At 68.9% G+C, this 42,840-nt stretch carries 36 protein-coding genes and 1 riboswitch (1 of these 37 only partly in view); of the genes, 18 read left to right on the top strand and 18 right to left on the bottom strand.

Features of this window, described 5'->3' with window-relative positions; genetic code table 11:
- Positions 1 to 159 precede the first annotated feature (159 nt).
- Both AC3ENO_RS12240 and AC3ENO_RS12235 read left to right on the top strand, forming a co-directional pair.
- Complete coding sequence (locus AC3ENO_RS12240; RefSeq protein WP_434970897.1) at positions 160 to 1,983, top strand: ABC transporter ATP-binding protein; 1,824 nt, start codon at positions 160 to 162, stop codon at positions 1,981 to 1,983.
- A complete protein-coding gene (locus AC3ENO_RS12235; RefSeq protein WP_434970896.1) occupies positions 1,980 to 3,794 on the top strand; it encodes an ABC transporter ATP-binding protein in 1,815 nt (604 codons plus the stop codon). The genes AC3ENO_RS12240 and AC3ENO_RS12235 overlap by 4 nt, the downstream gene beginning before the upstream one ends.
- Positions 3,795 to 3,906: 112 nt before the next feature.
- Here AC3ENO_RS12235 and AC3ENO_RS12230 read toward each other — a convergent pair whose 3' ends face one another.
- Complete coding sequence (locus AC3ENO_RS12230) at positions 3,907 to 4,359, bottom strand: GNAT family N-acetyltransferase (RefSeq protein ID WP_434970895.1); 453 nt, start codon at positions 4,357 to 4,359, stop codon at positions 3,907 to 3,909.
- Positions 4,360 to 4,494: 135 nt separating this feature from the next.
- Here AC3ENO_RS12230 and AC3ENO_RS12225 point away from each other — a divergent pair, with 135 nt between their 5' ends.
- A complete protein-coding gene (locus AC3ENO_RS12225) occupies positions 4,495 to 6,714 on the top strand; it encodes an NADP-dependent isocitrate dehydrogenase (protein ID WP_434970894.1) in 2,220 nt (739 codons plus the stop codon).
- 146 nt (positions 6,715 to 6,860) lie between these two features.
- Here the strand turns inward: AC3ENO_RS12225 and AC3ENO_RS12220 are convergent, their stop codons facing one another.
- Positions 6,861 to 7,787 carry an N-acetylglucosamine kinase gene (locus AC3ENO_RS12220; protein WP_434970893.1) on the bottom strand — a complete coding sequence of 309 codons (927 nt, stop codon included), beginning with the start codon at positions 7,785 to 7,787 and terminating at the stop codon, positions 6,861 to 6,863.
- The gene (locus tag AC3ENO_RS12215) at positions 7,784 to 8,758 is read right to left on the bottom strand and encodes an acetylxylan esterase (protein WP_434970892.1); all 975 of its coding nucleotides are present in this window, start codon (positions 8,756 to 8,758) and stop codon (positions 7,784 to 7,786) included. Before AC3ENO_RS12215 ends, AC3ENO_RS12220 begins: the two co-directional genes overlap by 4 nt.
- A 189-nt stretch (positions 8,759 to 8,947) precedes the next feature.
- Here AC3ENO_RS12215 and AC3ENO_RS12210 point away from each other — a divergent pair, with 189 nt between their 5' ends.
- The 6 genes from AC3ENO_RS12210 (at position 8,948) to AC3ENO_RS12185 (ending at position 15,140) form a co-directional block, all read left to right on the top strand.
- Entirely contained in the window at positions 8,948 to 10,177 is a 1,230-nt protein-coding gene (locus tag AC3ENO_RS12210) for an ROK family transcriptional regulator (protein WP_434970891.1), read from the top strand.
- Positions 10,178 to 10,254: 77 nt separating this feature from the next.
- Positions 10,255 to 11,520: an extracellular solute-binding protein gene (locus AC3ENO_RS12205; protein WP_434970890.1), complete on the top strand. Its 1,266-nt coding sequence runs from the start codon at positions 10,255 to 10,257 to the stop codon at positions 11,518 to 11,520.
- A gap of 76 nt (positions 11,521 to 11,596) precedes the next feature.
- Entirely contained in the window at positions 11,597 to 12,562 is a 966-nt protein-coding gene (locus tag AC3ENO_RS12200) for a carbohydrate ABC transporter permease (protein WP_434970888.1), read from the top strand.
- Entirely contained in the window at positions 12,559 to 13,401 is an 843-nt protein-coding gene (locus AC3ENO_RS12195) for a carbohydrate ABC transporter permease (protein WP_434970887.1), read from the top strand. The genes AC3ENO_RS12200 and AC3ENO_RS12195 overlap by 4 nt, the downstream gene beginning before the upstream one ends.
- A 43-nt stretch (positions 13,402 to 13,444) precedes the next feature.
- Complete coding sequence (locus tag AC3ENO_RS12190; RefSeq protein WP_434970886.1) at positions 13,445 to 14,368, top strand: ROK family protein; 924 nt, start codon at positions 13,445 to 13,447, stop codon at positions 14,366 to 14,368.
- The gene (locus tag AC3ENO_RS12185; protein WP_434970885.1) at positions 14,361 to 15,140 is read left to right on the top strand and encodes a glucosamine-6-phosphate deaminase; all 780 of its coding nucleotides are present in this window, start codon (positions 14,361 to 14,363) and stop codon (positions 15,138 to 15,140) included. Before AC3ENO_RS12190 ends, AC3ENO_RS12185 begins: the two co-directional genes overlap by 8 nt.
- A 25-nt stretch (positions 15,141 to 15,165) precedes the next feature.
- Here the strand turns inward: AC3ENO_RS12185 and AC3ENO_RS12180 are convergent, their stop codons facing one another.
- The 5 genes from AC3ENO_RS12180 to AC3ENO_RS12160 form a co-directional block, all read right to left on the bottom strand.
- Entirely contained in the window at positions 15,166 to 15,582 is a 417-nt protein-coding gene (locus AC3ENO_RS12180) for an NUDIX hydrolase (protein ID WP_488185779.1), read from the bottom strand.
- Positions 15,579 to 16,946, bottom strand: coding sequence for an FAD-binding oxidoreductase (locus tag AC3ENO_RS12175; RefSeq protein WP_434970883.1), 1,368 nt, complete (start codon positions 16,944 to 16,946; stop codon positions 15,579 to 15,581). The genes AC3ENO_RS12180 and AC3ENO_RS12175 overlap by 4 nt, the downstream gene beginning before the upstream one ends.
- Positions 16,943 to 17,317, bottom strand: a complete 375-nt coding sequence (locus tag AC3ENO_RS12170) for a YrdB family protein (protein ID WP_434970882.1) — start codon at positions 17,315 to 17,317, stop codon at positions 16,943 to 16,945. Before AC3ENO_RS12170 ends, AC3ENO_RS12175 begins: the two co-directional genes overlap by 4 nt.
- A 97-nt stretch (positions 17,318 to 17,414) precedes the next feature.
- Positions 17,415 to 18,584 carry an N-acetylglucosamine-6-phosphate deacetylase gene (locus AC3ENO_RS12165; RefSeq protein ID WP_434970881.1) on the bottom strand — a complete coding sequence of 390 codons (1,170 nt, stop codon included), beginning with the start codon at positions 18,582 to 18,584 and terminating at the stop codon, positions 17,415 to 17,417.
- Positions 18,581 to 20,146 (bottom strand): family 20 glycosylhydrolase, encoded by a 1,566-nt coding sequence (locus AC3ENO_RS12160; protein ID WP_434970880.1) that lies wholly within the window; start codon positions 20,144 to 20,146, stop codon positions 18,581 to 18,583. Before AC3ENO_RS12160 ends, AC3ENO_RS12165 begins: the two co-directional genes overlap by 4 nt.
- 82 nt (positions 20,147 to 20,228) lie before the next feature.
- Positions 20,229 to 20,312, top strand: a riboswitch (ZMP/ZTP riboswitch).
- Positions 20,313 to 20,366: 54 nt separating this feature from the next.
- Between AC3ENO_RS12160 and glyA the strand changes: the two genes are divergently transcribed.
- From glyA to AC3ENO_RS12140, 4 genes are all read left to right on the top strand, one after another.
- Complete coding sequence (glyA, locus tag AC3ENO_RS12155; RefSeq protein ID WP_434970879.1) at positions 20,367 to 21,641, top strand: serine hydroxymethyltransferase; 1,275 nt, start codon at positions 20,367 to 20,369, stop codon at positions 21,639 to 21,641.
- A gap of 148 nt (positions 21,642 to 21,789) precedes the next feature.
- Positions 21,790 to 22,677, top strand: a complete 888-nt coding sequence (locus tag AC3ENO_RS12150) for a bifunctional methylenetetrahydrofolate dehydrogenase/methenyltetrahydrofolate cyclohydrolase (RefSeq protein ID WP_434970878.1) — start codon at positions 21,790 to 21,792, stop codon at positions 22,675 to 22,677.
- Between the two features lie 12 nt (positions 22,678 to 22,689).
- Entirely contained in the window at positions 22,690 to 23,310 is a 621-nt protein-coding gene (locus AC3ENO_RS12145) for a cyclodeaminase/cyclohydrolase family protein (RefSeq protein ID WP_434970877.1), read from the top strand.
- 53 nt (positions 23,311 to 23,363) lie between these two features.
- Entirely contained in the window at positions 23,364 to 24,356 is a 993-nt protein-coding gene (locus AC3ENO_RS12140; RefSeq protein WP_434970900.1) for a DUF4436 family protein, read from the top strand.
- 4 nt (positions 24,357 to 24,360) lie between these two features.
- On the opposite strand, the gene AC3ENO_RS12135 is transcribed toward AC3ENO_RS12140, so the two are convergent.
- Together AC3ENO_RS12135 and AC3ENO_RS12130 are read right to left on the bottom strand one after the other, a co-directional pair.
- Positions 24,361 to 24,897 carry a hypothetical protein gene (locus tag AC3ENO_RS12135; protein WP_434970876.1) on the bottom strand — a complete coding sequence of 179 codons (537 nt, stop codon included), beginning with the start codon at positions 24,895 to 24,897 and terminating at the stop codon, positions 24,361 to 24,363.
- 12 nt (positions 24,898 to 24,909) lie between these two features.
- Entirely contained in the window at positions 24,910 to 26,346 is a 1,437-nt protein-coding gene (locus AC3ENO_RS12130) for a helix-turn-helix domain-containing protein (RefSeq protein ID WP_434970875.1), read from the bottom strand.
- Between the two features lie 120 nt (positions 26,347 to 26,466).
- On the opposite strand from AC3ENO_RS12130, the gene AC3ENO_RS12125 reads away from it, so the two are divergent.
- Positions 26,467 to 28,329: a phosphoenolpyruvate carboxykinase (GTP) gene (locus tag AC3ENO_RS12125; RefSeq protein WP_434970874.1), complete on the top strand. Its 1,863-nt coding sequence runs from the start codon at positions 26,467 to 26,469 to the stop codon at positions 28,327 to 28,329.
- A 137-nt stretch (positions 28,330 to 28,466) separates the two neighbouring features.
- On the opposite strand, the gene AC3ENO_RS12120 is transcribed toward AC3ENO_RS12125, so the two are convergent.
- The 6 genes from AC3ENO_RS12120 to AC3ENO_RS12095 all read right to left on the bottom strand — a co-directional run bounded on the left by AC3ENO_RS12120 (position 28,467) and on the right by AC3ENO_RS12095 (position 35,361).
- Complete coding sequence (locus tag AC3ENO_RS12120) at positions 28,467 to 30,485, bottom strand: ABC transporter ATP-binding protein (protein WP_434970873.1); 2,019 nt, start codon at positions 30,483 to 30,485, stop codon at positions 28,467 to 28,469.
- A gap of 170 nt (positions 30,486 to 30,655) precedes the next feature.
- Positions 30,656 to 31,924, bottom strand: coding sequence for an ABC transporter substrate-binding protein (locus AC3ENO_RS12115; protein WP_434970872.1), 1,269 nt, complete (start codon positions 31,922 to 31,924; stop codon positions 30,656 to 30,658).
- On the bottom strand, positions 31,921 to 32,997 hold the full coding sequence (locus tag AC3ENO_RS12110; RefSeq protein WP_434970871.1) for a branched-chain amino acid ABC transporter permease: 1,077 nt from the start codon (positions 32,995 to 32,997) through the stop codon (positions 31,921 to 31,923). The genes AC3ENO_RS12115 and AC3ENO_RS12110 overlap by 4 nt, the downstream gene beginning before the upstream one ends.
- The gene (locus tag AC3ENO_RS12105) at positions 32,997 to 33,878 is read right to left on the bottom strand and encodes a branched-chain amino acid ABC transporter permease (protein ID WP_434970870.1); all 882 of its coding nucleotides are present in this window, start codon (positions 33,876 to 33,878) and stop codon (positions 32,997 to 32,999) included. The genes AC3ENO_RS12110 and AC3ENO_RS12105 overlap by 1 nt, the downstream gene beginning before the upstream one ends.
- Positions 33,879 to 33,881: 3 nt before the next feature.
- Complete coding sequence (locus AC3ENO_RS12100) at positions 33,882 to 34,592, bottom strand: ABC transporter ATP-binding protein (RefSeq protein ID WP_434970869.1); 711 nt, start codon at positions 34,590 to 34,592, stop codon at positions 33,882 to 33,884.
- Positions 34,579 to 35,361: an ABC transporter ATP-binding protein gene (locus AC3ENO_RS12095; RefSeq protein ID WP_434970868.1), complete on the bottom strand. Its 783-nt coding sequence runs from the start codon at positions 35,359 to 35,361 to the stop codon at positions 34,579 to 34,581. Before AC3ENO_RS12095 ends, AC3ENO_RS12100 begins: the two co-directional genes overlap by 14 nt.
- Before the next feature lie 262 nt (positions 35,362 to 35,623).
- On the opposite strand from AC3ENO_RS12095, the gene AC3ENO_RS12090 reads away from it, so the two are divergent.
- Together AC3ENO_RS12090 and AC3ENO_RS12085 are read left to right on the top strand one after the other, a co-directional pair.
- Entirely contained in the window at positions 35,624 to 36,994 is a 1,371-nt protein-coding gene (locus tag AC3ENO_RS12090) for an aminomethyl transferase family protein (RefSeq protein WP_434970867.1), read from the top strand.
- A gap of 43 nt (positions 36,995 to 37,037) precedes the next feature.
- Positions 37,038 to 37,961, top strand: coding sequence for an IclR family transcriptional regulator (locus tag AC3ENO_RS12085; RefSeq protein ID WP_434970866.1), 924 nt, complete (start codon positions 37,038 to 37,040; stop codon positions 37,959 to 37,961).
- Positions 37,962 to 37,973: 12 nt separating this feature from the next.
- Here the strand turns inward: AC3ENO_RS12085 and AC3ENO_RS12080 are convergent, their stop codons facing one another.
- Positions 37,974 to 39,329 carry an aminomethyl transferase family protein gene (locus tag AC3ENO_RS12080; RefSeq protein ID WP_434970865.1) on the bottom strand — a complete coding sequence of 452 codons (1,356 nt, stop codon included), beginning with the start codon at positions 39,327 to 39,329 and terminating at the stop codon, positions 37,974 to 37,976.
- A 149-nt stretch (positions 39,330 to 39,478) separates the two neighbouring features.
- On the opposite strand from AC3ENO_RS12080, the gene AC3ENO_RS12075 reads away from it, so the two are divergent.
- The gene (locus AC3ENO_RS12075) at positions 39,479 to 40,462 is read left to right on the top strand and encodes a LysR family transcriptional regulator (protein ID WP_434970864.1); all 984 of its coding nucleotides are present in this window, start codon (positions 39,479 to 39,481) and stop codon (positions 40,460 to 40,462) included.
- Positions 40,463 to 40,485: 23 nt separating this feature from the next.
- On the opposite strand, the gene ligM is transcribed toward AC3ENO_RS12075, so the two are convergent.
- The gene (ligM, locus tag AC3ENO_RS12070) at positions 40,486 to 41,889 is read right to left on the bottom strand and encodes a vanillate/3-O-methylgallate O-demethylase (protein WP_434970863.1); all 1,404 of its coding nucleotides are present in this window, start codon (positions 41,887 to 41,889) and stop codon (positions 40,486 to 40,488) included.
- 143 nt (positions 41,890 to 42,032) lie between these two features.
- On the opposite strand from ligM, the gene AC3ENO_RS12065 reads away from it, so the two are divergent.
- Positions 42,033 to 42,840, top strand: the 5' portion of a protein-coding gene (locus AC3ENO_RS12065; RefSeq protein ID WP_434970862.1) for a 4-oxalomesaconate tautomerase. Its footprint extends 254 nt past the window's final position; the window shows 808 of its 1,062 coding nt (coding positions 1-808); the start codon lies at positions 42,033 to 42,035; its stop codon lies beyond the right edge, outside the window.

Raw genomic sequence — 42,840 nt, 5'->3', positions numbered from 1 at the left:
CGTCGCGCAGTCACGCCGACGACTCGGCCCCGGCATACCGCGGCCCCGAGCGACGTTGTCCGCTGCGACGCCCACGCCTCGCATCTTCGCTCCCGCTGACCCGGAGCAGCCATCCTCGCCCGCACACCCGCGGGTTCGCTTCGCCCTCCCACAAGGATCATGACCGCCATCCCTGAACGCTCCCCGTCCGAGCAGTCCACCGTGCGCGCGCTCGCCCGCCTCCTGCCGTTCGCGCGCCCGGTGCTGCCGCGCCTCATCCTCGGCGGCGTCAGCGCGATGCTCGCCTCGGTGCTCGCCCTGATGTTCCCGCTCGTGCTGGAGGCCATCGTCGGCGGCCCCATCGCCTCGGGAGATCCCGGCCAGATCGTCTGGGGCGCTGTCGCCGTGCTCGTCCTCGGGCTCGCCGAAGCCGCGATGGTGTGGGCGCGCCGATGGTTCGTGCTCGCGCCCTCGACGCGGGTCGAGTACGCGCTGCGCACGACGTTCTACCGGCGCCTCCAGCGCCTGCCGGTCGCCTTCCACGATCGGTGGCAGTCCGGGCAGCTGCTGTCCCGCATGATGCAGGACATCGGCATCATCCGCCGCTGGCTCGCGTTCGGACTGGTCCTGCTCGTGGTCAACGTGCTCACGATCATCGTCGGCGCGGTGCTGCTGTTTCGCTGGCACTGGCTGCTCGGGGTCGTCTTCCTGGTGACCTCGGCGCCGCTGTGGTACGCCGGCTACCGCTTCGAGAAGCGGTACGGCACCCTCGCGCGGCAGAGCCAGGACCAGGCCGGCGACCTCGCGACCTCGGTCGAGGAGAGTGTGCACGGCATCCGGGTGCTGAAGGCCTTCGGTCGCGGCAGCCACGCCCTGCAGAAGTTCTCCCGTCAGGCAGAGACGCTGCGCCAGACCGAGATCCACAAGGCACGCGCGGTCGGCCTCATCTGGTTCTGGCTCGTCCTGCTGCCCGACATCGCGTTCGCCCTCGCCCTCGGCGTCGGCATCGCCCTCATTCAGATGGGGCAGTTGAACGAGGGCGAACTCATCGCGTTCTTCGCGATGGCCACGGTGCTGCGCTGGCCGATGGAGTCGATCGGGTTCCTCTTCTCGTTCCTGCTGGATGCCCGCACGGCGACCGACCGCATCTTCGAGGTGTTCGACGAGGTCGACACGATCACCGATCCGGCCACGCCGAAGACGCTTCGCGAGCCCCGTGGCGAACTCGCGTTCGAGGGAGTGCACTTCCGGTACCAGGATGCCCCCGAGGGGCAGCGCGACCTGCTCGATGGCGTCGATCTGGTGCTGCGGCCGGGGGAGACGATGGCGCTGGTCGGTCTCACCGGCTCGGGCAAGACGACCCTCACGACCCTCCCCACGCGCCTGTACGACGTGACCGGGGGCCGGGTGACTCTGGACGGCGTCGACGTGCGCGATCTGACCCTCGCCGAGCTGCGCACCCACATCGGCATGGCGTTCGAGGACGCGACGCTGTTCTCGCAGACGGTGCGCGAGAACGTGCTGCTCGGCCGCGAGGACCTCGAGCCGGGGAGCCCCGAGGCCGAGCGGGTCATGCGGGAAGCGCTCGAGGTGGCGCAGGCGCACTTCGTCGACGATCTGCCCGACGGGGTCGACACCGTCATCGGCGAAGAGGGACTCAGCCTTTCGGGCGGTCAGCGACAGCGGCTCGCCCTGGCCCGCGCTGTCGCTGCGCGGCCGGCGGTGCTCGTGCTCGATGATCCGCTGTCTGCTCTGGACGTCGACACCGAGGCCCTTGTCGAGGATGCCCTGCGGCGAGTGCTCGCCGAGACGACGGCGCTGGTCATCGCGCACCGCCCCTCCACGGTGATGCTCGCCGATCGGGTGGCTCTGCTCGAAGACGGCAGGGTCACGGCGGTCGGCACGCACTCCGAGCTCCTGCGCGAGAGCGAGCACTACCGATACGTGATCTCGAGCCTCGAGGTCGAGCAAGCCCGGATGCGGGAGAGGGAGGTGACCCTGTGAGCGCCACCGTCCTGGGAACGTCCGGTGAGGACCGGTCGGACTACACCAAAGCCGAGAGTCGCGTCATCCGTCGCCGCTCGTTGCGTCTGCTCGGCTCGCTGATCTCGCCGCTGCGGTGGCAGGTCGTGCTCGCCGGGGTCGTGCTCGTCGTCTCGACGGCGCTCCAGGTGGTCGGCCCGGCGCTGATCGCGTACGGCATCGACACGGCGCTGCCGGCGGTGCTCGACGAGGCGGACTGGATGCCGACCATCGGCGTCGTCGCGGTCTACCTCATCGCCGGGTTCGGCGGCGCGGGCCTGGTCGGCTGGTACGCGGTGATCGCCGCCCGGCTCACGCAGGCCGTCATGATCGATCTGCGCAAGCGGATCTTCCTGCACACCCAGAAGTTGAGCCTCGAGTTCCACGAGTCGTATACGTCGGGGCGCATCATCTCGCGCCAGACGAGCGACCTCGAGTCGATCCGGGAGCTGCTCGACGGGGGACTCAACCAGCTCGTGTCGGGTCTGCTCTACGGCGGGTTCACGCTCATCGCGCTGCTGCTGCTGGACTGGCAGTCCGGTGTCATCCTCGCCGTCATGGGCGTGCCGCTGTTCCTGCTCATGCGCTGGTTCTACCGCCGCTCGCAGGTCGTCTACCGCGAGTCCCGCGTCATCAGCGCGAAGGTCATCGTCAAGTTCGTCGAGACGATGACCGGCATCCGCGCCGTGAAGGCCTTCCGCAAGGAGCCCCGTAACGACGACGAGTTCGGCGAGCTCGCCGAGGACTACCGCGACGTCAACATGCGCTCGATCCGGCTGTTCGGCACGTTCGAGCCCGGGCTCATGGCTGTCGCCTCGGCGAGCATCGCGCTGGTCGTGCTCTGGGGCGGGTTGCGGGTCATCGACGGATCCATCGAGATCGGCATCCTGCTGGCGAGCGTCCTGTACGTGCGGAACTTCTTCGCACCGCTGCAGGAGGTGGCGATGTTCCTGAACTCGTACCAGGCAGCCACCGCCGCGCTCGAGAAGGTCTCGGGCGTTCTCGAGGAGGAGCCGACCGTTCCCGACCCCGTCGACCCCGTCGACCTGTGGACCGCCCGCGGGCACGTCGCGTTCGAGGACGTCACCTTCGGATACTCGGATGACCGCGTCATCCTGCCGCACTTCTCGCTCGAGATCCCGGCGGGGCAGACGATCGCCCTCGTGGGCACGACGGGTGCAGGCAAGTCGACGCTCGCGAAGCTCGTCTCGCGCTTCTACGACCCCACGCGCGGTGCCGTGACCCTCGACGGGGTGGACCTGCGGCGGCTGCATCCGAAGGACCTGCGCCGCGCGATCGTCATGGTCACGCAGGAGGCGTACCTGTTCAGCGGCACGGTCGCCGACAACATCGCGCTCGGCAAGCCGGATGCGACGCTCGACGAGATTCAGGCGGCGGCGGCGGCGGTCGGGGCGGATGCCTTCATCCGCGCTCTGCCCGACGGGTACGACACCGACGTCAACAAGCGCGGCGGGCGAGTCTCGGCGGGGCAGCGGCAGCTGATCTCGTTCGCGCGGGCGTTCCTCGCGGACCCGGCGGTGCTCATCCTCGACGAGGCCACCGCGTCTTTGGACATCCCGTCAGAGCGACTGATCCAGGATGCCCTCCAGACGCTGTTGGCCGACCGCACGGCGATCATCATCGCCCATCGCCTGTCGACCGTCGCGATCGCCGACCGGGTGCTCGTGATGGAACACGGCCGGATCATCGAGGACGACAGTCCTGAGGCGCTCATCGCCGGCACGGGTAAGTTCGCGCAGCTGCATGCGGCGTGGCGGGAGTCGCTCGTCTGACGACGTCGAAAAAGGCGACGGGGCCTCGGTGGGGGAGGGGAATCCGAGGCCCCGCCGCCAGCCGACAAGCCCCTCGGGTGGGGGCTAGAAACTGCGGGTGGGACTCGCCGGATCAGAGACGTATCTCGGCGACAACCTCACCGTACTCGGTTTCGCCGACCGGTGTGAAGCCCACGCGCTCGAAGAATGCCTGCGGGCCTTCTTCGCCTGCCGCATAGATGACGTTGACCTGGTCCACGCCGCGTTCCCGGGCCTCGGCGAGGAGGCCCTCGACCGCGAAGCGGCCGATGCCGCGGCCCTGGTCGTCGGCATCCACGTTGATGCGCCACAGGACGGAACGGAAGTACTCGGGCGTGCTGTCGCCGTCGAAATTCGCGCTGATGAAGCCGACGACGTCGTCTCCATCGAGCACGACACGCTGCCACATGGTCTGCGGATCCACGTCGCCGGCTGCCACTTCGTAGCTCTCCGGCGCCAAGAACTCCGCCTGTCCGGGCTTGAGCGACATATTGTTGACAGCTTCCACCGTGGCGGCGGACAGTTCAGCAAGTCGCAGTTCGGCCATGAGACACAGGCTAGCCGGGATGCCGCGGTTCGGCATCCCGCGCCCACCGCGAGCGTCGAAAACTATCTTGACATCGAGATAGTTGGGCCGGTGCGGTAGGCTCGTGCGCGGCCCCCGAGCGGAAAGATCAGGCGAGTGAGCGAATCCACGATCATCTACACGTACACCGACGAAGCCCCGGCCCTGGCCACAGCTTCCTTCCTTCCCATCGTGCAGGCGATCACGCATCAGGCCGGCGTGGATGTCGAGACGCGCGACATCTCCCTCGCGGGGCGCATCCTCGCTGCTTTCCCCCAGCAGCTCACGCCCGAGCAGGCCGTCGGTGACGCCCTTGCCGAACTCGGTGGGCTCGCCACGCTCCCCGAAGCCAACATCATCAAGCTGCCGAACATCTCGGCATCCATCCCGCAGCTGAAGGCCGCGATCGCCGAGCTGCAGGCGCAGGGCTATGACATCCCCGATTACCCGGACGAGCCGCAGACGATCGAGCAGAAGGACGTGCGCGCCCGCTACGACCGCATCAAGGGCTCGGCGGTGAACCCCGTCCTGCGGGAGGGCAACAGCGACCGCCGCGCGCCGCTGTCGGTGAAGAACTACGCCCGCAAGCACCCGCACCGCAACAAGCCGTTCCCCGCAGGATCGAAGACGCGGGTCGCCACGATGGGTCATGACGACTTCAAGAGCAACGAGAAGTCCTGGGTCGCCGCCCACGACGACGTCCTCTCGATCCGGCACGTCGGGACCGATGGCACCGTCACGGTGCTCAAGGAGGGGCTGAAGGTCCTGCCGCGCGAGATCATCGACGCGACCTTCCTGTCGGCATCCGCTCTTGACGCGTTCCTTGCCGAGACGCTTGCCGAGGCCTCCGCCGATGACGTGTTGTACTCGGTGCACCTCAAGGCGACGATGATGAAGGTCAGCGACCCGATCATCTTCGGGCACGTCGTCAAGACGTACTTCGGCGATGTGTTCGAGCGCTACGGCGACCGTCTCGAAGCCGCCGGGCTGACGCCCAACAACGGCCTCGGGTCGATCCTCGCGGGGCTGCCGTCGGTCGAAGGCGGCGACGAGATCGCCGCGGCGATCACCGCGGATCTCGAGCGGGGACCGCGCCTGTCGTACGTGAACTCCGACAAGGGGATCACGAACCTGCACGTTCCCTCGGACGTCATCGTCGACGCCTCCATGCCCGCCCTGATCCGCAACGGCGGCAAGCTGTGGGGCGTCGACGGCGGCGAGGACGACACGCTCGCCGTCATCCCCGACTCGTCGTACGCCGGTGTGTACCAGGCCGTCATCGACGATGTCATCGCGAACGGTCCGCTGGACCCGACGACGATCGGGACGGTTCCCAACGTCGGGCTCATGGCACAGGCGGCCGAGGAGTACGGCAGCCACGACAAGACGTTCGAGATCGCCGCCCCCGGTGTCGTTCAGGTGCTGGACTCGTCGGGCGAGGTGCTGCTCGAGCACGAGGTCGGCGCTGGCGACATCTGGCGCGCGACGCAGACCAAGCACATCGCGGTCATGGACTGGGTCAAGCTCGCCGTCACCCGTGCGCGCGCCACCGGTTCCCCCGCCGTCTTCTGGCTCGACGTGAACCGTTCGCACGACGCGCAGCTGATCGCCAAGGTGCACCAGGGGCTCGCGCTGCTGGACACGAAGGGCGTGCAGATCAGCATCCTCTCGCCCGAGGAGGCCACCCGCTACACCCTCGCCCGCATGCGCCACGGCCTGGACACCATCTCGGTCACCGGCAATGTGCTGCGTGACTACCTCACCGACCTGTTCCCGATCCTCGAGGTCGGCACGAGCGCCAAGATGCTCTCGATCGTGCCGCTGCTGGCAGGCGGCGGGCTGTTCGAGACCGGCGCGGGCGGCTCGGCGCCCAAGCACGTGCAGCAGCTGTTGGAGGAGAACTACCTGCGCTGGGACTCGCTCGGCGAGTTCTTCGCGCTCGCGGCATCCCTCGAGCACCTCGCCGAGACCACCGGCAACGCCCGGGCGAAGATCCTCGCCGACACCCTGGATGCGGCGACCGGCACGTTCCTCGAGAACGACAAGTCGCCCGGGCGCGCCCTCGGCACGATCGACAACCGCGGGAGCCACTTCTACCTCGCGCTGTACTGGGTGCAGGAGCTTGCGAAGCAGACGCAGGATGCCGACCTCGCGGCGATCTTCGCCCCCGTCGCTGAGCAGCTGACGGCCCAGGAGGACACGATCGTCGCGGAGCTGAACGGTGCGCAAGGGTCGCCGGTCGAGATCGGCGGGTACTACCGCCCGAACGGCGAGCTCGTCGACCAGGTCATGCGACCGTCGGCGACCTTCAACGCGGTGATCGACGCCCTTCGCTGATCTTCAGACCCGTCGCCGTCCTGCCGGCCTGTCCGCCGGCCTCGTCGCTCGCTCTGAGGAGCGTGGGGTCGCGCCTTGCTGCGGGTTGGGGCTTGCCACACTCGCACAACGGCGCGACCGAGCGCGCTACCGGTCGCGCTGAAGGACTAGCCAGCTGCTGACCAGGTGAAGGCAGCCAACGGATGCTGCGCGGGAAGCTCGAGGAGAGCCTCGACGCCGTCGATCCCCACCCCCGCCGCATCGACCACGCGGGCGTCTGCACGTCCCCGGCGCAGCGCCGCCGCGAACTCCTCGCGCAGGGCCTCGGAACGGAAGACCCCGCCGATCGCGCAGACGGCTGGGTCCGCGTCCACACCGGCGCGACGCAGCGCGGTCAGTGCGCTCTCGGCCAGCAGGTCCCCGGCCCGGCGCAGGATGCCCAGCGCCACCTCGTCACCGTCGGCGCCGGCCCGTGCGACCTCAGCGGCGAAGGATGCGACGATGCTCACCCGCGCGGGATCAGCCTGCAGGTCGATGTAGGCCTGCTCGAGATCCGGCCAGCGCCGACGCACGACCGCCGTGATCGCCGTCGGCTGTCCCCGCCCGTCGTGGTCTCGCATCGCGGCGACCAGGCCTTCACGTCCGAGCCAGAATCCGCTGCCGGCATCCCCCATGAGGTAACCCCATCCGTCGACACGGGCGACGCCCGCCGGTCCGACGCCGAGCGTGACCACGCCCGTTCCTGCGGCGACGACGGCACCGTGTGCCGTGCCCAGAGCGCCGAGGTACGAGGTGGTCGCGTCATGAGCGATGACGGCGCGCCGGGCGCCGGCGCCGGAGGCCAGCTCGCGCAGCCGAGACGGTGCAGTCTCGGCATCCGTGAGCCCCGAGATGCCGGCCGCGAGGTGACGGATGTCGAGGTCGAACTCGTCGGCGATCTGTCGCGCTGCCGCACCGATCTGCGCAAGCACCGGAAGATCGGTGCGCACGCCCGGGAGGACGGCTTCGCCGACCGAGGTGTCGGTGCGCACGCGAACCTTCATCCCGGTCTGGCCGGCGTCGATCGCGACGGTGGCGGGCGTGGCCTGGCTCACTGGATGCCGAGCTCCGAGAGGAAGGCCGCCTGCTGCTGCCACTGGTAGGCCCCACCGCCCTCGTGGTCGTTGAACTCGTAGGCGACGATGCGCTTGGTCGGATGGGCGAAGTGGTTGAACGCCGCGTACACGGTCGACGGCGGGCAGGTGGTGTCCATGAGCGCGACCGAGAACAGCGCCGGCGCCGTCGCGCGGCGGGCCATCGAAACGCCGTCGACGTAGGACAGCGTCCGCATCGTGCGCTCGCGCGCACCGCGGTGGACGGACAGATAGCGGACGATCTCCTGGTACGGCTCGCGGTCGGTCAAGCCGATCGCGCGGGAGAAGTGGCAGAGGAAGGGGACGTCGGGCATGACCGCGACGAGTCCCTCCGCGAGCCCGCCGGCAGCGAGCGCGATCCCACCGCCCTGGCTTCCGCCGGTCACGGCGATGCGGGACGCGTCGATCCCGGGGAGGGTGCGGATGGCGTCGACGGCGCGGACGGCATCCGTGAACACCCGGCGGTAGTAGTAGGTCGCGGGGTCCTCGACACCGCGGGTCATGTACCCGTTGGTGGATGCGCCGGTGCCATGCGGGTCGGGCGTGCCGCCCCCCGCGCCCCACGTCGAGCCCTGCCCACGCGTATCCATGATGAGGTGGGCGTAGCCCGCCGCCGACCAGGCGAGACGTTCGGAGGGCAGGCCCCGGCCGCCGCCGTAGCCGATGAACTCCACGATCGCGGGAAGCGGCTCCTCGGCCCCCGTCGGCAGGAGCAGCCAGGCGCTGATCGGGTCTCCACCGAAGCCTGCGAACGACACATCGAACACGTCGACCGAGCGCAACGGCGAGGTCACGGGCGTCAGGCGCGGTTCCCACCCCGCTTGCCGGGACTCGTCGAGCGTCGTGGCCCAGAACTCGTCGAAGTCGGCAGGCTCGTCGATCTCCGGCAGGTACGCCTCGAGCTGGGCGGGGGAGAGGTCGAAATAGGGCACGCGGGGTTCCTTTCCTTGCGGCAAGAGGCGCCTCTGGCATGTTACGGCTCTTGTCCCGCTACCCCGGAACAGGAGGCCGGGGGAAGAGGTCCGCTGCCCTTCCCCGCGGATGTAACGGTTTTGTAAACAGTCCGTTCAAACTCCACCGACCGCTTGCGGTTCGTTTGTTCGTAAGGTCTACTAACAAACATGACTGCATCGGAAGTGCAGCGCGGCTCTTCCACGGAATCCGCGCACACCCTCACGAGGTCGCGCGAGGGGTCTGCGACCTCGACGAACGCTGCGGCCTCGGCCGCGAGCGTCCAGCGCCGCGGTCTGCGCCGGGTCAAGGTGCTTCCCGAGCACGCTCGAGCGCATAACCGCTCGCTGGTCTTGCAGACGCTGTTCCACGACGGTGCCATGAGCCGCGCCGACCTCGCGCGCGAGACGGGGCTGACGCGCGTCACGATCTCCGACCTTGTCGGAGAGCTCATCGCCGACGGTCTGGTCGCCGAGCTCGGTACCCGGGAGGCATCCGGCCCCGGAAAGCCTGCCATGGTGGTCGACCTCGACAGAGTCGGTCACCGCATCGTCGGCATCGACCTCTCGGGACCGGACTCCTTCCTCGGAGCGGTCCTGACACTCGACGGCGACATCGTTGCCCGCCACGACGTTGCCGCACCCCGCGGCGCTGACGAGGCTCGTGACGCCGTGATCGAGCTTGCCCAGCGCCTCGTCGCTGACGCCCACGCTCCCGTGCTGGGCGTCGGCGTGGGCGCGCCCGGTGTCGTGGACAACAACGGGGTCATCCTCAGCGCACCCAACTTCGGGTGGACGCAGCTTCCGCTGCGCAGCATCCTCGAGGAATCCCTCGCCCTACCCGTCCTCGTCGCCAACGACGCCAACGCTGCCGTCCTCGCCGAGTACACCTTCGGAGGAGCGGGCGACGACGTCGTCCTCGTCAAGGTCGGGCGCGGCGTCGGTTCCGGGTTGGTCTCCGCCGGACAGCCCATGCGCGGCGCACACTTCGCCGCGGGCGAGATCGGCCACGTCACGGTCGGAACCGACGGTGGTCCGCAGTGCGCGTGCGGCAAGATCGGATGCCTGGAGGCGTGGCTATCGGTTCCGGCGCTGTCTGCACGGATCGCCGGTGCACGCACACCCGCGGAGCGGGACCAGCAGCTCCGAGATGCCGGCGAGCGCCTCGGGATCGCGCTCGCACCGATCGTCGGCGCGCTCGACGTGGCCGAGATCGTCCTGTCAGGCCCCGATCAGCTCCTTGCCGGGCCTCTGGCCGAGGCGACGGTCGAGACGATCCGCTCGCGCACGCTGGCACGGTTCCACGACGGAGTGCGCGTCCGGATGACGGCGCAAGGCCAGGACATCGTGCTGCGCGGTGCGGCCGTCATGGTCCTGTCGGACCGGCTCGGGGTGTCCTAGCGGGCACTCCACCAAATACCCCCCCCGGATAGGTCGCCCGACCTCTTCCGAAACCGAGAGAAACGAAGGAAGGCACCATGAACAGAAAGCTCGGAGCGCTCGCCCTCGCGGGCACCGCAGCGCTCGTGCTGGCCGGCTGCGCCGGCGGCGGCACCCCCAGCGACACCCCCGAGGCCGCGGAGATCCGCGTCTGGCTCGTCGGCACCGATACGCCCCAGGAAGCGCGGGACTATCTCGTCGAGACCTTCGAGGCCGAGAACCCCGGCAGCACCCTGGTCATCGAGGAGCAGCAGTGGACCGGGCTGGTTGACAAGCTCACGACGAGCCTGTCGAGCAACGACAGCCCCGACATCGTCGAGATGGGCAATACGCAAGCGCCCGCGTTCACCTCCAGCGGCGCACTCCTGAGCCTGGCCGACATCGAGCAGCAGCTCGGCGGGAGCGACCTTCTCCCCGGCTTCGTCGAGGCCGGCAGCTGGGACGGCACGCTCTATGCCGCTCCGTACTACTCGGGGTCGCGCGTCGTGTTCTACAACACGGCGCTGTATGACCAGGCCGGTGTCGCCGTGCCGACCACGCTCGATGAGTACGTCTCGGGCGGCGTCGCGCTCGCCGAAGCCCTGCCGGGCGTCTCGGGCGTCTACTTCCCCGGTAAGGACTGGTACAACGCGCTTCCCTTCGTGTGGGAGAACGGCGGCGAGATCGCCGTGCAGGATGGCGACCAGTGGGATGCACAGCTGTCGAGCCCCGAGTCCCAGGCGGGCCTCGCTCAGGTGCAGGAACTCATGACGAAGGCGTCGCTTGCTCCCAAGGACGGCGACGAGGCCGAAGGCTGGGTCCCCTTCCGGATGCAGGAGTCGGCGACCTACTCCGCGCCGAGCTGGGCGTACTGGTCGATCATCGCCGACGAGGACGGCAACGACACGGCAGTCGTCGACACGACCGGATACTACGCGTTGCCGGGCATGGACGGCGGGGCAGCTCAGGTCTTCGCCGGCGGCTCGAACGTCGGCATCTCGGCGAAGTCGCAGCACCCGGAGCTGGCGAAGTCGGCCCTTGAGATCATGCTCTCGGACGAGTACCAGTCGATCCTCGCCGGCGCGGGCCTCGTGCCCGCGAAGGTCTCGCTCGGCGGCGACGTCGCGGCGGCCACCCCGGAGCTCGCGGCGGTCATCGCCGAGGCCGCTGCCAACGCCAAGCTCACGCCGGCGTCGCCGAACTGGGCTGATGTCGAGGCCCAGGGCATCATGCAGGACCTGTTCGTCAACATCGCCAACGGTGGCGACATCGCGACGCTCTCGGCCGACGCCGACGAGCAGATCGAAGCCATCCTCAACGGCTGACGCCGCCGCGGGGGCGCCCTGCGCCGCAGGGTGCCCCCGCAGCGCGTCCCGCCCCGACGTCGAAGGACTCCCCGTCATGGCCACCGTCATCGCCCCCGCCGCTCCGGCAGAGCACGGGACGCCCGAGCCCACGCCCGCGGACGCTCGGCGCCGACGCTTCCCGTGGGCCCCGGTGACGCTGCTCACCCCCGCGCTGATCATGCTGGTCGTCTTCATCGGCTGGCCGCTGGTCCAGCTCGTGGTGATGTCGTTCCAGGAGTTCGGTCGCGCCCAGATCTTCGGGGCCGCCCCCGAGTTCATCGGCCTCGACAACTACGCCGCGGTGCTCACCGACCCCGAGTTCTGGGCGGTGCTGGCTCGCAGCATCGCGCTGTGCGTCGTGAGCGTCGCGGCCACGATGGCGCTCGGCATCCTCATCGCCGTCCTCATGACGAAGCTGAGCGCCGCGATGCGCACCGCCGTCTCGGTCGCGTTGCTGTTGGCGTGGGCCATGCCGGCGCTGACGGGCACGATCGTGTGGGGCTGGATCTTCGACACCCAGTACGGCCTGGTCAACTGGGTGCTCACGCGCCTGACCGGCACCGACTGGACCGGCCACAGCTGGCTCATCGACCCCGTGAGCTTCTTCGCGGTCGCCGCGATCATCATCACCTGGGGCGCCGTGCCGTTCGTCGCCTTCACCGCCTACGCCGGGTTCACGCAGGTGCCCGACGAGGTCATGGAGGCGGCATCTCTCGACGGCGCATCCGGGTTCGCGCGCTTCCGTCTCATCGTCGTCCCGTACGTGCGGTCGATCCTGCTCGTGCTGCTGATCCTGCAGATCATCTGGGACCTGCGGGTGTTCGCGCAGATCTACGCGCTGCAGTCGATCGGCGGGGTGCGCGCCGAGACCAACACGATCGGCGTCTACATCTACAGCGTCTCGATGGCCTCGGGCGATCTCGGCGCCGGAGGGGCCATCTCGGTCATCCTCGTCGCCGTCTTGCTGCTGGTCTCGGGGTACTGGATCCGCACGATGCTGCGTCAGGAGGAGCAGTCATGAACGCGCGTCCCCGGCGGCTGTCGAGCCGCATCCTGCTCAACCTCGCGGCCGTGATCGTCATCCTCTTCTCGATCTTCCCCGTGTACTGGATGGTCAACACGTCGCTGCTGCCGGCATCCGCGGTGCGCTCGTCCACGCCGCACTGGTGGCCCGACCAGTTCACCCTCTCGAACTACCAGACCGCGCTCGGCGACGCGGGCCTGCTCACGGCGCTCGGCAACTCCGTCGCGGTTACCGCGATCACCCTCGTCGCGGCGCTCGTGTTCGCCTTCCTCGCGGCGCTCGCCGTCTCGCGCTACCGCTTCCGCAGCCGCCGGTCGTTCATCATCGCGATCCTGGTCGTGCAGATGATCCCCGCCGAGGCGATGATCATCTCGGTGTTCCGTCTGCTCGACGGCTGGTACCTGCTCAACACGATCATCGGGCTGAGCTTCGTCTACATCGCCTTCGTGCTGCCGTTCACGATCTGGACCCTGCGGGGATTCGTCGCGGGCGTGCCCGTCGAGCTCGAAGAGGCGGCGATGATCGACGGATGCAGCCGCACGGGCGCGTTCTGGCGGGTCACGTTCCCGCTGCTGGCGCCGGGGCTGATCGCGACGGGCGTGTTCGCGTTCATCCAGGCGTGGAACGAGTTCGTCTTCGCCCTGGTCATCATGACCCGGCCCGAATCGCTCACCCTCCCCATCTGGCTGCGTGCCTTCGTGCAGGCCACGAAGGCCACCGACTGGGCCGTGGTCATGGCGGCTTCGACGATCATGGCGATCCCCGTCATCGTCTTCTTCCTCATCGTCAACCGCAGGATGACCGGCGGCATGGTCGCGGGGGCGGTCAAGGGCTGATGAACGCGCGCACCACTGACCGCTTCCGCACCGGGAGCGGGCGATGAGACTCGGCCTCGACATCGGAGGGACCAAGACGGATGCCGTCGCCGTCGCCGCATCCGGAACCATCGTCGCGCGCGTGCGCCTGGCGACAGGCTGGGGACCGGATGCCGTCGTGCAGACGGTCCTCGACGCCGTCACGGCGGTGCGTGCCGAGGCAGACGCCGAGGGCATCGCCTCCGTCGGGATCGGGATCCCCGGGCAGATCGAACCGGGCAGCGGCCGGGTCGAGCACGCCGTCAACCTCGGGGTCGAGCGACTCGACCTCGTGGCGGCCGTCGCGCCGCTCCTGGGCGTGCCGGTCCGCGTCGACAACGACGTCAAGGCCGCGGCCCTGGGCGCCGCGGCGCTGCGGGCCGAGACCGGAAGCATGGGCTATCTCAACCTCGGCACCGGGATCGCCGCCGCGATCGTTTCGGACGGGGCGCTGTGGCGCGGCGCGCGCGGATCGGCCGGTGAGATCGGGCACCTCTCCGTCGACCCGTCCGGTCCCCGATGCCGCTGTGGCCAGCGCGGGTGCATCGAGGCGTTCGCGGGGGGAGGGGCCGTCGCCTCCCGCTGGGCGAGGCCCGGGGCCTTGCCCATCCGCGACATCTTCGACGCCGCCGACGCCGGGGATGCGGCCGCCGTCGTGCTGCGCTCGCAGATCGCGTACGGGGTCGCTGCGGGCATCCGGGTGCTCGTGCTCACAGCGGACGTGGACGCCGTCGTCCTCGGGGGCGGGCTCACCGGGCTCGGTAAGAGGTTGCGCACCGAGGTCGCGGCGCAGCTCGATGCCAGCGCCCGCGAGTCCGCGTTCCTGCGTTCCCTGCACCTGGCCGAGCGCGTCGAGATGCTGCCGGCTGGGGCTCCCGCCGCCGCGCTCGGTGCCGCCCTCCTCGGCGCCGAGGCCATCGATGAAAGAGAGGCTGTGCCCCATGGCTGAGATCGTGATCGTCCCTGACCGAGAGGCGGCAGGCCGGCTCGTCGCGGACGAGATCGTCCGCCGCATCCGTGCCACCCCCGACATCGTGCTGGGGCTTGCGACCGGGTCGACGCCACTTCCGGTCTACCACGCGCTCCCTGCGGCGCTGGCAGGCGCCGACGTCTCGCGCGTGCGCGGATTCGCGCTCGACGAGTATGTCGGACTCGATCCGGCTCATCCGCAGAGCTACCGCTCGGTGATCACGCGCGAGGTCGTCGCACCGCTGGGCCTCGATCCCGCCCGCGTCCGGGTGCCCGACGGACGACTCGACGGCATCGAGCACGCGGGGGAGGACTACGAACGCGCCATCGCGGATGCCGGGGGTGTCGCGCTGCAGATCCTCGGGATCGGCACCGACGGCCACATCGGGTTCAACGAACCCGGATCGTCGTTCGCGTCCCGCACGCGGGTCAAGACGCTCACACAGCAGACCCGGCACGACAACGCGCGGTTCTTCTCCTCAGCGGACGAGGTGCCGATGCACTGCATCACGCAGGGGCTGGGCACGATCCTGGATGCCGGACACCTGGTGCTCCTTGCCTTCGGATCAGCGAAGGCCGGCGCGCTCGCGGCGGCCGTCGAGGGGCCGGTGTCGGCATCCGTCCCCGGCTCGGCGATCCAGCTGCATCCGCACGTCACGGTCGTCGTCGACGAGGACGCCGCCACGGAGCTCGCGCACGCCGACTACTACCGCTACGCCTACGCGAACAAGCCCGCCTGGCAGGGTCTCTAGCCGGCCCCCGGCGGGCGCGTGGGGGTCAGATCGCGCGGTCCAGGTCGGCCCAGGCGAAGCGGATCAGGTGGGTACGGCTGAGCGGGGCCAGCGGCGTCTGCGCAACCTCGCTCTCGGTCAGCCACCGCAGGTCCGTGATCTCGCCGCTCGGCACGGCATACGCGTCGGGGACGCGGAGCAGGAAGGCGTCAGCGACAACCCGATGGCCGGGCTCGTTCGCCGCTGCCGCGTCGAATCGCCCGAGGGGCAGGAATCGCTCCGCTGCCGCACGGATGCCGGTCTCCTCGGCGACCTCGCGGACGACGGCATCCACCGCGCTCTCGCCGGGATCGGGCTTTCCGCCCGGCTGCTGGAAGACTCGCGCTCCGCGTTTGCGCACCACCAGGGTCCGGCCGTCCGCGCTGACGATGACGGCGGCGCTCACGCGCACCACTCCCGTCACGGGGTGAAGACCTTGCCCGGATTGAGGATGCCCTGCGGATCGAAGACGCGCGCGATCTGACGCTGCAGGTCCCACTGGTCCTCGCCGAGTTCCTCGGCAAGCCAGCGCCGCTTGAGCACGCCGATGCCGTGCTCGCCGGTGAGCGTTCCGCCCAGGTCCAGCGCAGCGTGGAACAGCTCATCCGCGGCCTGCCACACGATATCGGGCACCTCGGTGCCGCTGAAGATGAAGTTCGGGTGCAGGTTGCCGTCGCCGGCGTGGGCCACGGTGGGGATCACCAGGCCGTACCGCCGCTCGATCTCGGCGATGCGCGTGAACATCGAGCCCAGCTCCGAGCGGGGCACCGACACATCCTCGATCAGTGTCGTCCCCAGCCGTGCCATCGCTGGATGCAGGGACCTGCGGATCGTCAGGAGCCGATCGCCCTCGGCGGGATCGGTCGAGACCGCGACGGTGCCTCCGGCGGCCCGCAGGACGGCGGCGATGGCGGCGGCATCCGTCTCAGCGGTCGGGCCGTCGGTCTGGATCGTGACCTGGGCCGCGCCGGGGGTGGGCGGCGCGAGGCTCAGCAGGGCGTGGATGGCCGCGAGGGATGCCGCATCCAGCAGTTCCATGATCGCCGGCTGGAGCCCCGCGGCCGTGACCGCGCTGCAGGCGGTCGCCGCCGAGCCGGCATCGGTGAAGGTCGCCGCGACGGTGCATACCTGTCCGGGAATGAGTCGTCGCAGCTTCAGCGTCGCCCCGACCACGACGCCGAGGATGCCCTCGGATCCGATGACCAGCGAGGTCAGATCGAGGCCTGTCACGCCCTTGACGGTGCGGTGCCCGAGCCGCAGCAGGCGGCCGTCGGCCAGGACGAGATCCACGCCGAGCACCGCATCGCGCACGACTCCGTACTTCGTGCAGAGCAGCCCGCCCGCACCGGTGGCGATGTTCCCGCCCACCGTCGAGATGTCGCGGCTTGCGGGATCGGGTGCCCACCACAGTCCGTGCTCGGCGAGTGCGCGGCCCAGCTCAGCGTTCAGGATGCCCGGTTCGACGACCGCGATCAGATCGTCGGGGCGCACCTCGAGGATGCGGTCCATGCGTCGCAGCGAGAGGGCGATCTCCCCGGGGCCGGCGTTCGCGCCGCCCGCGAGCCCCGTACCGGCACCGCGAGTGACCACCGGCGTGCCAGTGCGCGAGGCGATCCGGAGGGTCGCCTGCACGTCGTCGACCGACTGCGCGTGCACCACGGCGAGGGGGCGGCCGGTACTGGCGTGGCCCGACTTGTCGGCGCGGGCCGCCTCGAGGGAGGCATCCGTCGTGTCGACGCGCTCGCCGAGGTCTGCGCGCAGCAGGGCGAGGACGTCCGCGTCGCTCATGCCAGCCGGCGGCGTCCGGCGAGCACGCCGACCGTGACGGCGATGACCCCGAAGATGAGGCCGACCCAGCCGAGCCCCATGCTCCACCAGGCGATCGTCGCCGAGAGGTAGACGAGCAGCTCGACGATCGCGCGCAGAAACGGATGCACGACGATCACGGCGCGAGGTGACACGAACAGTGCCCACAGCAGGATCGCGACCACCGGCGCGACGATGCCGGCGACGATGTTCCAGGGGAACGGCCAGGCCGCGAATCCCCAGAAGGCGAGCGTTCCGAAGGCGAACAACTCGCAGAGCACCGCGAGCACGTCGACGGCGCTCAGCGCGGGGCGAGTTCCGGCGGGGACGCCGGATCCGGGCGATTCGGTCATGCTCCCAGTCTAGGCCGGTGTCCGGATGCGGCCCGGTGGACAGATCGACGGCAGGCGCTCCCGCGCGTCCGCCCCCCCGGCCCGCCGGAGCCGGGGGTCACACCCGCGTGCCGTCGCTCCAGACGGCGCGCACTGTGAGATCGGCATCCCAGAGCACGGCATCCGCGGCGTAGCCGGGAGCCAGGATGCCCAGGCCCGGACGGCCGATGGCTCTCGCGGGAACGACGGTCAGCGCGTCGACGGCGTCGGGGAGCGCGACACCCGCGGCGACGGCGGTGCGCAGGGCGGCATCCTGGGTGAGTGTCGACCCGGCGATCGCGCCGCCGTCGACCAGGCGCGCGACCCCGCCGGTGACGTCGACCGCAAGCTCTCCCAGCAGGTAGCGTCCGTCGCCGGCACCCGCGGCGGCCATCGCGTCGGTGATGAGGGTCACGCGTCCGGGGGCGGCGGCGAAGAGCATCCGGACCAGCTCCGGATGCACGTGCACGCCGTCGGCGATCACTTCGATGATCATCCGCGGGTCGGCGGTGGCGGCGGCCACGGGCCCGGGCATCCGGTGATGCAGTGGTGGCATCGCGTTGAACGCGTGGGTCAGGATGCGTGCCCCGGCGTCGATCGCCCGGCTGGTCACGGCGAAGTCGGCATCCGTGTGCCCGACCGCGACGGCGACACCGGCGTCGGTGAAGGCGCGGATCGCGTCCATGCCGCCGTCGAGCTCGGGGGCGAGGGTGACCTGCCGGATCGTCCCGGCGCCGGCATCCAGGAGCGCGTCGATCGCGCCCGGAGTCGGCAGCGCAAGCGCGTGCGGGTCGTGCGCGCCGCGGTGTGCGTGATCGAGGAACGGGCCCTCCAGGTGTGAGCCGAGGATGTCCGGATCCGTCCGGGTCATCCGCGCGATGCGTGCCACCCGGTCGACCAGGTGCGGGATGCTGCCCGAAACGAGGGAGAGTACGGCCCGGGTCGTCCCGTGCGCGCGGTGCAGATCGCGGGCGGCACGGATGTCGGCCTCGGCGTCTTCGAAGGAGTGACCACCCCCGCCATGACCGTGGATGTCGATGAGTCCCGGTGTGAGCATCGCCCCCGGTCCCGCCAGGGCGCGCCCGTCGATGACGGTCGCGCCCGCATCCCCCGCCCGCCAGCCGTCTCCATCGCCGATCGCCCCGACCACGCCGCCGCGAAGCTGGACCCACCCGTCACGGATCTCGACGCCGTCGGAGACGAGGCGGACACCGTGGATGACGGTCAGCGCGGCATCCGGAGTGGTCATCGTGCCTCCTCGCCGCTCCACGGGATCTCCGGTGACCGGCGGAAGCGGATGCCCAGAGCAGTCCACAGTCCATCGAGCCGGCCCACCCGCTGTCGAAACGACTCCCAGGTGCGCGCCGGGCTCTGACCTGTCGCGGGAGACCAGCCCGCTTCGGCGGCAGCCGCGATCCTCGGGAACATGAGCAGGTCGATGTCCTCGGGGCGTCGGACCGTTTCGGTCCACAGCGCCGCCTCGACGCCGAGGATGTCGCGTTCCGCCACTCCCTCGAGCAGTGTGGCCGGCTCCCATGTGTAGGACCGCTCGACGCTGGTCGGACCGTTCGCCCACACGAGCCCCAGCTCCGAATCGGCGGAGTCCTTCATGTCGAGGTAGACGGCGTCGGCCGGTGAAAGGATGAGGCGCCCACCGCGAGAGACGAATCCGCGTGCCTTCTCGTCCATCCCGTCGGCGGGCGTGAGCAAGCCCCAGTACTGTCCCACCGAGCCCGGATACAGGCCGCTTGCCGCGCCCGCTTCGTGCCACAGCACCGGCGTCTTCCCGGCCTCCGCGACCGCGCGCGATGCGAGCGCCACGAACGCCGCGTACGCGCCGGGGTCGGTGCCGAGCGCTTCGTCGCCGCCGAGATGGAGGTAGGGGCCCGGGGTCATCGCGGCGAGGTCGGCGACGACATCCGTCACGAACGCGTCAGTGGCAGGGTCGCCGATACGCAGCGACGAGAAGCCGACCGCGATGCCCTCGTACGGTTCGCCGGCGACCGGGAGAGTGCTGCCGTATGTCTCGACGACCTCGCAGATGTGCTCCGAGAGCACGGGCGGCTCGGCGAGCTCGGGATAGGCCACCCCGACCGCGTGCGTGTGCCCGGGCAGGTCGATCTCCGGAACGACGGTCATGTGCCGTTCGGCGGCGTACGCGACGATGCGGGAGTAGTCGTCACCGGTGTAGTGGCCGCCGGCATCGCCATCGACGGACGTGGCCGACGCCCGCTCGGTGAGCGCTGCGCGTGAGGGGAGTGCGATGCGCCAGCCCTGGTCATCCGTCAGATGCAGATGAAGGCGATTGAGCTTCAGCTGCGAGGCCCGGTCGATGACGCCGAGGACCACCTCGACGGGGAAGAAGTGGCGCGCGACGTCGAGCATGACGCCACGGTAGGAGAAGCGCGGTGCGTCGGTGATCTGAACCTGCGGAACGCGCCATCCGTCCGCGGCGGGCTCGATGAGTTGAGCGAGGGACTGGATGCCGTAGAACAGCCCCGCCGGGTCGGCGCCGACCACCGCGACGCCGGCGTCGGAGACGGTCAGCGTGTAGGACTCGGCAGCTGCGGCATCCGTCGTCGCGAGCAGAATCCGGGGACCGGTCGCGACCCGCTGGAGGGCTATCGAACCCTGGGTGCGTGCCGACACGAGGGCGGTGAGAACACCGACCGCGGTCTCGTCCCCGCCCACGGTGCACCCCGCCGTGAGAGCGAAGGCCGGGCCGTCTTCGGTGACGACCTCGCGGGGCAGGGGCACGAGTCCGCCCGGGACGGGTCCGGGAGCTGCCACGGGCGGGGCCTCGAGGGTCATGTAAAGAGTCCTAACAAATACGGTGGCTTCACTCTACCAATGGCGACCGGACGGATCGAGGCCCCGGGGCGATCGGGTATGCTCGGGGTGTCGCGACTGGCGTTGAGGTGGATGACCACCGGGGAGCGACCGACACGGTACTCGACCGCACGCCTGGGTCGATACGGACCCCACCCGAAGCCGTCGTCCACGCCCCGCCCGCACCAAGGAGCCGAACGCCATGAGCGACTCGTTCTTCACCGCCCCCCTCGCCGAAGTCGATCCCGAGATCGCCCAGGTCCTCGACCGTGAGCTGGCTCGCCAGCAGGGTTATCTCGAGATGATCGCCTCGGAGAATTTCGTGCCGGTCTCGGTCCTGCAGTCCCAGGGCTCGGTGCTCACGAACAAGTACGCCGAGGGGTACCCCGGGAAGCGCTACTACGGCGGCTGCGAGGAGGTCGACGTCGCCGAAGAGCTCGCGATCGCACGCGCCAAGGCCCTGTTCGGCGCCGAGTTCGCCAATGTCCAGCCGCACTCCGGTGCCACCGCGAACGCCGCTGTGCTGCACGCGATCGCCCGGCCCGGCGACACGATCCTCGGGCTCTCCCTCGATCACGGGGGGCACCTGACGCACGGCATGAAGGCCAACTTCTCCGGCCGCCTCTACGACATCGTCGCCTACGGCGTGGATCCCGAGACCAGCCTGATCGACATGGATGAGGTGCGCCGCCTTGCCGTCGAACACCGACCGCAGGTCATCATCGCGGGGTGGTCGGCCTACCCCCGCCAGCTCGACTTCGCGCGCTTCCGCGAGATCGCCGACGAGGTCGGGGCACTGCTGTGGGTCGACATGGCGCATTTCGCCGGACTCGTCGCCGGTGGCGTGCACCCCTCGCCTGTTCCTCACGCGCACGTCGTGTCGTCCACCGTCCACAAGACGATCGGCGGGCCCCGATCGGGCTTCATCCTGACCAACGACGAGGCGATCGCGAAGAAGATCAACTCCGCCGTCTTCCCCGGGCAGCAGGGCGGCCCGCTCATGCACGTCATCGCGGCGAAGGCGACGGCGTTCAAACTCGCGGCCACGCCCGAGTTCCGCGAGCGTCAGCAGCGCACCGTGCGGGGCGCGAAGATCCTCGCCGACCGGCTCGCGCAGTGCGACGTCGCCGATGCCGGCATCGCCGTCCGTTCGGGCGGGACGGATGTGCACCTCGTACTCGTCGACCTGCGAAACGCCGCGATCGATGGCAAGCAGGCCGAGGATCTGCTGCACGAGATCCACATCACGGTCAACCGCAACGCGGTCCCCAACGACCCTCGCCCGCCGATGGTCACCTCGGGCCTGCGGATCGGGACGCCCGCGCTTGCGACGCGGGGGTTCGGTGACGCCGAGTTCGCCGAGGTGGCGGACATCATCGCTCTCGCCCTGTTGCCCGATCCCGACGTGGATGCGCTGCGTACGCGGGTGGCGACATTGACGGAAGCCTTCCCGCTCTATCCGGGTCTCGCCCAGTAGGTCGCGTCCGCGCGTGCCGGTGCCGCTGGCGGGGGTGGTGTTCGACCACGCCCGGTCTGGATGCATCGGGGCTCGCCCCGTAGGATACCTATCGACGTAGTGATCTGCCCGGGACGCTGATGTCGCCGGGCGACGACAGGAGACGCGAATGACTGCACAACTGCTCGACGGTACCGCGACAGCCGCCACGATCAAGGAGGAGCTGCGCGAGCGGGTCGCCGCTCTCGCAGCCAAGGGCGTCGTGCCGGGTCTGGGCACGCTTCTGGTGGGAGATGACGGCGCATCGCGGTCGTACGTGACCGGCAAGCACCGCGACTGCGCCGAGGTCGGCGTGGCCTCGATCGCCGTCGAGCTGCCCGCGACCGCGACCCAGGAGGAGATCGCGGATGCGGTGCGCGCGCTCAACGCGGATCCCGCCGTCACGGGATTCATCGTGCAGCTCCCGCTGCCCAAGGGCATCGACGAGAACGCCATCCTTGAGCTCATCGACCCGGCCAAGGATGCCGACGGTCTGCATCCGACCAACCTCGGTCGCCTCGTGCTGGGCGTGGACCCTGCCACGGCGATCCCGGCGCCGCTGCCGTGCACGCCCGCGGGGATCATCGAGCTGCTCACCCGTCACGGCGTGCAGATCGCCGGCAAGCATGTCACGGTGATCGGACGCGGCATCACTGTGGGCCGCCCCCTGGGGCTGCTGCTGACCCGCAAGGGGACCGACGCCACCGTGACACTTACGCACTCACGCACCCCCGACCTCGAAGCCCAGGTGCGCAAGGCCGACATCGTCGTCGCAGCGGTCGGTCAGCCGCACCTGGTGAAGCCCGAGTGGATCGCCCCGGGGGCGGCGGTGCTCGATGTCGGCGTCACGCGCGTCGGCACCACCGAGACCGGCCGCGCCAAGCTCGCCGGCGACGTCGACCCGGCCGTTGCGGAGGTCGCCGGCTGGCTCTCTCCGAACCCCGGCGGCGTCGGTCCCATGACCCGCGCGATGCTCGTGGCGAACGTCGTCGAGACCGCGGAGCGGCTCGCCGGCTGACCGGCGGGGCGTGTGACCGAGGCTGACCCCGCGGGCGTCCCCGCCTCGACGCCCCTCGAACAGTGGCTGGACCGGCTCGCCGAGGCGACCGGTGCGCCCGGCGGCGGTGCCGCGAGTGCCGTCATGCTCGCTCTCGGTGCCGGATTGCTGCGGATGGTGGCCGGATACACCCCGGGCCAGGACCGCGCGACCGCGGCGGGGGAGCGGGTCGCCGCGCTTCGCGTGCGAGCCCTGGCGGCATCGGATGCCGACAGTCGCGCATCCGTCGCGCTGGGTGCGGCCCTCGCGCTGCCGACCGACGACCCTGACCGGGACGCCCGTCTGCTCGACGCGGCGCTGCGCGGCGCGCAGTCATCCGTCGATATCGGCGAGGTCGGCATCGCGCTGGTCGGCGAACTCGACGTGCTCGAGCGGGTGGGGAACCGCCACCTGGACTCCGATCTCGCGGTGGCCCGCGAGGCGGTGCGCGCCGGTCTCGGCGGAGCTCTCGTGAACCTGCGCGCCAATCTCGATCTCATCGCCGCGCACGCGCCCTCGGTACCCGGCGGCGCGGGCGAGGCGGCCGAGCGTGAGCTGCGCGATGCCGGCGAGCGCATCGCCAGTGCACGGGGCTCCCTGGCCGCCCTGTCCTAGACGCATGGGCGCGACACATCACGGTCGCGTGGCTCTGGCACAATGGCGCCGTGATGTCCGCTCTCCGTGCCCGATCCCGCCGCCGGCGCGTGGGAATGATCGGCGGGATCATCGCGCTTGCGCTGCTGTACGTCGTGGTGATCGCGCTGTATGCGGCCGGTGGTCGCATAGACCACGCCGAGGTCTCGAGCGGTGGCGACGGCTCTCCACTGGTGCTGACCCTGACCCCGGTCGATATCGACGGCACTGCCGGTCACATGACGCTGCGCATCACCCCCGGGCCCCTCGGCGCCTACTCTTCAGACCAGTTCTCGATGGACGAGACCGTGCAGATTCTCGTGACCGGAACCGATGGGTCGCGCACGATCGAGTACGGCGCGGAGGAGGTCGCCGGCCCGCAGACCATCGTGCTCACGCTGGACGGGTTCATCGAGCAGTGGCCCTTCGACCGGTACACCACCGAAACGCTGATCGTCCCGTTGCGAGCGGATGCCGACGGGCAGGGCGTGCCGATTCCGTACAGCCTGACTGCCGATGGTCGAGTCCCCGGCTGGAACGTCGATGCCGAGGCAGTGTCGACGGCATCCATGGTGACCGAAGACGGGCCGATCACGGTGCTCGGCGTGCAGTTCACCGTCACGCGGGCGGCATCCACCATCGCCTTCGGTGTCGTGCTGCTCACGCTGATGGTGATCGCGCCCGTGCTCGTGCTCACGGCCGCCATCACGGTCTACCGCGGACGACGCAGGATCGAGGCGACGATGCTCGGCTGGATCGGTGCGATGCTGTTCGCGACGATCCCGCTGCGCAACTTCCTGCCCGGGTCTCCGCCGATCGGATCGTGGGTCGACTACCTGATCGTCCTGTGGGTCATCGCAGCGCTCATCGCGGGGCTTGTCATCTTCGTGCTCGCCTGGCTGCGCAGCGGTCCCGACGGTCCGGCCGTCGCCTCGCAGTCCGCGGACGGCGAGAACGGTGATCGCGCTCGGGTGCGCGCGGGAGACGGCGGATCCGATGGGGACGGCGACGCGGGCGGAGACGACTGAGCGCCTAGGTGTACCCGGCGGTGTCGCCCCCGCGGGCGCCGTCCCACAGTCGCCCGGTCTGCGCCTCCAGGCGGTCGTCGACGAGGTCGTACACGAACCACGCGATCACGAGGAGGACGGGCGGCGCGATCCAGCCCCAGAGCAGGCCGGACACGCTGACCCCCGACAACACGACGACGAGTATCCAGACGACTGCCGCGACCAGCAGCACGACCGCTGCCTGCACGAGCTTCGCGCCCGCGCGCGTCAGGCCACGGCTGGAGCGCTCGGCCCGCGAGCCGAGCCATCGCCGTAGGCCCGGTTTCACCCAGATCGTCGCGAGGGCGAGGACCACGGCCGCCCACAGCACCGACCAGCCGACGGACACCTGAGGCATGAGCAGCCCGATCAGCAGCAAGACGACCAGGTCGAAGACATAGAGGGTCACGAAGCGGATCACCCAGGCGCGCACGGCTCCAGCGTGCCACGGATCCGGCGTTCGCGTCGCCTCGCGCCGTCGCCTCGCGGTGCTCGTGCATACCTCGACGACGTCGAGCGTCACGCGACGCAGAGGCTACGCGTGACGCTCGAGGAACGCGTAGACCTCGGAGTCGTCGACACCGGGGAAGTTGCCACGGGGGAGCGGTGTGAACATCTGCATGTGAACGCGGGCGCTCGGCCACGCTTTGCCCTCCCATCGGGCCGTGAGTTCGGCGGGAGCGCGCCGGCAGCAGGCCTGGTCGGGACACGTCGATACCGCGCGTTTGGTGGTCTCCCGCCCGCGGAACCACCGTGCATCGTCGAACGGGACCCCGACGCTGATCGAGAACTCGCCGTCGGCGGTGGTCCCCGTCTGGGTGGAGCACCAGAACGTCCCCGCCGGGGTGTCGGTGTACTGGTAGTGCTCGGTGGTGCGGTTCTGCTCCGAGAACGCGGCGCGCGCTGACCACTTGCGGCAGGCGATCTGTCCGTCGACAGCCCCCGTTACATCCATCGGCAGGGGCAGGTCGTCGTTCTCGTAGACGCGGGAGATGGCCCCGGAGCCATCCACGCGCAAGAAATGCAGACGGATGCCCAGATGCTGCGTCATGAGGTTCGTCATCCGCATCGCCGCTGCCTCATGAGTCACCCCGAACGCGTCGCGGAAGTCCTCGACGGCAAGGTTGCGGTCCTTCTTGGCCTGCTGCAGGAATGCGACACCGTTCGTCTCGGGGATCAGGCAGCACGCTGCGAAGTAGTTGATCTCGAGTCGCTGCTGCAGGAAGTGGGCGTACGAGGTCGGTCGCTGGTGTCCCAGCAGTCGGTGCGCCATCGCCTGCAGCGCCATCGACCGCAGCCCATGGCCGCCCGGGATCGACGCCGGCGGCAAGTAGATGCGCCCGTTCTCCAGGTCGGTCACCGAGCGCGTCGACTGTGGCAGGTCGTTGACGTACAGCAGTTCGAACCCGAGCCGCTCGGCCATGATGCTCACTGTCCGGTGCGTGAGAGCGCCGGAGACATGGCCGGCTGCGGCAAGCTGCTTCTCGGCGAGCTTCTCGATCTCGGGTAGGTAGTTGTCGAGATCGCGCATCCGCAACCGCAGCTCAGTGTTGGCCCGGCGCGCCTCCTCGGGGGTCGCGATGGCTTCGCGTTCGCGACGCTCGAGCTCGCGATGCAGACCGAGGATGGATTCGATCGTCTCATCCGGCATCCCCTTGGTCACCTTGACGGGGGCGATTCCGAGCCGACGGAAGACCGGGCTGGCCTGTGCGCGCTCCAGTTCGATCTCCAGTGCTGCGCGCCGGTTCGGCGGCTCCGCCGCGAGCAGGTCGGTGACCTCGAGTCCAGTCGCCTGCGCGATCGCCTGGAGCAGGGACAGTTTCGGTTCCCGTTTCCCATTCTCGATGAGGCTCAGCTGGCTTCCCGCGACGCCGACCTGGGCGCCCAGCTCGTCGAGGGTCCACCCGCGGGAGACGCGTTCATGACGGATGCGGTGCCCGAGAGTCACCAGTTCGAGGTTGGTGGGTGCCATTCCTTGATGCTAGCGAAAGAAGTGCGTTTCTTACGAGACGTAGTCGCTTCAAACGACGCTCAGCCTGCACGAGAGTAGAGAAAGACCCCACCGCGACCCCTTCGTACGACAGGAGCGAGAATGGCCATCGCCGACGTTACTCGACCCACCGCCTCCGCGCCCGCGTCCACCTCAGGACAGCTGCCGACGATTTCCGGCCCCGGTATGGACGCCCTCATCGAGTGGGTCGACGAGATCGCCGCGCTCACCAAACCCGACCGCATCCATTGGGTGAACGGTTCACGCGCGGAAAACGACGCGCTGTTGCGAGAGCAGGTCGACCAGGGCAAGCTCATCAAGCTCAACCCCGAATGGCGTCCCGGCTCGTACCTGGCTCGTTCCCATCCGAGCGACGTCGCGCGAACCGAGGCCCGTACATTCATCGCCTCGGAGCGGGAGGAAGATGCCGGCCCCACGAACAACTGGGTCGCGCCCTCCGAGATCCGTGCGACGATCACCCCGCTGTTCGACGGGTCGATGCGGGGCCGCACGATGTACGTCGTTCCCTTCTCGATGGGAGCCGTCGGCGGCCCGCTCTCGCACATCGGTGTGCAGGTCACCGACAGTGCGTACGCGGTGACCTCGATCGGCATCATGACGCGCGTGGGCACCGACGTCCTGCGGGAGATCGCGAACGGTGCGGCGTGGGTCAAGACCGTCCACTCCGTCGGGGCGCCCCTTGCTCCCGGCGAGGAGGACGTGGCCTGGCCGTGCAATGACGAGAAGTACATCGTGCACTTCCCCGACACCCTCGAGGTCTGGTCGTACGGCTCGGGCTACGGCGGGAACGCCATCCTCGCGAAGAAGTGCTTCGCATTGCGGATCGCATCCGTGATCGGGCGGGACGAGGGGTGGATGGCTGAGCACATGCTGCTCATCCGTGTCATCAGTCCCCAGGGGAAGGCGTACCACATCGCCGCTGCCTTCCCGTCGGCGTGTGGCAAGACGAACCTCGCCATGCTGCGCCCGACGATTCCCGGATGGCGCGTCGAGACGCTCGGCGATGACATCGCGTGGCTGCGACCGGGTGATGACGGACGCCTGTGGGCGATCAACCCCGAGGCCGGCTTCTTCGGCGTCGCTCCGGGCACCGGTGAGTCCACGAACGTCACCGCGGTGGAGACCCTCTGGGGCAACACGATCTTCACGAACGTCGCCCTGCGTCCCGACGGCGACGTGTGGTGGGAAGGCCTGACCGATGAGCCGCCCGCAGAGCTGATCGACTGGGAAGGCAACCCCTGGACGCCGGCCTCCGGTCGACCCGCCGCCCACCCGAATTCCCGCTTCACGGTGCGTGCCGACCAGTGCCCGCAGATCGCCGACGACTGGGATGCGCCCGAGGGTGTGCCGATCGACGCGATCTTGTTCGGGGGCCGCCGCGCGACGAATGTGCCGCTCGTGGTCGAGGCCACTGACTGGGCCCACGGGGTGTTCCTCGGCTCGACCATCTCGTCCGAGCGCACCGCCGCGGCCGAGGGCACCGTCGGTGAACTGCGTCGCGACCCGTTCGCGATGCTGCCGTTCTGCGGATACAACATGGCCGACTACTTCGGTCACTGGATCAAGATGGGCCAGAAGCTCCGCTTCGACCGCGCTCCGAGGATCTTCCAGGTCAACTGGTTCCGCAAGGGAACGGATGGCCGGTTCCTGTGGCCGGGATTCGGCGACAACTCGCGGGTCATCGAGTGGATCGTCCGGCGCGTCGACGGTGAGGTCCCCGCCGTCGACAGCCCCATCGGGCGGCTCCCTCGCATCGAGGACCTCAACCTCGAAGGCATCGAGGTGCCGGCCGAGGACCTCGAGGAGCTGTTCGCGGTCGACCCCCAGTCGTGGTTGCACGAGGCCGACCTCACCGAGGAGTTCTTCGGTGTCTTCGATGGTCGCATCCCGGCCCCGCTGAACGCTGAACTCGCAGCCCTTCGCTACCGCCTCAAGTCCTCCTGACCCGGGCGTCCTCCTCCCGCCCGTACCCGGCGCAACCCGCGCCCCTCGCGAACCCACCCCTTCTTGCCCCAGCCCACAGGTTTCGGCCGCAGGAAGGGGTGGGTTCGTCGAGATTGTTGTTGGTTCGGCGGGGTGGGTCAGACCAGGAGCTGGTGGCGCGCGAGGTCGCGGTAGAGGGGCGTGGACTCGACCAGTTCGCCGTGCGTGCCCTGACCGATGACCTCACCGTTCTGCATGACGACGATCAGGTCGCTGTCGACGACTGTCGACAGTCGGTGAGCGATCACGATGAGCGTGCGCTCCGCGGCCACCGCATCGATCGCGTCACGCATCCGCTGCTCATTCAAGCCGTCCAGCGATGACGTCGATTCATCCAGGAGCAGGATCGGCGGTGCGGCAAGCAGCGCACGTGCGATCGCGAGGCGCTGGCGCTCGCCCCCCGAGAGCATGACGCCGTTCTCGCCGACGGGCGCTTCCAGGCGGAGGGGACTGCGCTCGAGCACCTCGGTCAGGTTCACCGCGTCGAGGACGCGCTCGCAATCGGCATCCGTCGCGTCGGGCGAGGCGAGCCGGAGGTTCTGGGCGATCGTCCCCGCGAGGGTGGGCGCGTCCTGCTCGACGTAGCCCAACTGTGCCCGCAGCCGCTCACGGGGCAGCGTGCGGATGTCCACCCCGCCGAGCAGGATCGCCCCGTCGGTCGGGTCGTAGAACCGTTCGATGAGCGCAAGTGTCGTGCTCTTGCCGGCGCCGGAGGGGCCGACGATCGCGACGCGCGCGCCGCGCGGCACCTGGAAGGAGACGCCGCGCAGGACGTCTCCGGCGGCGATGGACGGGTCACCTCCGGCAGCAGCCTCGGATGCCGCATCCGCCGGAGTGTCGGTGGTTCCCGAGTCCGCCGTCGGCAGTGTCAGAGCCGAGGTATCGACGTGCGCGCTCTCGAGCACCGCGCGGGCCTCGGTCTCCGCACGGCGCCGGGCCGCGACGACGGCCTCCGGGTACCGGAACCACACGTCGCGGAACTCGATCGCGATCTCGGGTGATTCGATTGGCGCACGCTGCGCATCGGGGCCAGCGCCCGCGGCGTGTTGTGACATATGAACGGCGGGTGCCACGGCGGACACGGATGCCGCGATCCGAGCGTCATCGGCGTCCTCGGTCGGCAGGTCGAGGACCTCCTGGATGCGTCCCAGGGCGCCGAGAGCCTGGTTCACCGAGGTGATGGCCCCGAAGAAGCTGCCGAGGGGGCCGACGAGAAGAAATAGGAAGAGGATGAAGGTGACGAGGTTCGCGATGTCGATCGCACCGGAGGCGACTCGGTATCCACCGACGCCGAGGACGACCAGCAGCGACACCTGCAGGGCGATCCCCGCGACCGGCACGACGAGTGCGGAGACCTTCGCGATCCGAACGCCGACGCGGTACGCGTCCGTTGCGACGCCCGTGATGTCCGCGACCTCGCGCTCGGTGGCACCGGCGGCTCGCACCGTCCGAATCGAACTGACGGCCCGTTCCACCGAGGAGGCCAGCTCGCCGACCTTCTCCTGCTGCTCTCCGGTCGCGCGACGGATGCGGCCGCTGAGCACCACGACCCCGGCGATGGACACACCGATGACCACGACGATGGCGGCAAGCAGGAGAGGGTCGATCAGGGCCATCGCGACGAGGGCGCCGACGAAGATGAGGGAGTTGCCCACCGCATCCGCGAGCCCCTGCGTCAGGACGGCGTACAGGAGCGTCGTGTCGGTGCCGACGCGCGAGACCAGATCGCCTGTGCGGCGGGCGTCGAACTCCCGGATGGGCAGGTGCAGAATGCGGGCGACGAGTTGTCGCCTGCTCGAGTAGACGACGGCGGTCCCGGTTCGCTGCAGCAGGTAGTGCTGGAATCCGGAGATGAGAGAGGCGGCGACGACGAGCGCGACGATGCCCCACACGAGCAGACCGAGCCCGTCGTTCGCCTCGACGCGGGCGATCACCTGGCCGACGAGCAACGGCTGAGCGAGCGTTGCGACGGCGCCCAGGACGCTCAGGACGGCGACCACGATCAGCACGTTCCGGTGCTCGAGCAGGAACGGGATCAGCTGACGGAACGTCGCGCGCGGACCTTCCTCGGGGGTGCGACGACCACGGCGGGCGGGACGCGTATCAGCGCGCGACATGCAGACCTCGTTTCGGCGGGAGGGGCTCCTATGACCGTACTCCCGTCACGTGACCACACGCTGCGACCTCCGGTGCGGGGCGCCTCGCGCCGGAGGATGCCGCGCGAGGCACGGAGCAGACGAGGGGCGGCCCGGGAAACCCCGGACCGCCCCTCGCCAGCTGGCCGGTGTCAGCCGATCATGTCGGCGTCGCTGTATCCGGTGCCGTTGTACTTCTGGACGATCACGCTCGATACGGCCGGCTCGCCGGGGATCGTGGTGGTCACCGCGGTCCCGGGAAGCATGAGCGGCGCCTCGAAGTCCGTGACCTCTCGCAGGTGCAGCATGAAGTCGTCGCGCGTCGGCTCGGTCATGTTCTGGAAGACCTGCTCGAGCGTGGCGCCGATCATGTAGCTCCACATGCAGTGGGGGAACGCCGGCGGGTCTGCGTAGTCGCCGTATTCCTTCAGGTCGGACAGGAACGTCACGACATCCTCATCCTCCGCAAAGGCCGGGCTTGCCGGAGCCTTGGAGAACGACACCGAGTAGACCCCGGGGAAGGCTGCTGCGTTGCCCGGCCCGAGAATCGCGGTCGGGCTCGATGTGTTCGACGGCAGGAACCAGCTCGGAAGCCAGCCGAGTTCCTGAGCCTTCTGCAGCGACGAGATCACGAGCGGGGTGATCGACATCGCGTTGAAGAAGACGTCTGCGCCGCTGGCCGCCAACTCGGTCAACTGAGCGTCGACCGATGTGTCGGTGGCCTCGTAGCTGAGCTCTTTGACGATCTCGATGTTGCTCGCGCCCTCGACGGCTTCCTTGAAGCCCTCGACGTAGCCCTGGCCGTAATCGTCGTTCTGATACAGGATCGCGACCTTGTGGTCGCCCGACTCGGCGAGCAGCTCCCCGAATGCGGCGCCCTCGTTCTGGTAGATCGGCACGAAGCCGAGCTGCCAGGGGCTCTCCTCGGGGTCGGAGAACAACGGGTCGCCGGTCATGATCAGGACCTGCGGGAACTCCTCGTCGATCGCCGCCTCCCGCCACGCGCGGTTGGTCGGCGTGCCGAGGCCCGAGGTAGCGGCGAACACGTCGTCGGCGACCATCTGCTGGAAGTTGGCGAGCGCCTTCTGGGGGTCATACGCGTCGTCGTAGGACTTGACCTCGACAGTGCGCGTCTTGCCGTCTCCGAACTCGATGCCGCCCTCGGCGTTTCGGGCGCCCATGTAGGCGGCGAGGCCGGCAACCGTGCACGTGCCTGGCCCCGCGGTCGCGCCCGACAGCGGTGTCGAGACCCCGAGCGCGATGGTGGTATCGGTGATGCCCGGACTGTTCGCGACGGCGCCGTCTGTGCTGTCACCGCCGCCGGAGTCCCCGCCTCGGGAGCATCCGGCGGCGAGCAGGGCGACGATGCCGATGCCCGCAACCACGGAGACTGCCCGTGTTCTGGTGCGAAGAGTGCTCATGTGTTGTGCCTCTTTTCTTCTGGTGTGGTGTGGGAGGGAGAAGTCGATGCCGGGGGTTTGGCGGATCCGCCGCGGCGCCCGGCGGGTCCGGCTTCACGGCGAGCCAGCCGTCGGAGCGCACGCGGGAGGGAGGCCAGTCCGCCCGGCAGGAGGAACAGGACCGCGAGGAGGATGACACCCTGCAGGAAGGCCGTCATGCCCGGGTTGATGATGTTGGTCCACTGCGGCACGAGAACGTAGTAGGCGCCGCCGAGCAGAGAGCCCACGATGCTCCCCGCGCCGCCGATCACCATCGCTGCCAGCAGCGAGATCGAGTGGCCGAAGCTCAGGGTCTCGGGGGAGGTGTACTGGACGACCACCATGTACATGAACCCGGCGACACCGCCGATGATCGACGCGATCGTGAAGGCGAGCACCTTGTACCAGTAGGGGGAGACCCCCATGGATGCCGCGACGGCCTCGTTCGACTTCACGATCGCGAGAGCCCGGCCGAACTTCCCGTGTACCAGGTTGCGGGTCAGCAGGTACACGATGACGGTGATCAGGATGACGATGTACAGCTGCCACTGATCGTTGTAGAGACCGGTCCACTCCGGGGCGGATGAGAACCGTGCCGAGATTCCCTGAGACCCGCCCGTGAACTCCGAGAGGCGCTTGGCCAGGGGCACCCCGACGATCGGGAGAGCGATCGTCACCATGGCGATCGCGAGACCGCCGAGTCTGCTCGCCGCGAGGGCGACGATCAGTCCGACGACGCCGGGGAGGATGCACGCGAGCGCGAACACGAGAAGGATGTTCCAGTCCTGCGTCACCCCGTACGCCGTGACGTAGGCCCCCAGCCCCACGAAGAAGATCTGACCGAGCGAGACCTGACCGGCGTAGCCCATGACGACGTTGAGTCCGAGCACAGCGACCGCGAATACGCCGATGCGGGCAGCCGTCTGGTTCGCGAACTCGGGCAGGACGAGGGGCCCCACGATCAGAATGGCGGCGATGACGGCGATCACGACCCACCGCACCCACGGGCGGCGGGCGCGTCGGGGAGTCGTCGAGAAGTCGGTTGTCGAGATCATCACACGCGCACCACCGTCTTGCGTCCGAACAGCCCCTGCGGTCGCACGAGCAGCACCACGAAGATCAGAATGAACGGCACCGCGATCTTCATGTCGTGGCCGATGAAGGGCACGTACACCGCCGCGAGGTTCTCCAGCACACCGATGAGCCACGCCGCGATGACGACTCCGATCGGGCTGGACAGCCCGCCGAGGATCACCGCCGCCAGCGCGTAGACGAGGGCAGAGTCCATCATTCCGGGAGTGAGGGTCAGTTGCGGTGCGACGAGCGCGCCGGCGACGGCGCCGAGCGCCGCAGCCAGGCCCCAGCCGACCATGAGCATCCGGCCGACGGGTATTCCCGAGAATGCCGCCGATTGCGGGTTCACCGCGACTGCCCGGAGCGCGAGCCCGAGCTTCGTGCCCACGAACAGCAGCTGGAGCAGTCCCATGATCGCAAGGATGACGAAGATCGTTCCCAGCGAGCGGACGCTGATCACGGCTCCGAGAAGGGTGACCGTCTCCAGCGGGAACAGGGACGGAAACAGCAGGTTGTTGTACGACCAGATCCAGCCGACGAAGCCTGTGACGAGTGTCAACAGGCCGATCGTCACGACCACGGCGGTGTCGGGATCGCCGCCTTCGAACCGGCGCATCAGGAACCGCTCGACGATCGCGCCGAAGAGGAACGCGAACAGCACCGAGATCAGGATCGCGAGGATCAGGGGGAGCCCGACCTGCGTCAGGGTGTACGCCACGTAGGCCGCGAGCACCGCCATCCCGCCTTGGGCGAAGTTGATCAGTCCGGTCGCCTGGTTCACCAGGACGATCGCCAGTGCGAGCGCCGCGTAGATCGATCCGGTCGAGAGACCGTCGACGACCAGTTGGACGAAGGTTCCCATCCGTCAGCCTCCCAGGTAAGCGCGTCGGATCTCGTCCATGCCCTTGAGCTCGGACGTGGTGCCGGTCAGTGCGTTGCGGCCGGTCTCGAGGACCGTCGCAGAATCGACCACAGTGAAGGCGAGATTGGCGTTCTGCTCGACGACGACCATCGCAATCCCCGACTCGGAGCGCAGACGCGAGATCGCCTCGTAGACGTTCTTCGCCGTGCTCGGCGCCAGTCCCAGGGAGGCCTCGTCGAGGAGGATGAGCCGCGGTTTGGCCATGACGGCCCGAGCGACGGCGAGCATCTGTTGCTCGCCGCCCGAGAGCGCCGCGCCGTGCGAGCGGATTCTCGCTTTGAGGTTCGGGAACAGGTCGAGCAGGTACTCGATGTCCTCCTCGATGCCCTTCCGGTCCTTCCGGAGGTAGGCGCCCACGCGCAGGTTCTCGCGAACCGTGAGATCTGAGAGGGTTCCCCGCCCCTCCGGTACGTGCGCGATCCCGAGCGCCGCAACCTGATCCGGCCGTTTGCCGCGGATGTCCTTGCCGTCGAAGGTGATGCGGCCACCGGTTCGTACGACACCGGTGATGGCGCGCAGCGTGGTGGTCTTTCCGGCGCCGTTCGCGCCGAGGATGCCGACAGCCCCGCCCTCCGGCACGCTCAGCGACACGCCCTCGAGCACCTGGACGGGCCCGTAGGACGCGGTCACGTCCTCGAGCTCAAGCAGCGTCATCGTCAGCCTCCTTGCCGATGTAGGCCTCGATAACGCGCGGGTCGGATTGCGCCTCGGCCGCCGTTCCTTCGACGAGCTTCTTGCCGTGATCGAGGACGACGACCCGATCGGTGAGTGCGGCGATGAGTCCCATGTGGTGCTCGACGACGACGATCGTGATGTCTGCTTCGGCGCGAATCGTCCGGATGGTCTCGATGAGGTTCTGAACCTCAGAGTGCGGAAGACCCGCTGCCGGCTCGTCCAGCAGCAGGAGCCGCGGCCGCGACATGAGGGCACGGGCCAGCTCGATTCCCTTGTGGAGCCCGTGCGACAGCTCGTCAGCGTGCATGTCGGCTGCCCAGTCCAGTCCCACCTTCTCGAGGAGGGTCCGAGCCTCGGCACGCATCGCTCGCTCGGCGCGGCCGGTCATCGGCAGCCGAAGCGACCAGGCGATCGGTCCTCCCGGGAGACGAGTGTGGGCGCCGAGCATGACGTTGTCGAGGACCGTCGATCCCAGTTGGAGCGCCGGATGCTGGAAGGTGCGCGCCAGTCCATGGCGCGCGAGCGTCGCGGGCGACGATCCGAGGACCTCCTCGTCGTCGATCGTGATCGAGCCTGAGCTGGGCCGGTAGTGACCACTGATGCAATTGAACAGGGACGTCTTGCCCGCGCCGTTGGGGCCCACGAGGCCGAAAATCCGGCCGGGCTCGACGTCGAAGCTGACGTTCTCGAGAACACTGATCCCTCCGAAATGGAGGTTCAGGTCGCGGAGAGTCAGTCGAGCGGCCATCGCCCATCCTTCCCCGTGGCACCGGTGCCACGACCTGTCTCGGACGCTACGACCCGCCTCGGGCCTTGTCAACGACGAGGCCTGGTCAACCCCATGCCTGGTCAACGACTCTGTGACCTGTGCTCGATCGGAGCGTCCGCTCGTGATCATCATCGCGCCGGCTTCGGATGGCAGCTCATCCGATTCCGTTCAATGGAAGCTCATGGCGGCGCGGCGAACGCGCCGACCTAGCATGGCGCCACATCGATAGGAAAGGTCGACGATGACATCCGAGTCCCTCGCCGCGGCGATCGCCCGCGCCGGAAGCCCCGTTTCGCTCTTGCGCAACCAGAACTGGCCCGCCTTCACGTTCCCCGTCGCGCCCGAGTTCACGAACTGGCGCGACGAGCAGCGCGCCTGGAACAGCACGGTCGCCCTCATGGACCAGTCCCACCACATGACACAGCTGTTCCTGGGCGGCGCTGACCTCATCCCGTTGCTGTCCAGCATCTCACCCAACACGTTCGCCACGTTCCGACCGGGCGTGGCCAAGCAGCTGATCTCGGTCAACAAGGATGGCTACCTCATCGGGGACGGCATCCTGTTCTATAACGCCGACGCACCGGAAGGTCTCGTGCTCATCGGGCACCACCTCCTCATCGACTGGGTGCGGTTCAACGTCGAGAAGGCCAAAGCCGCAGGCAAGGACGTGCACGACCGCCTCGAGGCCAACTCGCACATGCGACAGGGGCCGCCGACGTTCTACCGCTACGAATTGCAGGGACCGAAGGCCGACATCGTGATGGAGAAGGTCTTCGGCGGGCCCGCTCCCGACATCAAGTTCTTCCACATCGGGGATGTCGAGATCGCCGGTCGCCCTGTCAAGGCGCTGCGCCACGGCATGGCGGGGCAGCCCGGTTTCGAGTTCTACGGTCCGTGGGAAGACAACGAGATTGTGCTGGATGCCCTCATGGCGGCCGGGGCAGAGCACGGCATCCGTCGCGTAGGCGCAAAGGCGTACTCGGCGACGCCGCTCGAATCGGGATGGGTGCCGACTCCCTTCCCCGCGATCTTCGACGACGACTTCGCCGAGTACCGCGAGTGGTTGCCCGCCGACCGTGCCGGGTCGATCGGCGGATCGCTCTACAGCGACGACATCCACGACTACTACATGACGCCCTACGACCTCGGCCTCGGCCGATCCGTGCGGTTCGATCACGACTTCCACGGTCGTGAGGCGCTCGAGAAGATCGCCGAGAATCCGAAGCGACGCAAGGTCACCCTGCTGTGGAACGCGAGTGACGTCGCCGACGTGGTGCGCTCCCAGATGGAGCCCGGCATCCCGGCCAAGTTCCTCGACTTCCCGAAGGCGCGATACGGCTTCTACCAGATGGACGAGGTTCTCCGTGACGGTCGTCGGGTCGGCATCTCGACCGACGCCGGGTACATCGCCTTCGACCAGCTCTACATGTCGCTGGCGACTCTGGATGTCGACATCGCGGACGGCGAGATCGTCGAGGTCGTCTGGGGCGAGGACCCCATCTCGCACAAGCACAGCGTCGACGCGCAGCACCGGCAGGTACGCATCCGCGCCACTGTCGCCCCGGCGCCCTATCACGAGTTCGCTCGAACGGTCTATCGCGCCGACGAGTAAGGAGCCGGGCCGGTAGCATCATGGCGTCATCGAGGAGGATGCCATGGCGCGAGGATCAGCCGGCGAGTCTGTGCTGCACAAGCACTTGAGGATTCTCGACGCTTTCGAGGCACGCCGGCCCTTTCTCACGCTCACCGAGATCGCCGACGCGGCGGACCTGTCGATGTCGACAGCGCACCGCCTCGTCGGCGAACTCGAGCGCGAAGGCCTCCTCGAGCGCCTTCCCGACAGGTCGTATCGGTTGGGCGTACGACTTTGGGAGTTCGCATCGCGCACGCCCGGAGCGATCGGGCTGCGCGAACTCGCTCGTCCGTGGCTTGCCGCCGTGCACTCGCGCGTGCGCCAGCATACGCAGCTGGGTGTTCTCGCCGGCCGTGATGTGCTGTTCGTCGAGCGGATGTCGACGCGTGACGCCGTCGTCAACGCGACGCTGATCGGCGGACGGATCCCGTTGCCGGTCAGCTCGAGCGGTCTCGTTCTGCTCGCGCACGCGGAGCCCCGTCTGGTCGATGAGGTCGTCGCTGCGGGCTGGCCGGAGTACACCGCACACACTCCGCGCGGCGCCGGCGTTCTTCGCGCGCTCCTGCGGCGGGTCAGAGTGGACGGATACGCCTGCACCGAGGGGTTCATCCATGAGGAGTCCCGCGGGATCGCGGTGCCCGTCGTCGGGCCGCACGGCGTGGTCTACGCCGCTCTCGGCGTCGTCGTGCCCAACGACGGCGCACCGATCCAGGGGATCGTCGAGGTGCTGGCGGTGGCGTCACGGCAGATCACGGAAGCGCTCCGAGACGCATATCTTCCCGACGCGGGTGCGACGGGGCGCAACGAGCCGCACGGCATCGATCCGTTGGTGTCGACATCCTTGCGTTCGCTGGCGTACTTCGAAACGCACCCGGAGCCGGGGCGGCGCGTCGAGTCGCGTGACTCCGACGCTCGCGCGCGCCGTCCCGGCACGGCCACCGCGTAGGGGAGGAGCCTCTTACGCGTCGCGCCGGTAGCTCTCGCGCGCGTACGAGGAGTACGGTGCCGGCGCCACGGTCGCGCGGATCTGGATCTGCCGATGCGGCTCGACGGCGGGCTTGGCGGAGTTCGGCTCCTCGCCCCACACCACGAACACCTCGGTGCCCGGCGTCGCGGCATCCGGGGCGAGGCTCGCGAGGGAGGCGAACACGTGCTCGTTGGTGATGTAGCCGGCGTCGTGCGAGATCCCCACATCGGTCCCGTCACGGAGGACCCGGTCGACCTGATACAGGCCGTAACGCGCCTTCGGGAAGTCGATGTACTTCGCCGGCAGCCCCGGCTCGAGCATCGACCGCTGCGCCGCTGCGACATCGTCAGGGTTCCAGATGAGCGTCACCTTGACCCGGCTGGGCTGCTGCGAGAGGCGTTCGAGAGCCTCCCGGCCGAGGAAGTCATGATCGAACGCGACGCTGCGGCCGTAGCCGAGGTCGTAGGGGGTGACGTAGTAGTCCTCGATCCGATCCGAGGTGAGGCTTCCGGCCAGCGAGCCCGCACTCGTCGCGGGAAGCCACTCCAGGTACCGCTGCGCGTGCGCTCCCGTGAAGATCGCGGGCACGGGAGAAGGGACCCAGGCGGACTCGAGGTTGGCCGACGAGTACGCCTTGGAGCCGACTCGCACGAGTCCGAGCGGCTCTCCCTCGCGCAGCAGCGCGTCCCGCACGCGCTCGCCGTCCTCCCAGGGTCCGAACAGCTCGAAGCCGGGCTGGCCCGCCATGCCGTGGCGCAGCGAGCGCACCTGCACGCCATCGATCGTGAAGGTGGCCATGTGGAAGAAGCGGGTCGGGGGGACCGGGGCGCCGGTGACGCGCTCCATGAGCTCGAGCGCCCTCGGCCCCTGCAGCTCGTACCGGTAGAGGGTGGGGTTGCCCGCCCGTACGATCGAGTTGCCGTCGCGCTCGAAGGTCACGTCGTAGTCGCCGGTCTCGCCGTGGAATTGCACCCAGTCGATGACCATCTGGTGACCCACGAGGTCGAACTCTTCTTCGGCGAGGTAGAAGAGGATCGCGTCGCCGATGAGATAGCCCTCGTCGTTCACCGCGATGAACTGCTTCGCGTTGTCGACCTCGAAACGGGCGAAGCTGTTGACGCCGATGTCGCTCAGCAGTCGCAGGGCGTCCTTTCCGCGGATGAACAGGTCGGTCATGTGATGTGACTGATCCAGCAGGGCGACAGAGGTCCGCCAGGAGAGCTGTTCAGACCTCCAGTTGCTGAACTCCGCCGTGACGGGGAAGATCGTCGGCCGCGCCTGCGCGTTGCGCAGAAGCTGCACGGCGCTTCCGGATCGGGCGATCGCGGCGGCAAGCGACTCGGTCATCTGAACTCCTTCGTTCCCGGGCCGGCGCGATCTGCGCCGACCTCGATGAGACGCTATCCCAAGGAGAGCTGAAGTTAATAGGCTTCACGGATGAGCGCTGCTAATACCCACATGACCCGTCCTCATCCTCTGCAGAGTCGAGAGAAGTGATGCTCACCGACCTCAATCTCACACGGGTGTTCGTAACCATCTACGAGGCCGGCAGTCTCACCGCGGCGGGGCGCCGGCTGTTCGTGACACAGTCGGCGATCAGTCAATCCCTCGCCCGTCTGCGCCGTGAGCTGGGCGATCCTCTGTTCGAGAGAACGGCCCAGGGGATGCGACCCACCCCGCTTGCCGAGGCGATCTATCCGAAACTGCACGAGGGTGTGTCATCGATCGATCGGACGCTCGCCGCCGTCACCGGGTTCGATCCGCTCACGACGGAGCGCACCTTTCGGATCGCCCTCTCCGAACTCGGTGAGATCGGCTGGCTGCCCGCGATCGAAGAAGCGATCGCGACCGCCGCTCCGCGGGCCCGACTCGCGGTCAGCGCGCTGCGTGGCGAAGACCTCGAAGAGATGCTCACGAGGGGTTCGGTGGATCTGGCCATCACTCCGGCGGAGCTCGCGGGGGAGTTCGAACGCCACCGCGTCAAGCAGGAGGAGTACCGCGTCGTGATGTCCGCGACGAACCCGCTCGCCCACGACGAGATGAGTCTCGACGCGTACCGGGCGGCACGGCGGGTCTGGGTCGAAAGCGACTCGAGTGCGCGGTTGCTGGCGGGAGTGCACGCTCGGCACGGCGTGAGTGATCCGCCCGCCGTCAGTGTCCAGCACATCGCGTCCCTGCCGTCACTTCTTGCGCGCAGCCCAACGCTCATCGCGACGATCCCCGAGACGCTGGCCGTCGGCTGGTCGCGCAGCTGGCCGTTGGTCATCCGAGACCTTCCCTTCGCCCTCGGTCCGGTCGAGCTGCAGTTGTACCGGCGCCGCTCCCCACAGCATGCCGGGGCCTTGGAGTGGTTCTTCGCGACGGTCTCGGCCGCAGTCAGCGGCTTTCCCGGCGGATTCGAAGGCATTCACATCTCGGCCGATGACACGGCCCAGACAGAGAACGAGGGGATGGATGCCGCAGCATCCATCCCCTCGTGAGTTTCCGTGGCGGGCAGTCCCGGTCAGAGCGTGCCGGTCGTGCGCCAGCCTCCCTGGTACTCCTGGCGCGCCGTGACCGCGTAGGGCACGGGGCTGACGACGGCGCGGATCGCGATCTGCTCGTGGGGCTCGACCGTGGTCTTGCGCGACCCGCCGTCGGGCTCGCCCCACACCACGCGCACCTCGGCGCCGATCGGAACATCGCGGTCGACGGTTGCCAGCGAGAGCCCGCGCTTCTCGTTCGCGGTCACACCCGTGAACAGGGACAGGCCGACGGTGTTGCCGTCCGCGTCGATGACGGCGTCGTAGTTGCTCGATCCGTAGTTCGCGTTGGGCAGGTCGAAGAACTGGTAGCCCGGACCTTCACGGTCGAGGACGGAGGCCAGCACCTTCGTGAGGTCCTCGTCGTTCCACGCGAGCGTGACCTTCTTGCGCTGGGCCTCGGGGTCGATCTTCTCGAGCGCGTCGCGGCCGATGAAGTCGTGGTCGAACTTCACGAACGAGCCGTAGCCGAGCTCCCACGGGTTCAGGTAGTAGTCCTCGATGTTCTCGGAGACGAACGAACCGGCGAGCGCGTTGATCGCCTCGTAGCTGTTCGCCGGCAGCCACTCGCGGTAGGCGCGCTCGGCCTCGCTGGAGTAGATCGCCGGGAGCGGCGAGGGGATCCATCCCGACTCGAGGGTGTTCGACGAGTAGGCGCGCGAACCGCAGGGCTCGATGCCGAACTCGCGACCGGCCTCGAGGATGGCGTCACGGATCTTGCCGTGCTGCTCGTACGGACCCCAGATCTCGAGCCCGGGGGCGCCGGCCATGCCGTGACGCAGGGTGCGCACCTGCTCCCCGGCGATGGTCATGTAGCCCATGTGGAAGAACTTCACCTTCTCGACAGGGCCGCCGGCGAGCTTCTCGATGATCGCCCAGGCGTTCGGGCCCTGGATCTGGAAGCGGTAGTACTCCCGATGCACGGCCTGCCCGTAGGGGCGCGAGGGGGAGCGGTCGTCGTAGCGGAACTCGACGTCGTAGCCGCCGGTCTCGGCGTGGAACTGCAGCCAGTTCGCACCGGGCGCGCGGCCGACGTACACGTAGTCGTTCTCGGCCTCGTGGAACAGGATGCCGTCACCGATGACGCCGCCGTTGGAGGCGGTCGGGACGAACTGCTTCGCGGTGTTGACGGGGAAGTTCGCGAAGCTGTTGATGCCGGTGTCGCTGAGCAGCCTGAGCGCGTCCGGACCCGACACGAAGAAGTTCACCATGTGGTGGGTCTGGTCATACAGCACGGCGGTCTCGCGCCATGCCTTCTGCTCGCGGCGCCAGTTCGAGAACTCGGCGGGGACGACCGGGTAGATGTAGGTTCCGAGCTGCGAATCGCGCAGCATGCGGACGGTGTCGCCCTTCTCGTCCAGCAGCTCTTGCAGGTTGTTGGCCATGGAGTGTTTCCTCGACTTCCTTGTCCGGGTGGTGTCAGCGAGATCGTACGGTCTATATTTACCTATGTCCAGAGGTATTTCCGCATCAACAGGATTGTAGGCACAATCGTGAGCACTGCTCCTGTGAGTGAGGGCGCCGAGCCATGAGCACCGCTGCCGGCATCCGGTGCATGCTCATGCGGGGCGGAACCTCCAAGGGTGCATACTTTCTCGCCGAGGACCTCCCCACCGATCCCGCAGAACGGGACGACCTGTTGCTTCGCGTGCTGGGCAGTCCGGACCCTCGCCAGATCGATGGCCTGGGCGGCGGTCATCCCACGACCAGCAAGGTTGCCATCGTGTCTGGCTCCGCCGATGCCGCTGCCGACGTCGACTACCTGTTCCTTCAGATCGGTGTCGATGACGCGAGCGTGAGCACCGCACAGACGTGCGGCAATCTGCTCGCCGGGGTCGGGCCGTTCGCGATCGAGCGCGGACTCATCGCTGCCGAGGACGGATGGACGCCGCTGCGGATCCGGATGCGCAACACCGGCGGTATCGCCACGACGCGCATCCGCACGCCAGGAAGGGCGGTGGACTACGACGGGGACGCGGCGATCGACGGTGTGCCGGGGCGGGCAGCGGCGGTGGACCTCGAGATCGGGGCGGGAGCGCCACTTCTTCCGACCGGCACGGTGACCGACGAGATCGACGGGCACACCGTGACGCTCGTGGACAACGGGATGCCGGTCGTGCTGATGCGCGCCGAGGAGTTCGGCGTCGCGGGACACGAGACTCCGGCCGAGCTCGAGGCGCGCGCAGACCTCGCCGCCCGGGTCGAGTCCCTGAGACTCGCCGCGGGGCCGTTGATGGGGTTCGGTGACGTCGCGGCGCAGACCGTTCCCCAGATGTTCTTGCTGTCGCCGCCGCGTCACGGCGGAGTCATCAGCACCCGTGCGTTCGTGCCGACCA

It is taken from the genome of Microbacterium sp. bgisy207 (assembly GCF_057706855.1).
This window is presented reverse-complemented; position numbering and strand designations above follow the sequence as displayed.

Excerpts from the sequence above, each read along its gene's own strand:
- AC3ENO_RS12240 (WP_434970897.1), top strand. The coding sequence starts at position 160 with ATGACCGCCATCCCTGAACGCTCCCCGTCCGAGCAGTCCACCGTGCGC.
- AC3ENO_RS12230 (WP_434970895.1), bottom strand. The coding sequence starts at position 4,359 with ATGGCCGAACTGCGACTTGCTGAACTGTCCGCCGCCACGGTGGAAGCT.
- AC3ENO_RS12210 (WP_434970891.1), top strand. The coding sequence starts at position 8,948 with ATGACTGCATCGGAAGTGCAGCGCGGCTCTTCCACGGAATCCGCGCAC.
- AC3ENO_RS12205 (WP_434970890.1), top strand. The coding sequence starts at position 10,255 with ATGAACAGAAAGCTCGGAGCGCTCGCCCTCGCGGGCACCGCAGCGCTC.
- AC3ENO_RS12200 (WP_434970888.1), top strand. The coding sequence starts at position 11,597 with ATGGCCACCGTCATCGCCCCCGCCGCTCCGGCAGAGCACGGGACGCCC.
- AC3ENO_RS12195 (WP_434970887.1), top strand. The coding sequence starts at position 12,559 with ATGAACGCGCGTCCCCGGCGGCTGTCGAGCCGCATCCTGCTCAACCTC.
- AC3ENO_RS12190 (WP_434970886.1), top strand. The coding sequence starts at position 13,445 with ATGAGACTCGGCCTCGACATCGGAGGGACCAAGACGGATGCCGTCGCC.
- AC3ENO_RS12185 (WP_434970885.1), top strand. The coding sequence starts at position 14,361 with ATGGCTGAGATCGTGATCGTCCCTGACCGAGAGGCGGCAGGCCGGCTC.
- AC3ENO_RS12175 (WP_434970883.1), bottom strand. The coding sequence starts at position 16,946 with ATGAGCGACGCGGACGTCCTCGCCCTGCTGCGCGCAGACCTCGGCGAG.
- AC3ENO_RS12170 (WP_434970882.1), bottom strand. The coding sequence starts at position 17,317 with ATGACCGAATCGCCCGGATCCGGCGTCCCCGCCGGAACTCGCCCCGCG.
- AC3ENO_RS12165 (WP_434970881.1), bottom strand. The coding sequence starts at position 18,584 with ATGACCACTCCGGATGCCGCGCTGACCGTCATCCACGGTGTCCGCCTC.
- AC3ENO_RS12160 (WP_434970880.1), bottom strand. The coding sequence starts at position 20,146 with ATGACCCTCGAGGCCCCGCCCGTGGCAGCTCCCGGACCCGTCCCGGGC.
- glyA (WP_434970879.1), top strand. The coding sequence starts at position 20,367 with ATGAGCGACTCGTTCTTCACCGCCCCCCTCGCCGAAGTCGATCCCGAG.
- AC3ENO_RS12150 (WP_434970878.1), top strand. The coding sequence starts at position 21,790 with ATGACTGCACAACTGCTCGACGGTACCGCGACAGCCGCCACGATCAAG.
- AC3ENO_RS12140 (WP_434970900.1), top strand. The coding sequence starts at position 23,364 with ATGTCCGCTCTCCGTGCCCGATCCCGCCGCCGGCGCGTGGGAATGATC.
- AC3ENO_RS12130 (WP_434970875.1), bottom strand. The coding sequence starts at position 26,346 with ATGGCACCCACCAACCTCGAACTGGTGACTCTCGGGCACCGCATCCGT.
- AC3ENO_RS12125 (WP_434970874.1), top strand. The coding sequence starts at position 26,467 with ATGGCCATCGCCGACGTTACTCGACCCACCGCCTCCGCGCCCGCGTCC.
- AC3ENO_RS12120 (WP_434970873.1), bottom strand. The coding sequence starts at position 30,485 with ATGTCGCGCGCTGATACGCGTCCCGCCCGCCGTGGTCGTCGCACCCCC.
- AC3ENO_RS12115 (WP_434970872.1), bottom strand. The coding sequence starts at position 31,924 with ATGAGCACTCTTCGCACCAGAACACGGGCAGTCTCCGTGGTTGCGGGC.
- AC3ENO_RS12110 (WP_434970871.1), bottom strand. The coding sequence starts at position 32,997 with ATGATCTCGACAACCGACTTCTCGACGACTCCCCGACGCGCCCGCCGC.
- AC3ENO_RS12105 (WP_434970870.1), bottom strand. The coding sequence starts at position 33,878 with ATGGGAACCTTCGTCCAACTGGTCGTCGACGGTCTCTCGACCGGATCG.
- AC3ENO_RS12100 (WP_434970869.1), bottom strand. The coding sequence starts at position 34,592 with ATGACGCTGCTTGAGCTCGAGGACGTGACCGCGTCCTACGGGCCCGTC.
- AC3ENO_RS12095 (WP_434970868.1), bottom strand. The coding sequence starts at position 35,361 with ATGGCCGCTCGACTGACTCTCCGCGACCTGAACCTCCATTTCGGAGGG.
- AC3ENO_RS12090 (WP_434970867.1), top strand. The coding sequence starts at position 35,624 with ATGACATCCGAGTCCCTCGCCGCGGCGATCGCCCGCGCCGGAAGCCCC.
- AC3ENO_RS12085 (WP_434970866.1), top strand. The coding sequence starts at position 37,038 with ATGGCGCGAGGATCAGCCGGCGAGTCTGTGCTGCACAAGCACTTGAGG.
- AC3ENO_RS12080 (WP_434970865.1), bottom strand. The coding sequence starts at position 39,329 with ATGACCGAGTCGCTTGCCGCCGCGATCGCCCGATCCGGAAGCGCCGTG.
- AC3ENO_RS12075 (WP_434970864.1), top strand. The coding sequence starts at position 39,479 with ATGCTCACCGACCTCAATCTCACACGGGTGTTCGTAACCATCTACGAG.
- ligM (WP_434970863.1), bottom strand. The coding sequence starts at position 41,889 with ATGGCCAACAACCTGCAAGAGCTGCTGGACGAGAAGGGCGACACCGTC.